The organism is Devosia elaeis, from assembly GCF_001650025.1.
Taxonomy (GTDB): Bacteria; Pseudomonadota; Alphaproteobacteria; order Rhizobiales; family Devosiaceae; genus Devosia; species Devosia elaeis.
In genome coordinates, this window is sequence record NZ_LVVY01000077.1 from 1 (window position 1) to 49,714 (window position 49,714).

Genomic DNA, 49,714 nt, shown 5'->3' on the forward strand with positions numbered 1-49,714 from the left:
AGCCGATTTGGGAATCCACTTTGTCAACAGGACCTAGGATATCTGGCTTTTCTTTTTGCCAAATAGCATTAATGCCCCCAAAGCCAAGTCTGGTTTTGACCAGATCGCATGATAGTACTCCGTCATGCAATCCCAGACGATGGGGGATGAAATGCGTGTTCCGAATTCAGGAAAAGCCGAGCGAGAGCGGTTGGAGCAGATCCGGCGTCTGGAGAAGAAGCTGGCGTATTTCCAGTCGATTCCAGCAAGCCGGCGCGATGACGAATGCGCGGACGCCGGCGAGCGCGATTGCCGCGTGCTGCTAGCCGAACTCGGTGCCCCCGGGCATGAGCGGCCGCAGCGGCAAGGCGGTGGGACCGGCAAGCTGATGACGATCGACGAGTTCCTGGACGACCTCGAGCGCGATCAGGGGCAGACGACGTAGGGGTTTCGTGTACCCTGCAGGCGCTCGATGGCGTCCTGTCGAGCGCACTCTTGTGGAGAGGTTGGATCGGCTGCCGACCACCGCTGAGCGAGCTCGAGCTGCCCATCCGGCAGCAGCCCGCCATAGACGGTGTGCACGTATAGCAAGATGCGGGCGATATCGCCCTTGTCTTCGTCGCGCGGCTCGACGAGGCCATCGGTGACAACGGTGCCGACGACATCCATTCCGCGGGAGCGAAAGCATGCCTGTCCGCGCCAGTTGTCCTGCGGCAGCAGGTCGGCGAAGGCGCGGTCCCCTCGCGCCTGGTTCATCGCCTTCTCGGCCGGCATCAGGTTTTGCATGTCAGCCGCCCAAATCTGAAAGCTCGGGTCCGCATCGCATTCTCTGCTGCTGCCGCATTGAAGCGTCTGTCTCATCCAAGACTTGGGATAGACGTGTTCCATCGAGTAGAGATCTTCTGTGGCCCGCAGCTCAGCGACATCGGCGGCGCAGTAAAGTGCCGGGGTCAGTGGTGCCACATGCTCCCAGAAAGCATCTGATGTGGCTTTGTCCTGAGCCGCAGCAGATACGGTGAACAGGGCGGTGACGAGTAAGATACGGATCATGCTGGGTCCGTACCATCTTTCGCTGGCGGTCCATAGAATTCATCGCGCCAAAGCTGGATTCGGCGCTCACCTGCGGGCCTGCGAATTACCGTATGCCCGACATCATCGCTATTCGGATGCCGCTCTCTGACACGCCACCGCCAGCTCTGCCCACAGTGTGGGCAATAGGGGCCAAAGAGGTCGCATACAAAAGCGTCGGAGTGATAGCCAGCCCCAATCAGATCGCTGGCGAGATAGGTCCGCATTCGACGACAAGACCGGCAATGAGCCACGATCAGCATATTCGCTTTCGCCGCCTGGCCGAGGCGGGTCCGATAGAACATCGAGCTGGGAGGGCTGTTGGTCATCGAATCCAGATTGAAAAGAGTTCCCGTTATGTTCTAATTTCGAGCGATCGGGGATGGCAAGCGAGGATCGATCACGATGCGCCTTCAACAGCAGAGCACGGGCCAGCCGCCGGTGCAGAAATCGACGACACTGATCGTCTTCATGGCCTTCGAGAAGGGCGAGGACGGCGAACTCAGGCCGGCGTTTGAAGCGCAGCAGATGCCGAGCGAGCACGCAGCGGTCCAGCGAGCAAAGCTGATGTCCCGGGGCTATGCTGGCGTCATCGCCTGGAAGCGACCAGCGAGGCCAGATGAGGGCGAATTCGGTGAGCCGGAGGTGCTTTGGCAGCACGGTGACGTTCCGGACATGGAGTGATCAGGCCTCAGCCTCCGACCACATGTTTGCCGGCGACACCTTCACCAGCGACACTGGCTTTCCACGTCCTTTGGAGCGCTCGCGGGCTTCGTAGATCCGCTGCTTTATCCATTCGACGTCGAGCAACCGGTCATCGAACTCGATGGCATCGCGATAGGCTTTCTCGACGTGTTCGGCCCACGCTCGCATGATACGCCACGTGTAGTGTGTGCCATCCGATAAGGCGTAGCTCGTCGCCGTGACATCCCCGGGAGCCTGTCCACGGGAATGGTCAAGGACGGTCTTGGTGTCGAAGCGCGATAATCCCAGATCGTTCTCCCCATGCGTAGCCAAGGCCCGTCGCAGATCGTGGGGGCTGGCGGTCACGCCGGGCATGTATGAGAGCGTGTGCGTGAGCGTCGACGGATCGATGTGATCCATCTTGTCGCCGGCACGGCGGGGCCGGCGCTGGAAAAACACCCTTCGCTCGTCCGTGGGGTCGCCCAAGTCCATTGCCTTCTTGACGGCACTCCAAGCCGGCGCGGGCAGAGGAATGACGAGTTCGGAGAATTCCCCTCGCATGATCGCTGTCTTGCGGTGCGGTGCTGGGATGCGCCACAGGCCCTCGGTTGGGCTGATCGCCCGCATTTTGTCCATGCGGGCAGTGGCGATGGCACGTCGGCGCTGGGGGGCGAAGACGAGCAATTCGATAGCAAGCCCAACAATCTCGTCCAGGGCACCGGATCGGGCGATGGCGAGAATGCGCCCGACTTCGTGCATCGGCGGCACGTAGCGTATCGCCGCCTCTGCCTCTTCGAATTGATCTTCGCTCAGACGGCTGCGGGGAGGGGCCTTCAAGCCGGCCATGATTCCATGCTCGACGCCGGTGTCGCCGCGCTGGGCGTCATCCGACATCCATGACCAGAACGGCTTCAATTTCCTGACCATGCCCTCTGCAGTGGATTCGCGGCCGGAGGTGGCAACGGCAGCGATGATCTTCGACAGGTCGGGGCGGGTGATCGACGGCACCGGCCGTTTTGCGAGCTGTGCGAGATCCCCATTGCCGAGGGTCTGCCGGTAGTCGCGATACGTGGCCGGCGATTTCGTGCGCTTCACATGTTCCATGTACGCCGTGACGGCTTGCTTGTAGGTCCAGAACGTCGAATGCCGGTGAGCGACAGTGACGGGCGCGGCCGCCGCCTTCCCCATGGATACCCGCATCTCATGGACCCATTCGTCGTCGGGGCGCCGGATCCGGCCGGCGATCAGCTTCCGCCCCTCGAGGACAAGCGAGCGCGCCTCGGCGATTGACCACTCGTCCACGCTGCCGAGGACGAGGCGGGTGCCCCTGCCGTGCATCTCGAAGCGGAATTGCCATAGCAGGCCTGTGGGGCCGGCGCGCAGGATCAGGCCCGGCGCCTGCACGTCGGTGATCTCGAATCTGGCCTTGGCGTCGGCGGCGTCGCGCCGCGCCTTGGCGATGGTTTGCTGTGTGATGGTGATCTTGGGCACTACGAATCGATGCTGGGACGGGATTGGGACGGCATCGAAAAAATCAGCCACGGCGGTGCCATGCAAGAGAAACTCTTGAAACCCGCCGAAAACGGGGGCAGAAGGTTAACGGGGACGGCGCTGGAGCGGCATGGGATGCTGACTCTTAATCAGCGGGTCCAAGGTTCGAGTCCTTGTGCACCCACCAAAGTCTCTTCGTAACTGCTTGAAACTACGAGAAAATATACAAAGGGCGCCAGCGGCGCCCTAAGTTCTTTCATAAGATAGCCCCGCGCCTGTAGTTGCCGGTGGTGACGGCGGCGCGGGGGTGATGCCAGTTGGTAGCTGGCAATATGGAGCGCACGGTCAGGATCGAACTGACATCTCCCTCCAATTACGGTGTCCGCATTAGAAGTGCGGGCCGATACGTACGCGAACTGATTTAGGCAGCAGGCTCCCCACGGAACGCCGCGATGGCAGCCTTCACCTCGGCCACGGCCTGCTGCACGGCATAGGCGGTGAGCTCACGGCCATCATCCTCACAGGAGAAGTGATCAGCGATCCGCAGGGCTCGTTGCGCATCATAGAGCTTGGTTTCCAGGTCGATGAAGTCGATGCGCTCTGCATGGGTACGGGGTGGACAGTGGATGGTCATGGGCGGGCTCCTCTTCTACTGAAAATAACCCTAACGGTTAGTTTAATGACCGTCAACGATAAAATAACCCTAAGAGACACATTGTTTTCCGCTAGGTGGCATTAGGTGTATCGTGACCGCATGATCACAGCACCGCAGATACGAGCCGCACGCGCCCTCCTTGCCTGGAAACAGGTCGATCTGGCCAAGGCATCTGGCGTTTCCGAAATGAGCATCAAGAACATTGAGCGCGGGGACACAGATCCCCGCGTCAGCACCCTCGCTGCCATCCGCAGCGCCCTGGAAGGCGCCGGCATCCAGTTTATTGATGACGGCGATGTGGCAGGAGGCAAGGGCGTGGTGCTGACCAAGAATGTCTGAACTTCCACTTCTCCTAACTCGCAAACAGGCTGCTGACCTCTTGGGCGTCTCTACAGGCACCTTCAACAACTGGGTAAATTCTGGAATCATGCCGGACGCTATTCCTGGCACTGGTCGCTGGAGCCGGGTGCAGTTGGAGAGAGCTGCCGCTGGGCAGGTTTGGGTGCCGTCTGAAGCGAGGGATACCCCGGTAGACCCCTACATCGAAGAGCGAGAGGCCAGAAACCTCAACGCTAACCGCGCGCCGCCGCACTCGTATGGCAATCTGAATTTCAATCCGGATGGTCCATTGGGGAAGAGGGAGGTTGCGGTGCTGTTAGCGCTGCGGGGCAAAAAAGACGCTCTAAAAGAAAGCGACATACACGGCGCGAGCATCGCGACGATCGAAAAGCTTGGGCTGCGCGGCTATCTGGTCAAAACGAGGCACTTTTATAAACTGCTACTGACGGACGCAGGACAAGAGGCGGCAACTCGCCTCGCATGGAAGAAACAATAGCCGCGGCCCACGTGGCACTAATCTCGGCCCCAGCAACACAATGCTAGAATTCCGCAACGCCGAGCCGCAGGTCCAGATAAGTGTGAGTAACGGGGGGTCTGGGCGATGGATGTGGACTAGTTGTTGCCCACCGTTGACGAATCGACGCCGTCGGCCGTAGCTATGCGCTATGAACATAGCCCCTATGCCGTTTACGAACCTTGGAGGAGGGAGTTCGGGACGGGCGCTGGAAATGGCTGACAAGGCCCAGCATGTCGACCACGTCGACGTGAAACAGGTCGCTGGCGTTTCCGAGGCCGATTGCTCGTGGGGGGTCCACCGAGAAAAGGGCGAGCCAATGGCTCGCCCTTTGCACATTCTGACCATGTGGAAACCAAGGAGTGCTTGGTCGGGTCAAACTGTGTGGGATGGATTGCTCCACCTCCTGAACAAAGGCGAGCATAAGCCTCTCTCACTGTTTGGCAAGCACACCATTGTCACAGTTGATGAAGGAAAATGCCGATGGCATCTATCGACGACCTGACGCCGCAGGAAATCGGCGAGATCAAGTACCTCCTGGCACACGGCGAGTTGCAGCACCGTATCGCTGCTCGGTTCGACATCAATGCTGGCCGCATTTCCGAGATCAACACCGGAAAACGCTTTGCGCATATTCCGCCGGCGGCGTCGGCGAATGGCGCGACTGAGCACTAGGGGGCAAAGATGGCATCGTATTACGTAAACCAGAACCAACAGCCCAATGGCGACCATGAGGTACATGTTGAGGGTTGCGCACATATGCCGACCTACAAGACCTACCTGGGTGAGTACACATCGTGTTACCCGGCGGTGGCGAAGGCGAAGTTGACCTATTACCGAGCTAACGGTTGCTATTGGTGTTGTCGGGCCTGCCATACGTCTTGATCATTGGAAAGGGCGGCCTTCGGGTCGCCCTTTTTCTGTCGCTCCATGTGATATTGCATGCTGTTCTGACGGCAGGGGGAACTCCATGACGAAACATGCAATAGTCGCAGCGCTACTTGCCGCTCTCTTCGCGGCGCCCGCCTTCGCCCAGACCGGCAAGTGCGTCATCAAGGGCAACGTCAACACCAAGGGCGAGAAGATCTACCACGTGCCCGGTCAGCGATATTACGACGACACCCGCATCCAAGCTTCCCACGGCGAACGCTGGTTCTGCTCGGAGGCGGAGGCGCGTGCTGCCGGTTGGCGGAAGGCGCGGGTTTAGGACAGGAGGGGCGCAATGAGTGACCAGACCATCGACGACATTGTTCTCGAGGCTACGCGGAGCGCGCGCGAGCTTTCAGCGCTTCTGACGAAAGCCATGGCGGTGCATCAAAAGTCTTGCCGAACATAACTGTGCCGTTGCTGGTTCTCGTCCCTGCCATGTGGATGCGGGCCGCTCGCGGCCATCGGCTGTCGAATGCGATCTGTTTAGGCTGCAGGTTCGGATTCATGGCGTCAAATCCCGGTCGGGATACTCGTAGGCCATGCCCTCCGCCGGGGAGCGGCCCCGTGACGACCCGGCGTGTCATGTGTCGTCACGAACGATGATCGTGCCATCAGGCAGCGTTTCGATTGATGGGTCGTCGGGGTCGCTGATGTCTTCCAGGTTGATCAACGTGGCGTCTTTATCTTCGTCTCGGGAAGTCATGAGTTCTCCAATAAAAAGCCCGGCGCGATGGCCGGGCGGATGTGGGGGGGGGTTAACGAAATGTGAAATTTCGCCTTGATTTTTAAGGCCAGCAGATATTCATTGGAACCAATTTTGGGGGCTACAATGTTTCTTCGTACTTTGACCGTTCTCGGCGCCGCTGTATTTCTGGCAGCATGCTCGACGACCTACAGTGACATGGGTGTCGGCGGCGGAGTTACTGCATCTGCGGTAACAAACGACGTCTACCGCATTTCGTCGCGCGGTAATGGGTTCACGGACCGAACGACCATTCAGGACTATTCGTTGCTCAAGGCGGCAGAAACCACCCTGGCTGCTGGTAAAACCCATTTCGTGATTTTGTCGGGTACGGACACAACGCGTGTTTCCACCCAACGTACCTCTGGCACCATGTACACCAGTGTGTACGGAAACACCGCCTACAGCACATATACGCCCGGCACGACTTACGACATCGTCAAGCCAGGCGAGGATCTGATGATCCGGGTGCTCAATGTAGGCGCACGCCAGCAGGCGCCTGCCAACGCATTCAATGCTCAAGAGGTCTTCAACGCAATCAATCCGCGCGTGCAGCGGCCGAAGTCGTGAGGCTTGCACTTTCTTTAGCTTTCCTCGCAGTCGTTTTTGCATCGCCGGCCAATGCGCAGGCACTGCTACTCTTTGACGGTAGCACAGGGCGGGAGTTCGTTGGGTGCCTCAATTGCTCTCGTTACGAAAGCGCGGCGATATGCAATTCGTATGGAGAGTATGGCTCCAAATATGCTTCCGACAGCATATGGAACAGATATGGGACGTACGGCTCGAAGTATGCGTCTGATAGTCCATGGAATAGGTACGGGACAGGTCTGCGCGTGGTCGACGAGTCTGGCGGGTTCTATGGATATTTCAACGTAGGCTGGCAAGGCAGAGGTAGCGGCGTGCCGATCATAAAGGCTATCGCAGAGGCATATGAATACCTGGATGGTGATCTTGATGCGCTCCGCGACGCCCTATGCGACTAGGTTCTAAGGCCTGATCCTCTCCCCGACCACGTCATCCCACCGATGAATTTGCCGCGTCTTGACGCCGCTGGCCGTGACAATGGTGTGGTCGACATGGCCGCCGATCCAGGACGTTACTGGCCCGCCGCGTACAGGTGCCTGCAGCTTCCCGCGCATGACATCCAGCAGCTTGACGCCGCTTTCGGCGATGCTGTCCGAGAAACGTAGGTCGGCCGCCACCATCTCGTCGAAGGTGACGCCCGGCCCGGCATTGTCGCTGTCATAGACTGGCAGCAATTCGGGGCGGCCGGCCACAGCATCAAACTTCCACATACACGGCCCACGTGTTTCCGAGATGCCAGCAAAGAAGGCCACGAAGGGCTCGCCGATAGCGATTTCCTCACCATGAGGCAGATCTTGAGCCAGCCGCTCGATGGTGCCGTCCACGCTTGTGGTGGCGCGGCTGGCTTCAATCATTCGTCCGGCGATTGATGTCATGATCTTCACACCGCCGGTGCCCGTGAATGCCAGCGGCAGGAACGGCGATGCGAACACTTTTACCCCGGTGCGCAGAAGCTCGCCCGAAGGCGCGCAATAGGCACCGTCGGTGACGATTTCGATACGGTCATGATACTGAACTGCGAAATAAGCGCTCATGCTGCGAGCCTTTCATGAATGACGTATTCGGTGACGGATGGCGCATGGCCCAGATGAGCGACAAGGAAGTTCTCTTCCTGAAGCATTTGGAGCCGCCGCCGCATTTCCTCGACGCTCTCGCCGTATCGTTCGGTGGGGGACGTGCCCCTGCTAGCAGACGACGTCGTAACAACCGGCTTATCTCCGTCACCGCCGTCGGTCTCAAGCGCCTTGCGGGCAGCAATTCGTCGAGCGGCAGCACCTGCTGCGCCTCGGGAATGGACGGGGCCGCCCATGCCCACAGGAACCGCCTCAACGGCCGCTGCCGCATCGATGGCGCCGGAGTAGACCTTCGACAGGGTGTCGATCAGGGTCCAAAGCCTGCCCACCGTAGGGGCGACGTCCGGGGCCTCCTTGCCGACCTGCAGGATGGCGGCTTTAGCTTCCTCAGCGGTCTTCTTGCCGTGAAGGAAGTCGCCTGCCAACTCGGCCAGCTTCTGCCCGACCTCAGGGACGGATTCAGCGGCGGCGATTGCGACGTCTCGCAAGGAATCCTCGATGGCCCAGATCGCTTCCTTGGCGCGCTGGCTGTCGGCACCTGTGATCTTGTCCCAAATGTCCTGGAAGAACTCATCTGTTCGGGTGGTCTGTAGATATTCCAGCGCGCCGCCGATCGCCTCGATCTCGCGCTTCGTGCCTTCAATGCCGCGATTGAATGCCTCGGCCTCATTGGCGAGCCAATCGAAGATTTCGATGCGCGGCATATTGTCGATAGCCGCGGCCAGCCGTTCGATGGACTCGGCCAATTTGGAACTGCCACCAGAAGCCGTGTCAGACTCGCCGATGAAGCGAAGCGCGGCCGTCTGCAGCTTTATCACCGCGTCGGCCACTGTGGCCGGCATAGCATCGGCCTCGGCGCGTAGCGCGGCCAGCTGGCTAGTCACGCCGAACATTTTGTCGGTGGTGATCTTCCCTTCCGAACCCAGCTTGCGCAGCTCGTTGACCGAGACGCCCATACTGTCGGCCAGAGCCTTCGATAGTCGGCCGCCTGACTGGATGACGGTATTTAAGTTGTCGCCTCGCAGCGATCCGGACGCCATGGCCTTGGACCATGCCTCTTGCACCGACCGAGCCTTGTCGCCGCGCGTGGCCGAGATGACGAGCGCATTGTTCAGGCTTTCGGTCAGATCCAGCTGCTCTGCAGTGGAATAGCCCAGCGCCGAAAGCGCCTGCTGGTTCTGAAGGTAGCCTTCAGCGGTCTGCTCCAGCGACGAATAAGTCCGGTTCGCCACATCGACCAGCCGGTCCATGACCGCCGTACCCTTTTCCAGACTGCCCGCTGCGTTGTTCACGCGCGATGACAGGTCGGTCCAAGCCGTTGTCATGCCGATCAGGGCCTGCGTGCCAAAGGCAACGCCGAGGAGGCCGAAAGCACGAGTAACGATGCCGAGGGACGACGCCATGCCGTTACTGACCTGGGTGACGCGCGAGCCGAGCCCGTCGTATCGGGCCTGCATTGATCGGACGCGTCGATCGGTCTCGCCATTGGCCTTCGCCAAGGCGCGCTCATACTTCGTGGTCGACGCCTCGAGCGAGACGATCAACCGTTCGATATCTGTGGCCATGCGGCCTCCTAAATGACATGAAAAAACCCGCCGGTGGGGCGGGTTGGGGGGGTGTAGGCATGCGTCTGGGTTGGTGTCTCAGCCGCAGCTAATCCTCCGCCCTGCCTTGGACCAGCTTGAGCGCATCTCGATATAGGAATGGCACCCAGTAGGAAGGCTGTGATTTAGTCCCACGCTGTTCGAAAAAACCGACGCCCACCAAATCCTGCGCTCTGGCATTCGCCTCATCAATGGTCACGCCCCATACGCCGGCAAGACTTTCAGGAGTTTGCTCCGCTTTCAGACCCTCAAGTTTTTCTAAGTAGGACCTATTGGCAGGATACTCAGCGTACAAATAGGTGTTCAGGCGCGTCTCCGAGACAGTAGGTAGGGCTGCCTTAAATACAGACCTGTCAAATAGCTGCTCACCCGGTGGGAGACTTCCCCCTCTCTCAAGCCTACGGATTTCCTCCTCCCGGATACAATTAAGAAGGTGGATCAGTTCTCGGGGCGCTGTGGATCCGGTCCCATCGGCACATCTGTTGACCATCCAATTAAACGTCGTCGCTTTCTGCGGGCCTTGCTCGACTTGAGCGGGAAAAATGCGCGCAAACAGCTTGTCTTGCTCCTCTGCGCTTTTCAGAACCGAATCGCGATCAACGCCATAAGCCTCTATAATGACGTCATTGCTGAGGATGCGGCGCATAATCAGATTCTTCAGCATCTCAGGCGTCCAACGCATCACCTCAAATCTCGTGATGTGGCTCGCCTCTCTAAGACCTTTTGCAGTTATCCGCTTCCATATATCCTCTCGAAGAAATATTTTAAGAGAGATATTGTCCAATGACCTAAAGTCATTGTACACGCGAATAAGTGCCCGTATCGCATTCGCCTCAAGGTCGTGGCTCTCTGCGAAAGCAACGTCAAGTCGATCTAGCAGTATCCATACTGAATATCCAGCTTGTTTTAAGGCCGAATTCACTTTGGAGAACATGCCATCGAGAGAGGATATGCCGTCCCTTGCCAGGTCTCCCGAAGGCTCCTGTAGGGAAATGCGACCAATAATCCCTGATGGCATTCCGGTGCCAGGAGCTAATTCCAAACCAGTTTCGAAACGAGCGGATGAAAGCAGCCGGCGGGCGAGAATCTGCGCGGACCTTAAAAGACCAGCTAGGTTTAGCCGAGGCTCCAGGAGCTTCTGCTCCTCTAGTGCGACGTAAACGCTGCGCATTTCGCCGCCCTGAATGCCTAGTTGCTGTAGCTCATGGGCCACTACGGTGAGAAGATAGATTTTCCAGAGGACCACAAACTCTTGCTCGGAAGTTGGTGGATCAGACATCAAGTCCTTGAAGACTGTAGCGCCGCGAGGATTTTCACCGCTCACCATCACGACGCTCTCGTCAAAGAGGCGGTCTTCGTTTTTGCCCAACAACAGGTACAGCGCACTTTTTCCCGCGCCCTTTTCGCCGCGGACAATATCTATTTTTCCGCTAACTATGCGGTTCCACTGATCCGTTTGTACGAAATAATTCTCAAGGAACTGGATTTCATCCTCTGCCACTTGTGAGCCGAAAGAACAATTCTTCAGAACGGCAAGCCGATCCATTTCCCGCCACCTTGCACAACCCTGCATTTGTGCACTTTTATAACGGCTTGGCATTAATATCCAACCATCTGGATGCGAGAAATCGTGGATTGCAATCGAACTCCGCTGACTGCTCATGTGAAAAACTCCTCCGCCGGATCATCGCTTTCTGGTGCGGGCATGGCCACCCGCCGGGCATCGGCCGGCGTAGCGCCCAATTGGCCCAGGCAAAGGCGCAGCAGGTTTAATTCGCTCACACTCGCATCGCCGGCGCGCAGCCTCGCGATCAGTACCGCGGCAATACCAACGATGCCTCCATGGGAGCGGTCCAGCCAAGGCAACGTTTCGACCAGCTCATTCCAGGCGTTTGTCTGTGGCTCGGAAAGCCAGCCAGGCGGCCCGCCAATCGGGCCCAGATAATTCGAAACTGGCGCTGGCGGGCGATAGCGCGCCGGGTCTTTCAGCGCGGCACCTGTGATATGCGCGACTGCAGCGGGGATTCGTGGTCTTGGCATGTGACCCCATATTCTGAATTGCGGAAATGCACGCGTTGGGGCCGATACGCTCCGCGGAGGAGCGATCGGCGGACTTTGATGTGGCCCCTGGGGGTGCCTTCAGACTCGACGATGCCGAGGACGCCACACCGCCACCCCCACAAACATTTCACATCCGCAAAATTCGAAATTTGGATTCCCTCGCGCGCGTTACGCACGCGGGCGCGCGTGTACGCGACACGAAAACCTGTATTAGCGCTAACACTTTGGGGGACGCGCGCTGCGGCGTTGAGCGATCGGAGGACTTCTTAGGCACCCATATATCATTGCGGCCCGGCCCCGCGAACGGGAGGGACTGCCGGGCCGCTTGGCTCATGGTGTTGGTTGGTAAGGAACCCAGTAGGGTGGCGGGCCAATCATCACCTTAAGGAGCGAGCAGCCCCTTTTCCGTTCCCACCTTATTCTTCGAAGCTGCCGTGCACGATCGATTCGGGCCGATAGACAGCCAGCGCCAGGCGCTCCTCGATCCGGGCCGTCGCAAGGTTGCGTTCGAAGTCATCAGTATTTTCCGTGCTGATCTCGAAGGTCACTTGCTGGCGGTCGAACACCTGCGCAGCGGTCGCGAGCGCGCCCACAAGGAACTCACCCGGCGCCATTGCAGTCGTGTCCACAATCGGCAGGCGCCACACACGGCCCTGACCACCCTCGACCGGATCGACGATAATGTAATTACCGCCCGCGTCCTTGGTCAGTTCAAGGTCGGCCAAGTCATCCGGATTCATCACGATGCCGGTGGCGCGGTATTCGGCGCGACGGACCTGCTGGATGGCGCGGCGCAGCGTGTCGATACGGGTGTCGCCAGCGGTGCGCAGCGTGTCATCGAACAGGGTTGCCTGAGGCACGAGGCCAAGCAAATTCTGGCCGGTTCCATTGCCATGCAGGAGCTGATCTTCTTCTTTCAGCTTGAGCCCGGTGGTGCCGCGCAGGTCGAGGTAAGAGATCAGTCCGGAGACATCATCGAGCATCTGCTTCGAAATTTTGAACAGATGGGCGATCGTGCGGACAGGCGCCGTCTTGAGATCGAAAGTCAGGTCCGAATAGGGCTTGCTGGCACCTTCAGCCACGGGTGCGGCATTATTGGTATAGCCCGTTTCCTGAACGTATTCGATGCTGCCCGCCGCGGTCTGCCCCGGCGCGATCAGGTCGCGGACGGTGAGTTCCCGCTGTGCCGGCGTCACGATGCCGGGAATGCGATCCGCAGGGACCAGCGAAGTGCCGAGCGAGCGTCCTGTGCCGACAGTAGTATTGGCCGAGGTGATAGCGGCGACTTCGACAACTGCGCGACCGCGCGATGCACCGCCGTTGAGCTCCTTGAAGCTGGGCGAGTTCACGAGCTGGCTCGCAACGGATTCGCTGGTGGTGACGCCACCATTGTCGCGCTCACGAGCAGCGCGCTTTTCAAGATCGCCGAGGCGAGTGGCGAGGTCGGAGGTCTTGGCGTTAAAATTCTGGCCAAGTTCCGTGATCATTTCTGCAATATCAGGCATGTGTATTCCTTACGGTCGGTAGCCCGCGACCAGGACGGCGGCGCAGGCTTTTTTGATGGCGACGGTCGCGCTGTGGCGCGCGATGGAAACGTCGGCGTTTGTGATGGTGGTGGATTGTGGAGCCGATGGCTGTCGGCCCAGCGCCTTCGCCAGTGCAGCTTCGATAGGGTCGGCTTCATTGCCGACCAATGCGTCTTCTGCTTGAATTTGCGCCATGTTTTCGTTCAGCACCTTCCACAGATGGATGCGCTGATCGGCGGTTGCTGGTGCTTTGGTCGCGGCGTAGTCGACGCCGCGTATGCCGAATGCCAGCTTCGCCACATAGGTGAGTTGGTCGGGGTCGGTTGGCAGCGCGAATAGGTCCGCATTTTCCGCCAATCGCTTCAATGGCTCGATGTTCATCGTGTTGCTCCTGGTCGGGGATGCATGGCCTGCCCGACTGACGCCGAAGCAGACACGCGGGCCAGTGCCACAAGTGCGTCGGCTTCACCGGGTGAGTAGCCCTGCAACTCGAGGCCAATTGCGGCAAGCGTCTGCCCCGGCACCACGACATGCTTGCCGGCTGCGCCTGGTGGAGGTTCCGGGCCGAAGCGTCGGAAGTGGCCGCCGGCGGTGAGCGCGACCGAGGCGGGGTCGAGCCGCAAGATCAGTGAGCCGTTCACAGCACCGGCGAGTGCAGGGCCGTGGCCAAAAAGATCGGTGAGGGCGCCGTGCAGGGTGGTACCGGTATCGTCGGTCAGGCCGCCGAACTCACGGACACCGGCAGCAGCAACGCCCAGGCCGCGGTCTGCGGCGATGGCCAGAAAGACATTGACCAGATCTGCCGTGGTGAGGTCGGGCACCGCACTACCCTGTGCTGTTGGAAGCAGACCAGCTTCAGAAGCTCGCTGGACTAGGGCGGCCGCCCGCCCTTCAGGCATAGCCAGTCGTCGCGCCACGATCGCCGTGGCAGCAGATTTGCGCATGGTGACGCTCCATTTCTGAAAATGAGGAGGAAAAGGGCAAAGCAAAAGGCCCGCCAGTGGCGAGCCTTTGAACTGGGGGGGTATTGCGCCCCTATCTATTCATGCATGGGGTGCAATCAGGGGACACCATGCGAGTCGCAGATGATCTATCGCACGGTCGATCAGGCGGACGCCGAACCGCTGGGCGGTCTTGCCATTCTTGCTGAACACCTCACCAAGCTCCTGCGCTTTGAGAGAGCCAAGGGCATGCTCCAGAATCCTCACCGATGATGCGGGTAGCTTTTCCCAGATGGATCGTACCCGCTGCCGGGCGTCGATCTGATCTTCCAGAGACCAGGAGCCGGAAGTCGGCACGATGTTGGCATGAGACCTTGGCGCGCGATGTGGACGGCGCAACTCGATCGGCTTCCTTTGCTTTCTCTGGTCGGGATTATCCAAATCGCCGTAGCGATAGAGATAGGCCCCATTGATGAACTCGAGTCCGCCCAGGCGACGACGGGCCACACCTGCCCGGTCTACCATGGCCAGTGTCGGGCGCTGATCAATAGGATCAGCGTCATCTCCCCACGGCACACCAGATAGGTCGCGTAGCTCTTCAAGCGTGGGCAGCGCCGAGGCCTCATCCAATATCATATCGCGCTGACCCATCCTTTCCTCCATGGCGCGGGTGTCTTGCCGACCATGTTCCGGGGGAGGATCGCGCCATCCGTCATTTGCGGGCTCGCCAAACGCCATATCGAGCAAGTCTCGGTACGCCACCAACATGGCGTGGTCCTCCCGCCTGCCAGCCTGCAATAGGCGCTTGCCGGTCGGCCAGTTCTGCACCGCTCGGGGCTCGCGGTTGTCGTTGGCTGGTTTGTTCAACGGGGGAAGCCCGCCCCAAAAGGCGGGGTTCGAACCCCCGTTCGAACTAACGGGGGGTATAAGGGGGGTGTGCGAAGCAGTAGTTCGAATGAGTTCGAACCCAGTTCGAAGGGCGTTCGAAGGCGAGTTCGAAGTCATGCTGCACCTCGCTCGGAGAAGTCTTCGGCTGTCACGATCAGGCGTTTGTATCGACGGGAGGCAGGGCCTTCCTCGATGATCTTGATGATGCCTGAATCCAGCAATCGCTGCTGCGCTGCAGCAAACGCCTTCTTCTTGATGCCTTCAGCCTCAGGCTGCATTTCCATAATCCGGGGCGCATAGGACTGGCTCGGACTAGGGCTTAGCCGCTGGCCCTGACGGTTTAGTTTCGACAACAGCGTGACGAACACCTCTTCAGCCTTCCTATTCATCAGCCCCGATGCCGGGTTCGGCCTGGTTGTGTCGACCTCGACAAAGGCGCCATCCGCCCAGCGAAAGAAAAGCTGCTTGTCGCGTGGGCCGTAGTTCGACTTCTTCTGACCCAGCCGGCGCATGTCAGGATCAACATCATCCCCCGATGGCAGGTCGAGATAGAGCCTCGACCGCACCGAATTATTCCACGCCGTCGAGCCAGACGAGCCGGTGCCAGACTGCATACCGGCCACAGATGGGTGGGCCAGAAGCAGGATGGCGCAATTCCATTGCAAGCAGATCGAACGCAGCATGCCAATGAACTGGCGCACCTGGACGCGCTTGATCTCATCGCCGCCGAACACGTCCGCAGCCGTGTCCAAAACCAGCAGGTCGGGCTGATATTTCTCGACCAGCTTGACGGTGTGCTCGAAGAGCTTGGTAGGCTCCATGGTCCCGTTTTTGCCCGGCACGGCCAGAAGGGCATCGCGGTCTGCCAAGGGCACCAGGTTGAAGCGTCCGCCTGTCTCAGCGAAGCTGGCGCCCAAATGCCTGAGAACGTCCGCTGCCCGGCGATGGAATTCCTCTGCCTCATCCTCGGCCGCCAGATACAAGCAGCGCCCAGCCTGCGGCTTCAGCCCGATGGTCACCCGATCCAGAGTCGAAGCTATACCGAGCTGGAGAGCGAGCAGGGATTTGCCCAGGCCGCCATCACCGGAAAGCAGCGTGACGTTTCGGCTCGGGATCAGGTCAGGGATAAACCACGCCCGCTCAGGAACCGGGCGGCCGTCCAGTGAGGCCAAGTCAAGAACCGGCAAGTCGTCAGCAGTGGGAGTGTTGGCAGGCTTTTTGCGATAGAGCAGTGGCCAGCCAGAGGCGATAGAGCGCGCGACTATGCCCTCGCATCGCTTCGTGTATTCTGGCACGCCCTCAATGGCATGGACGTGCTCAGCACCATGTCTATCCCACCACGACACCGTGGAAACCCCGGAGCCCATAGGGACGTCAGGATCGATGTTGTGGAAGGAGTCGGTGAGGATGGCCAGGCGGGGAACGTCGGCTGGGTCCAGATGGACGTCCGGCCAGTCGAGGTCGCGCCGCGTCATGGACCAATCGGGGGCACCATCCTTGAACGGCACCAAGACGATGTCACCGCAGAGCTGGTCCGCCCAGCCGCGGGCCGATTCAAGAGCATCGTCGACGTCGATTTCAGGCTGCGGTTCGGTCATGCTGGGCATTGCCCCCTTCGTATGCTGCGGCCGCCGCGCGACCGATTTCACTGAAAAGCTCGGGCTTCAGAAACACGCAGGGGCGCCCGCTCCGCGGGCTTGGTGGGAAGGCGCGAAGGCCCTTTTGTGTCTGGCGCAACTGCCAGTCATTGATCGTGATTTCGGGCGTTGCCTCTAGGTCAAAGAGCGCAACAAGAGTGCCCGCGCCGGGCATCCGGCGAAGGTTGAGGATTTTCATGGTGGTCCTATGAGCGGGTGGGTCAGGCGTCGCGCGCGCCAATGCGAGCTTCGATCCAAGCCTCGACCTCGGCGCGCACAAAAGCGATGCGTTTTTCACCTACTGAAACGGCGGCAGGGAAGCGGCCCTGCGCGCGGGCCACGTTGATGGCAGTACGGCTCAAGCTTGTAAGTTCGCTGGCAGTCTTTATCGATATGAGCACGGTGTTCTCCGGTCTCGAGTGTGCCGGTCTTTCGCTATGGCTGCGCGGGCGAGGCCCGAGGTGAGCGACACCAACTGGTGCCTACAATCCTCTTGTGGATGAAAGTCAGCATGGTCAAATTGGTCAGCAAGATTATTTTTGGCCGGTGCAATAGCTGGCCCACATTTCCATCAGCTTGCGGCGCTTCTTGAACGCGTCGCCACGGCGGTAAGCCCGCTCTGTCTGGTCGCCTACCAAGTGCGAGAGTGCGGCTTCAGCTACCATCCCGTCGATGTCTGTCTCCTCGGCGACCCAGTCGCGAAAAGTCGATCTGAAACCATGGACGGTGACAGGCACCTCAAGGCGGCGCAGGACCGCGGTCAACGACATGTCTGAAAGCGGCTTGCCTTTCTTCTGACCAGGGAAGACTGGATCGGTCGGTTTCGGATTATCGGGCTTAATCGAATTTAGAACTGCAACGGCCTCGTCCGTGAGCGGGACGCGGTGAAGACGCTTTTCCTTCATACGCTCGGCGGGCACGGTCCACACCTTCGCATCCAGATCGATTTCCGACCATGGCGCTGCCCGAGCCTCGCCGGGGCGGGCGGCAGTCAAGATCGCGAAGCGCAACGCGGCGCCACCGGATCCCGCAACCCCGGCCAGTTGGGTCCAGAATGCGGGCATTTCGGCGTAGGGGAGGGCTTCCAAGTGCTTTTTGACATCCCCCTGTTTTGCCAGAAGATCGAAGATGTGCCCTCTCCCTCGAGCCGGATTGTCGCCGGTCCGCATCTCTTTCGACAGCGCATAGGAAAGCACGGCCTCGATGCGCACTCTTACACGCCTCCCAACCTCGGGCGTCTCCATCCATATCGGTCGCAGAATGGACAGCACGTCCTCGGTATTCACCTGATCGATTGGCCGCGATCGGATGGGCTTGCAGACTTCGGTTAGGGTACGCTCCCACTGTCGAATATGATTGGCGTTGGACCACCCAGGCTTTTTAGCTTCAAAAAAGTCGTCAGCGACCTGGCCGAAGTTCTTGACGCCTGCAGCACGGCGCTTTTCGGCGATAGGGTCCAATCCTGCGGCCAACTGCTCGCGAACCTGTTCGGCCTTCTGTCGAGCCAAGGCAAGCGATACCGGGGCCGTGCCCGAACCGTAGGGGCCAAGGCCAATCTCCCGTCGACGCCCCTGTTGGTGAAAGACGAACACCCATGAGCGAGCCAGATTGCCGGCAGCTGTTTGCGTGCTTCTGAGATATAACCCATCTCCATCGCCGAGCATCCCCGGTGTTTTAGTGTTGAGCTGGGTGATGCGTAGCTTATGCTTCCCATCTCCGCGCTTGCCGCGAGTTCGAGTGCTGCCTTCCTCTGCCATCCCATCCCTCAAATCTTTCATAAGGTTTATGGTTGTTAATATGGGCAGAGATGCTCGTACGGTCAAATGAACTAGCTGAAAAATCTATGTTTTCGGCTGTTTTATTGACCATATCGACCATGATGGTTCGAGTGCTGTTCCTTGTGCACCCACCAAAGGTTTCCCTTTTTGACGGTGAATGGCCAGACGGATCGCTTCAGCGGCCGGCGCGCCATCGCGTCGCGATTATTGGGCCGGTGTGTCGGTCGGCGCGGCGGGGGCGGCGACGCCGGTGTCGCTGCCGCGGTTTTCCGAGCCGGTGGAGGTGACCGAACCATCGACCGAGGGCGCCTGGTTGACGCCGGTAAAGACCATGCCGGCGAAGATCACGACGATCAGGGCGACGACGATGGCAATCAGCATATGGCGCTTCTGCATGGGACTTCTCCTTGCCTACCGGATCAACTGCAAGCAGGGAGCGAGGTTCCGGGCGGGACGCGGCGGGGTCGGGAATTTATTCGAAAAAAAATCGGAACCGATGCAACCATTGCCGGCGCCGGCCGTTGTGTCAGTGTCGGAAAGCGATTGAAAAATATCGAAGACCGATAAAAAGAGCCCCGCAGGTGAACAACCTCGGGGCTTCTTTTTGTCTGCCGGGCCGCGAAAAGGCCGGCCGCGCCGACTTTTCTGTCACGAGGCTGTCGGGAAAGGCGGCTGGCGCGCAAAAGCTGATACTTTCGTCCTGTTTTCCATTCTTTGCCCTTGTCGGACCGGACGGGGAGGAGTAGCTGCTCTGCGCGCTCCGGCTCTTCTGCAAGGATCCCAAACATGTTCGGCCTCGATCCGAGTTTCCTGTCTTCGCTGTTCCAGGTCATCCTGATCGATCTGGTGCTGGCGGGGGACAATGCCGTCGTCATCGGCCTGGCGGCCGCGGGTCTGGCGCCGGATCTGCGGCGCAGGGCCATCCTGATCGGCATTCTCGCGGCGACGGTGCTGCGCATCTGCTTTGCCCTGCTGACCACGCAATTGCTGTCGCTGGGCGGAGGATTGCTGATCGCCGGCGGCGTGCTGCTGCTGTGGGTCTGCTGGAAGATGTATCGCGAGCTGACCGTTTCCCACGAGGAAGAGCAGGAGGCGACCGAGGCGCTGGCCGATGCCGACCTCAATGCCGATGGTTCGGTGGCCGCCAAGGCGCCGCGCAAGACGCTGCGCCAGGCCGTCATCCAGATCATCGTCGCCGACGTTTCCATGTCGCTGGACAATGTGCTGGCCGTGGCCGGCGCGGCGCAGCACCATTTCGAGGCCCTGGTGTTCGGGCTGGCCCTGTCGGTCGTGCTGATGGGCGTGGCGGCGACCTTCATCGCGCGGCTGCTGCACCGGTTCCGCTGGATCGCCTGGATCGGCCTGCTGATGATCCTGTTCGTGGCCATCCGCATGGGGCTCGAGGGGCTGGGCGCCTTCATCGCCATTCCCGAAATTCCGCTGCTCTATACGCCGCATGCCGTGGCCGCCGGCCACTGAGCGGCCGGCCATCCGTGCCCAGAAGCCTTTGGTAACCACGGGCGAAGGTTTGCGGCATTTGAGGGGTGCCAATAGGGATTTGCACACCGCTCCGGGCTAGGTTCGGGCTGAACGTACACAGCCGGAAGTCCAGCCATGTCGGCCATTGCAGGATTGGTTCCCGAAACCGCAAGTCTGTCCCCGCATCTCGCGAGCGAAGGCAAGGCCGCCCCTTTGGCGATGCGCCGGGTGGATGGCGCGCGCTGGGATGCGGTGGTGGCCGATTTCGACGGCGTCTGCCAGGAGCAATTGCATGGCTTCGCCGCGATCCGCTGGCCGGGCGTGGGGCTGGAGCCGAACCTGTTCGAAAAGGACGGGCGTATCGTAGGCGGCGCGCTGATCATGGTGCAGAAGCTGCCGCTGGGCCTCGGCCATATCGCGCTGGCCAAATGGGCGCCGATGCTGGCCGACGCAGATGCACCGGACGGCGCGGCGATCTATGCGGGCATGATCGATGCGCTGGTGGCTGAATATGCCGAGGGGCGGGGCATGATGGTTTCGATCCTGCCCCATGCTTCGCCGGCCCCGGTCAACGCGGAATACCGGGCCCTGCGGGCGCGCGGGTTCAAGCGCGGCTTCGCGCTGACCTACCCGCACCGTTATCTCGTCAACCTGCGGCTGAGCGATGAGGCGCAGCGCAAGAGTTTCCAGCAGACCTGGCGGCGCCAGCTCAACAAGGCGGAAAAATCCGATCTCGTCTTCGAACATGCCGGCAGGGAGCGGCTCGGCGAGTTCAAGGCGCTTTATGAAGCCATGACCGACCGCAAGCAGTTTCCCGACCATTCGGCCTATGACACGCTGGATGCGCTGATGGCCATGGACGAAAAGCTGCGCCCGGAATTGTTCTTCGTGCGGCACGAAGGCATTGTGGTGGCCGGCGCGCTGATCTTCAAGGCCGGCGACCGGGCGGTCTATCTCTATGGCGCCACCAATGAAAAGGCGCTGCCGCTGCGGGCGGGCTATTTCATGCATTGGCACATCATCCGTTGGCTGCGCGATCATACGAGCGCCAGCTGGTACGATCTGGGCGGGACCGACGGTTTCCAGGGCCTGCACCAGTTCAAGAAGGGCATGGTGGGCGAGGAGGGCAAGGTGCATCCGGTGCCGCCCGTGGCCAATTATGCCGCCCATCCGCTGGCCTTCGCGCTCGGCACCGCCGCCTTCACGGCGCGCGAGGTGGTCAATGTGCTCAAGCGCGGAATCGACCTGCTGCGGCCCGACAAGGCCAAGCCCGATCAGGCGCGGCCCGAGCTGGACGCTTACCTCAAATGAGCCTGGCCAAAAGGCTCGCCTCCCAATCCACCATCATTTTCGGCGGGCGCCTGTTCGGCGCCGGCCTGATCTTCCTGGTGCAGGCCTTCATCGCGCGGTTCTGGGGCGCGGCCATTCTCGGCGAATATCTGCTGATCATCGCGGGGGTGAACCTCATCGCCGTGGCCATGCCGCTGGGCTTCCAGACCGTGGGCACCTATTTCGCGGCCGAATACCGAGCGCGCAACGACCGGCGGCAATTGATCGCCTTTCTCAAGCGCGCCTATGGGCATGTGGCGCTGGTTTTCGTGCTGGTGCTGCTGGGCGGGCCGGCTTTGCTCAACCTGCTGGGGCAGGGTGGCAGCGCCATTGCCGGGCATTTCGTGCCCGTGGCCTTATTGGCCCTGGCCACGGCGCTGGTCTATGTCAATGGCGGGGTGCTGGTCGGGCTGAAACGCCCCTTTGCCGGCTTCTTTGCCGACGGAATCTTCCGGCCCATGGTGGTGCTGGGCACGTTCCTGGCCTGCGCGACGCTGTTCGAGGCGCCGGTGGATGGCTTCAACGCCATGCTCTGGGTGATCGCGCTGGGCTATGTGATCATTTCGGCGGTGCATTTCGGCTTCGTGGTGACCACGGTGCGCGGCATTGCCGACAGCGCTGACTTGCGGGCCAGCGAATGGCCGCGCTGGTGGCGGTTCGCGGCACCCTGGGTGATGATCACCCTGGCGACCGACTTCTTCTTCGATATCGACCTGCTGCTGCTGGCCAATTTGCTCAGCCATGAGGAACTGGCGGTGTTCGGCGTGTGTACGCGCATCTTCTCGCTCATTTCCTTCGGGGTGGCGGCCGTCTATGCGGTGACGCTGCCGGACATGTTCGAAAGCGAGGCCCAGGACGATCGCGGCGCGTTCCATCGCAAGGTGGGTGAGGCCAATGTGGTGGCCACGCTGGTATCGCTGGCCCTGTTCGGCCTGGTGGCGCTGGGCGGTCCCTTCGCGCTCCTGCTGTTCGGCGACGGCTTCATCGCCGGGGCGGTGCCCCTGACCATCCTGTGCCTGGCGCTGGTGGTGCGCTCGGCGCTGGGCCCCGCCTCGATGGTCCTTTCGATCCACGACCGGCCCTGGGCCAGCCTGCCGGCTGTGGCGCTGGGCATGGGCACGCTGGTGGCGGGCAATTTCCTGCTGGTGCCGGCCTTTCACCTCGTGGGTGCGGCCATGGCGGCGATCATCGCGATCAGCGTCTGGTCGGTGGCGCTATGGCTCATCGCGCTGCGCACAGCGGGGATCGACGTCTCCATCCGCCAATGGTTCCGCACACGTCCCCGCCCGGCGGCGGCGGAGTGAGGGCGGTATTCGGCAGCGTTCTGCGGAAGACCTCATGGTGAGCCTGTCGAACCACGAGGTCGGGAACGCCGATACTTGGGTGCCGCGACCTCGCCCTTCGACAGGCTCAGGATGAGGTCTGCTGGTGCTTCAATCAGAAGTGCTCAAGCCCCACGAGACTTTTCAGCTTCTGCTTCAGCCGGCCCATGCGGCCGACATAGCCGCTGTCATAGGGCCCCTCCTGGCGGGTGTAGAACTTTTCGATGAGCAGGTAATCCTCGCCGAAAATGTGCTTTTCGAGCAGGGCCGTTTCCCGGTAGCCGTAGCGCTTGAGCAGGGCGCGGGCGACCTCGTTTTCGGGGCGCACGAAGGTGAAGGCCTTGTGGAAGCGGGAATTGTCCCAGTGCTCGTCGAAGGCGCGCATGCCGAACATGCCCAGCCGGGTCTGGCGGTGGGAGGGGAAGACCCAGCTCCAATAGCGGAAGATGGCGCCGCATTCGGGGCCGGAAATCATGGCGCCGCCGGGCACGCCATCGGCGCACATGATCATGATGTGCCAGGGATCGATGGCCAGCAGGCCGCGCAGGAAGGCCTTGTCGAGCCGGCCCGCCTCATGGGCCTTGAAGCGGTCGCTGTAATGGGGCGAGGTCATGATGACGTCGGCCAGTTCGCGGTGGATCAGATCGATATCCGCATGGGTCGCGGCGCGGATGGTCATCTCGGCCATGGCTCTGCTCCTGGTGATGGCCGGACGAGTTTAGGGCAGGGCGGTTAACGCGGCGTACCCCTGCCCATTCGGCATATCCCCTTGCCGCAATAGGCATGAAGTCGCAGGCACAGGGTCTTGCCGTTGGCAGGTCCGCTCACTAGAACGGTCCATGGGAGAGACCTAGGGAGGAAAACGATGAGCGACCAGCTCTTGTTTCAGCCAAGTGCGGCTGCCGTCGCACGCACCCATATCAATGCCGCGCAATATGCCGAGCTCTATGAGCGCTCGATCAAGGATCCCGACGGGTTCTGGGCCGAGCAGGCCAAGCGGCTGGACTGGATCAGCTTTCCCACCAAGATCAAGAACACGACCTACGAATATCCGAACGTCTCGATCAAGTGGTACGAGGACGGCGTTCTGAACGTTTCCGCCAATTGCCTCGACCGGCATCTGGCGACGCGCGGCGACCAGACCGCCATTGTCTGGGAAGGCGATGTGCCGGGCACCGACGACAAGGTGACTTACCGACAATTGCACGAGCGCGTCTGCCGCTTCGCCAATGTGCTCAAGGCCAATGGCGTGAAGAAGGGCGACCGCGTCACCATCTACATGCCCATGGTCATCGACACGGCCGTCGCCATGCTGGCCTGTGCGCGCATCGGCGCGGTGCATTCGGTGATCTTCGGCGGTTTCTCCCCGGATTCGATTGCCGGCCGCGTCAATGATTGCGGCAGCAAGATCATCCTCACCGCCGATGAAGGCCGCCGGGGCGGCAAGACCATCGCGCTCAAGAAGAATGTCGACGAGGCGCTGGCCAAGGTCGAGGGCGTCGAGCGCGTCATCGTGGTCAAGGTCACCGGCAATCCGGTCAACATGCAGGCCGGCCGCGACGTCTGGTATGAGGAAGAAGCGGCAAAGGTCGATGCCGATTGCCCGCCCGAGCCGATGAATGCGGAAGACCCGCTGTTCATCCTCTACACGTCCGGTTCCACCGGCAAGCCCAAGGGCGTGCTGCATACGACCGGCGGCTATCTGGTCTATGGCTCGCTGACCCACCAGCTGAGCTTCGACTACCAGGACGGGGAAGTGTTCTGGTGCACCGCCGATGTCGGCTGGATCACCGGGCACACCTATATCGTCTATGGGCCGCTGGCCAATGGCGCCACGACGCTGATGTTCGAAGGCATTCCCAGCTATCCCGACGCCAGCCGGCTCTGGCAGGTGGTGGAAAAGCACAAGGTCAATATCTTCCACACGGCGCCGACGGCGATCCGCGCGCTGATGGGCGCCGGGTCGGAATTTGCGGACAAGCACGACATGCCGACGCTGCGTCTTCTGGGGACGGTGGGCGAGCCGATCAATCCGGAAGCCTGGCTCTGGTATCACAAGCATGTCGGCAAGGAGCGCTGCGAGATCGTGGACGCCTGGTGGCAGACCGAGACCGGTGGGCACATGATCGCGCCGTTCCCCGGGGCTATTCCGACCAAGCCTGGCTCGGCGACCAAGCCGTTTTTTGGCGTGCAGCCGGCCGTGCTCTCGCCCGAGGGCAAGCTGCAGGAGCAGACCAAGGCCGAAGGCGTGCTGGTGATCAAGGACAGCTGGCCGGGACAGATGCGCAGCGTCTATGGCGACCATGAACGGTTCGTGGAAACCTATTTCAGCCAGTACAAGGGCTATTACTTCACCGGCGACGGCTGCCGCCGCGACGAGGACGGCTATTACTGGATCACCGGGCGCGTGGACGACGTGCTCAATGTGTCCGGCCATCGTCTCGGCACGGCCGAAGTGGAGAGCGCGCTGGTAGCTCATCCCAAGGTGTCCGAGGCCGCCGTGGTGGGCTTCCCGCACGACATCAAGGGGCAGGGCATCTATTGCTATGTGACCCTGATGGCGGGCGAGCCGTCGAGCGACGACCTGAGGGCCGAATTGCGCAATTGGGTGCGCAAGGAGATCGGGCCGATCGCCTCGCCGGACTTCATCCAATGGGCGCCCGGCCTGCCGAAGACGCGGAGTGGCAAGATCATGCGCCGCATCCTGCGCAAGGTGGCCGAGAATGATTTCGGGGCCCTGGGCGATACGTCCACCCTGGCCGATCCGGCCGTGGTGGACGATCTGATCGCCAATCGGCAGAACAAGCCGGCCTGATCGCCGGGAATGCCTCAGTCCGGCGGCGCCAGGGGGTGCAGGTCGGCGCGGTAGGCGAACAGGCGCTCCTGCGCCTTCTGGCCGAGCGGCACGAACAGGGGCAGGACGAGATCGCGGAGGCGCAGGGCCAGCCAGCCCTGCGCCTTTTTTGGTGCGCCGCCCTGCCGGCCAAGACGCACGGCCGCCGCCACCCGGTCGCGCCGGAGCGTTTCGAAGCGCTGGAAGGCGCCGGTGGGGCTGGCCTCGGCTTCGATGCAGGCGGCCAGGACCAGCGCGTCTTCCAGCGCCATGGACGCGCCCTGGCCCGAATGCGGCGTCACGGCATGGGCCGCGTCGCCGACAAGCACCACTCTTGCCGTGGACCAGCGGGGCAGGCCGGGCATGTCGTAATCGGGATAGACCCGGAGCGATGCCGGATCGGCGGCCGCGATGATGCGGCGGTTGATCTCGGGATCGGTGCGGTGCAGGTCGGCGAGGAGACGGGCAAGGTCCTCGTCGCGCGCGGGGCGGCTGTCGGCTCCGGCGCGATAGGTGTTGAACCAATAGACCGGCCCGTTTTCCTCCTTGATATAGCCCAGAAAGGCATCGCGGCCGAAGGTCATGAGCATGCGGCCATTGGTGGCCGGAATGTCGGGAATATCGGCAATGCCGCCGCTGCCCTGCAGGCCGTTGAAGATTGGGGCGGGCAGATCGGGCATGACGCGCTGGCGCACGGTGGAGCGCAGGCCATCCGCGGCGACGAGAATGTCGAAGGCGGTCTCGACGCCGTCATCGGTGGTGACCCGCACCTCGGTATCGGTCTCGGTGACGGCCTGGACGGCGGCGCCGAAGCGGATATCGACGGCTTCGGTACGGGCCGCCTCCAGCAAGATGCCGCCCAGCGCGCCGCGGCGAATGGTCACCGAAGGGGCGGCGAAGGCCTGGGCATGCCGGCGATAATCGAGATCGCCGAGCACGCGGCCATGCTCGTTATGCAGAACCAGGCCCCTGGTCTCGACGCCCTGCGCCAGGGCCTCTTCGGCCAGGCCGAGGCCGCGCAGGGCGTTCATGCCATTGGGCGCCAGGGTGACGAAAAGGCCCTCGCCCAGCAATTGCTGCTCGCTGCGCTTCTCGATGATGCTGGGCCTGTGGCCCTTGCGCGCCAGGGCGATGGCCAAAGCGAGCCCCGCAAAGCCCGAGCCGACAATGCCGATACGTGGTTTCATCTTGCCTCACATTGTTAGTCGCTACATAATGCGACAATCGAATTATTCAATGATATGATAGTTAGATGGTCGAACTAAATGAGTCAAGACCCGGCAAGCCGGAGCTGATCGGCCGGATCGGCGCGCTCATCGTGCGCTGGCAGGAGGCCACGCAGCGCTATGACGAGACGGTTGGCGAGATTTTCCGGCTGAATGCCAGCGAGCGGCTGTGCCTCAGCTTTCTCACCAGCGGACCGCAGACGGCCAGCGCCATCGCCAAGGCGACGCGGCTGACGCCGGCGGCGGTGACGGCCCTGGTGGACCGGCTGGAGGCGCGTGATTTCGTGCGTCGCCGTCCCGACCCGCAGGACCGGCGCAAGGTGCTGGTGGAGGCGGGGCCGGCCACCGAGGCGCTTATCCGGGACGTCTATATGCCGCTGGCGGCAGCCGGCGCGCCGGTCTACGAAAAGCGCGATATCGCCGAATTGCTGGTGGTGGCCGAAGTGCTGGAGGAAACCATTGCGGTTCAGGACGACATGACCGAGCGGCTGGTGGCCCGAACCACCAAGCCCTGAGCATTGTGATGGGGTATGGGCATGGGGCGGGCGGGTGAACATTGTATTGCCGCCATTTGCGCTTCATCCTGCCGGCTCCGATTCCAGCGCCTGGTGTTCCCTTGCTCCGTTCCGTCTCCGCCATCGCCGCCTTGCTGATCCTGGCGCAGCCGGCCGCCGCCGCCACGTTGGAACAGATGGCCGGCCAGATGATCATTGTCGGTTTCGAGGGCAAGGACGCCGATGACCCGGGCGTGACGGCCGTGACGGAGGAACTGGCGGCCGGGCGGCTGGGCGGGGTGATGTATCTCAAGAAGAATGTCGCCACCCTGACCGGGCTGCGCGAGATGAACGCCATGTTCCGCGGCGCCGCGCCGGACCTGCCGCCCTTCATCACGCTCGACCAGGAGGGCGGGGCGGTGGAACGGCTGACCGCCGATGTGGGGTTCAAGGAAATTCCCAATGCCGCGACCATCGCGGCGCGCAACAGCCCCGAGCAGGCGCAGGCCATCTATGCCGACATGGCCCGGGGCATTGCCGACGAGGGTTTTACCGTCAATTTCGGGCCGGTGGCCGACCTCAATACCAATCCCGACAACCAGATCATCGCCCGGTTCGGCCGCGCCTTTTCGGACGAGGCCGACACGGTGATCGCCTATGACGAGGCTTTCATCCGAGCCCATCATGCGGCCGGGCTGATCACCGCGCTCAAGCATTTTCCCGGCCATGGCTCCTCGACGGCGGACAGCCATGAGGGCTTTGTCGATATCACCAAGACCTGGAGCCCGGACGAACTCGAGCCCTATCGGGTGCTGATCGGGGAGGGGCTGGCCGACATGGTGATGGTGGGCCATCTCTACCACGCCGAGTATGCCGATGGAGACGGAGAGATTCCGGCCTCGCTGTCGCCGCGATGGATCGACGGGGTGCTGCGCGACGAGCTGGGCTTCGACGGGGTGGTGATCAGCGACGATCTCGAAATGGGCGCCATCCGCGATCATTTCACCCTGGAGCAGACGGTGATCGGGGCAGTGCGCGCCGGCATGGACGTGCTGCTGTTTTCCAATACCGCCAAATACCGGCCGGGCCTGTCGGGTGAAGTGCTCGATATCCTCCTGGCCGAGGCGGAGGCCGATCCCGATTTTGCGGCGCGCATCGAGCAGAGCTATGCGCGGATCGTGGCGCTGAAGACGCGGATCGACTAGGCGCGGTTCAGCGCAATTTGCCCTGTGGGACGGCTCGAAGTTTCCCCGGCTTTCTCCATCGCCATGTTTGCAGCGGTGTCGCCAGCGGGTAATGTGCCGCCGAACCAGCAGGAGGCCATTGGCTGATGGCGGATGACCGCGAGGTCCGGCATGTCCGGGCGCTGTTCTTGTCCGATGTGCATCTGGGGATGAAGCCGATCCGCAGCAGGCAATTGATCGAATTCCTGCGCGCGCATGACGCCGAGACCATCTACCTGGTCGGCGATATCGTCGACGGCTGGCGGCTGGCCAAGCAATGGCACTGGCCCGGCGAATACAACATGCTGATCGACCTGCTGCTGGCCAAGGCCAATGCGGGCACGCGCATCGTCTATCTGCCGGGCAATCACGACGAATTCCTGCGCGAATATCTGGGCACCTATTTCGGCGAGATCGAGCTGGTGGACCGCACCATTCACACCTCGGCTACCGGCAAGACCTATCTGGTCATCCATGGCGATCAGTTCGACGTGGTGGTGATGAATGCCAAATGGCTCGCCCATGTGGGGGATTGGGCCTATAACGCCGCCCTGCGCGTCAATATCGCCATCAATTGGGTGCGCCGGCGGCTGGGCCTGCAATATTGGTCGCTCAGCGCCTGGGCCAAGCAGAAGGTGAAGAATGCGGTATCGGTGATCGGCCGCTTCGAGGAGGCGCTGGTGCACGAGGCCCGCGAATCCGGGGTGGACGGGGTCATTTGCGGCCATATCCATTTCGCCGATATCCATGACCGGCTGGGCATTCAATATATCAATACCGGCGACTGGGTGGAGAGCTGCACCGCGATCGTGGAGAATCACGATGGCGGGTTCGAGCTGATCAAATGGACCGAAATGGTCACTGGCGAATCCCGCCGCATCCGCACCCGGCGCGCCGAAGGGCAATAATTTTCTCCGCTGGAGGCCCGGGGACGGCCGGCGGGATAAAAGCCATCCGCGGGCCATGGCGGGCTCTTGCATTGCAACGATTTACAAGGCACGAAACGACACGCGGCGTGGTTTTACGCCCGGAGTTGTTTTTTCCATGCCATCGGCACTTTCGCGCTGGGACTCTCCCGAGCTGCGCGCATCCATTTATCAATTTACCGTCTATGTTCCCGGCGGCGTGGCCTCGGTTTTCTTCGGCATCTGGCTCAGCGAGCACGGCATTCCCGGCGAGCAGATCGGCATCATCAATGCCCTGCCGACCCTGTGCCTCCTGCTGCTCAACATCCTGGTGGGGCGCATTGCCGACAAGGCGGACGATTGGCGCACGGCGCTGATCTACATTTCCATCGCCTCGGCCCTGGCGCCGTTGCCGCTCTATTTCGTCTCCGAATTCTGGGGCATCCTGACCATCTGGGCGCTGACCGCGACCAGCAATGGCCTGGTGGCGCCGGTGATCGACGCGGCCAGCGTGCGCATGACGCGGCGCAACGGCACCGATTTCGGCGTGGTGCGCGCCTGGGCGACGGTGGGCTATGTCTTCGCGGCCGGCGGGCTGGGGCTGCTGCTCAACGTCATGGGCTCGGGGGCCTTCGTCACCCTCTATATCGTCACCGTATTGGTACGCGCGGCCCTGGCCTTCCTCCTGCCGCGCTTCCGGTCGCCGGCGCCCAAGGTGACGCTGGCCGATGTCGCGCCGGACGCCCTGCCGCCGGCCAGCCGGCTCAGGGACAGCCTCAAGCTCTGGTTCGTGCTGCCGCTGCTGGCCTTTGCGCTGGTCAATTCGTCCAATGCGCTGATCGGCAGCTTTGCCGCGCTGCTCTGGCACGAGAACGGCATACCCAGCTATTTCCTCGGCCCGCTCCTGGGCGTGGCGGCGGTGGGCGAAGCCATATTGATGTTTGCCTGGCGTCGCTTCGGCGGCCGGGTGACGGCGCGCAACATGATCCTGGCCGGAGCGCTGGCGGGGTTGCTGCGCTTCACCATCATGGCGTTCAATCCGCCGGTGGAAGTGCTGTTCTTCACCCAATTGCTGCATGCCTTCAGCTTCGGCATGGGCTATTTCGGCGTCGTGCACTTCATCGCCAACTGGACCAACGAGGCCAATGCCGCCGAGGCGCAGGGCTTTGCCAATATGCTCAACATGGCCACGGCCATGGTGGCGCTGATCCTGTTCGGCGTGCTGATCGAGCATTTCGGCAGCTATGCGTTCTTCTATTCGACCGTAACCTCGCTGCTGGCGATCGGCTGCGTGTTCTGGTCGCTGAAACTGCGGCCGCCGAGGGCTTTAGTCGCATAGGAAGTTCGGACTTTTCGTGAGCTCCGCCGGTGTGGCAGTCTCGGGCAAACCAAAGCCCAAGCTCGACCCGTGACCGACTTCTTGCGCCAATTGCCGCTCCGCTTCTTCGAAGTGCCATACGAAGGCTCGCAGATTCCTGCGGGCGATTACGGGCTGGGACGCGGTGCAAACTGCCAGCGCTATGCCTATGCGGTACTCGCCTATTTCGGTGTCGTCCTGCCGCCTTTCCGGTCGAGCGACCTCTGGTCGGATCGCGTGCATACCAAAAAGGTCGAAGGTGGTTTCGAACCACTCGACCTCATGCTGTTCGGGCCCAATGACAGTGCCTATGGCGCGCATGTCGGGCTATGGACCGGGCAGGATGGGGTGCTCCACCTCGCCAAGAGTGTCGGCGTGCCGGCCATCTGGAGCCTGGAGCAGTTTGCCGAGCGTCCGGAATATCGACGGCTGATCGGCGCCAAACGGGTGCGCTCGCTGCCCGGCAAATAAAAAGGCCCCGGATCGCTCCGGGGCCTTCTTGTTTTCCATGTCTGCCAATCAGCTCAATCGCCCGCTGGCATGGGCGAGGGTGGTGTAGACCTTGCCGCGGTCCGAGAGCAGGTAGTCGCGGGTCTCGGCGGCGGGGTTGGGGCCGGCGGCGGCGCGCTTCAGGAGCTGCTCGAACTCGCCCATATAGGCCTGGGCGGTGCGGGCGAAATCGGCGTCGCGCTGCATGCGCTTGCGGACCTCGTCATAGGTGCCCTGGCCGGTGAGCGTATAGATGCGGCGGGTGAAGACATTGGACTCGCCGGACTGATAGCGCGACCAGGCTTCGGCCAGCGCCCCGTCGTCGATGGCGCGGACGATTTCCTCACTGAGGCCGGAGAGGCCCTGGGGAGCATTGCCGGCCTGCTGGGCCGAGGCATTGCGCAGCACGTCGCGCAGCCAGCCGCCGCCTTCCGCTTCGGCCGCCTGCGGCGCCGGTGCGGGGGCGCGTGCCGGGGCAGGGGCGGCGACGGGCGCCGGCTGCTCGACATTGGCGGGGCGGATCGGATCGACCAGCGCCTGACGGGCCGGGGCCGGCTCGGGGCGATAGGTCTCGCGCGGTTCGGGCTGGCGCGGCGGCTGATAGGCCTGCGGCTCGGGCTGGCGCGGAGCGCGCTGCGGCGCCCGGCGATCCACGAGGTCATGGCTGGCCGGCTGCGAGCGGACGATGGCGTTGAGCTCGCTCAGCGCCTCGATCTGTTCGGCCACGACGCGGCGCATGGCGGCGGCGCTGGCGCGGGTTTCCTCGGGCAGCTCGTTGACGCCGCGCGCCAGCTCGGCGCGGGTGGCTTCGAGCTCGCCGCCCACTTCGCGGGCGGTTTCGCGCATGGCGCGGGCGGTCTCGGCGAAGCGCTGGGTCGCGTCCTCGATGGCCCGCTGCATCTCGCCCACCATGCGCTGCTGGGCTTCCTGGAGCGCGGCGCTGGCGCGGCGGCCTTCGCCATCGGCAACGGTGTGGAACTCGCCCAGCTTGCCGGTGACTTCGCCGGCGGTTTCGTCCAGGGCGCGCCGCAACTGGCCGGTATTGGAGGCGATGGCGCTGCGCACCGAGCTGGTCGAGTCGTTGATCGTGTCGGCCAGGGTGCTGGTGGTGGTGGTGAGCACGTCGGTGACGCTGCTTGCCGTGGAGGCCAGCACGTCGCTGACCTTGGCGGCATTGTCCTCCAGGGCCATGGCGGCGGCGTCGGCAGCACGGCGCACCGCATTGTCCATCTGCGCCACATTGGTATTGAGCTGGCTGGAGAAGCGCTCATTGGTGGCATAGAGCGCGTTGTTGACCGCGTTGGTATTGCTTTCCAGCGCGCCGGTGACGGCGCTGGTGGTCTGCTCCAGGATGTCGTGGACCGAATGCGAGGTCGATTGCAGCGCGTCGTCCATGGCGCGGCGGGCCGAGATCAGGCGGCGTTCGGTATCGTTGACCGTATCGGCGATGGTCTGGGCGAAGAGGCGCATGCGGCCGTCGATATCGTCGGCGCGGGCGGCGAAGCTCTGCGCCAGCGCATCCATGGCGCTGCGGCGATCCTCGAGGTTTTCGAGGGCGGTGCTGCTGCTGGTCTCCAGGGCCTGGGAGGCCTGGGTGAGGCCGCTGGCCTCGGCATCGAGCCGGCCCAGGATGGAGCTGAACTCGTCGACCATGGAGCGGATGGTGTTCTGCAGGGCGCCCACATGCTGGGTGACCATGGTGCCGGCCTGTTCGGTCTGGCCCATGGCTTCGCGCATGGTGTTCGAATAGGAGGCGGTCTGCTGGGCGACGCTGTTTTCCAGGCTGGCCAGGTTGGCGGTGGAGGCGTCGAGCACGCGCTGCAGCAGCAGGTTGGAATCGTTGAGCTTGTTGAGCGCGTTGGTGACGTCGCTGAGGATGCGGCCGGTGGAGACCGACATGATCTGCTCGGCTTCCTGGGCATTTTCCGACAGGGCATCGCGCAGCAGGTTGCCATGGCTGGCCAGGGCGTTCTGCAGCTCGGCCGAACGGGAGGTGACCAGGTCGGAGAATTGAGTGGTCTTCTCCTCGACGGTGCGGTTGATGTCGGTGAGGCGGCCTTCGATGGCGTCCACCGCGCCCACGGCCTTGACCGAGACGATCTGGTCGATATTGGCGGCGGCGAGGCGGATCTGGTCGAGCGCGTCGCGCACGGCGCCGTCCATGCGGTTGGCGGTGCTCTCCACATTCTCCGAAATGGCCAGGGCGGCCGAGGTGATGCGGGTGGCGATGGTTTCCTCGATGCGGTCGGCGCCGGCCTCGAGATCGGCCATGGACTGGGTGATCGAGGTGCTGATCGAGCTGTTGAGGGCGGCCAGGCGTTCGGCGGTGATGTCGGCGCGGGCGGTGATGGCCTCGGGCAGGGTGCCCAGGCGCTGATCGACCATTTCGGCAATGGCGTTGCGGGCCGAGGTCACGCCGCTTTCGATGAGGGAAGCGGCCTGGCGGGCGCTTTCGCCCACGCTCTGGCTGGCATGCTCGATGCTGGCGGCGACGCCCTTTTCGGCGTCGGAAATGCGGGTAATGGCAGTGTCGAGGCCATCGCCGAGGCTGGAATTGATCTCGGCGACCTTGGTGGAGACCAGGCCGGACATGTCGTCCAGGCGGCTTTCCATGGTGCTGGTGACCTGGCGCAGCGACGCATCGATGGTGTCGCGGGCGCGGGCGCCGTGCTGGTCGAGCGTTTCGGCCAGCTCGCTGGTATGCAGGCCGATGGTTTCCCCGATCGAGGTGGTGTGGGTCGAGAGCGTGTCGGAAAGGGCGCGGGTGCGCTCGTCGAGGCGGTTGACCAGGGTGACCGAACGCTCGTCGATCTGGCTGGACAGGTCGTTGGTGCGGGTCTCGATTTCCAGCGACAGCGCGTTGGTGCGCTCGGACAGGGTATCGGCCAGGCGCTGCGTCCGGCCGGCAATGGCCTGGTCGAAAGCCTGCGTGCCGCTGCCCAGGGTCTGGCCCAGTTCCTGCGACCGCAGGCGGATGGCGTCGTTCATTTCACCGGCCTGGGTGGCCAGGGCCTGCTGCAATTCTTCCGAACGGGCCGCGATGGTGCTGGCGATTTCCGCCGTGCTGGCGCCGAGATTGCGCTGCAATTCCTCCGAGCGCGCGGCAAGGGTGCCGGCAATCTCGGTGGCGCGGGCGCCCAGGGTCTGGTCCAGCTCGCCGGTACGGGCGCTGATGGCCTCGGTGACTTCATTGGCGCGGTTGGCCAGGATTTCGTCGAGATGGCCGGCACGGCTGTCGAAAGTCTCCGCGATCAGGCCGGCATGGCTGTCCAGCGTGTCGGCGATCTCGCGGGCGCGATGGCCGATGGTTTCGGACACGGCCTTGGTCTTGGCGCCCAGCACTTCGCCCAATTCGCGGGTGCGCTCGGCGACGATGTCGTTGAAGCGGCCCGATTCCTCGTTGAGCGCCATTTCGAGCACATTGGCGCGGGCGGCGAAGCTGGTGCCCTGCTGGTCGAGGCGGGAAATGAGGTTCTCGCCCTTGTCGCCGATGACATTGTCCAGCGCATGCAGCTTTTCGTCGAGCAGGCCGGTGATCTCGGTGAGGCGCGCGTCGAAGAGGCTGAGCGAATCCTGGCCGGCGGTGGAGAGGGTCAGGCGAGCGCGCTCGGAGGTGTCGTCCAGCGCGCCGTTGATCTCGATGATGGCCGATTGCAGGCGGCTGTCCAGCGCGTTGAGCTGGATGGAAACGGATTCATCGAGCTGGCGCGACATGGTGGCCAGCAGCAATTCGGCCTCGGTGGCGCGGCTGGAGATATCGCCGGCGACGCGCGAGCCGATCTCGCCCAGCGCCGCGCTGACCTCGTCGCCGCGATGGCGCAATTGGTCGAGCAGCGAGGAGCCGCCGTCGGTCAGCAGGTTGGACAGCGACGTGGTGCGCTCGTCCAAGGCGGAGGCGAGTTCGCTGGTGCGGGATTCGATCAGCCCGGCAATGCTGCGCGAACGATCCTCGAAGGTGGCGGTGACCGCGTCGGTGCGGTCGGCGATCTGCTGGGTGCGGGAATCGATGGCCGAAGCGATGCTGCTGGCATGGGCGTCAAGCGCGTCGCTGAGCACGGCGATGCGGTTCTCGATGCCGGAATTGAGCTGGGCGGCGCGGTCGTCCAGGGCGCGCTCCATGGCCGAGGTCTGCTCCTCGAAGCCGAGAGCGAGCCGGTTGGAACGATCGTCCAGGGCGCCGAGGAAATCGGTGGTGCGGTTTTCCACCAGGCCCACGAAGCTGTCGGCGCGTTCGTTGAAGCCGGAATTGAGCGTATTGCCCGCGGTTTCGAGCGCGCGGGTCAGGTTGCCGCCGCTTTCCACTATGGTGCCGGCGATGCGCTGGCTGATCATGTCGAGGTCGAAGACGAGGCCCGTATGGCTCTCGGTGATGGCCTCGCGGACGCGCTCGGTATTGGTGAGGACGCTTTCGCGCTGGCTGGCCAGTTCGGCGATGAGGGCGCGCATGCGCGATTCATTGTCCGAATAGGTGCGCTCGAGCGCGGTGACCTCGTTGTGGATCATCACTTCGAGCTCGCCGGCGCGGGACAGGGCGCGCTCCAGGCCATCGCCCAGGGCATTGACCTCGCGGCGCACGGCCTGGCCCACCGAGGCGACCTTGTCGGCGGCGGTCACTTCGGGCTCGGCCAGGCGAATGGCGGCCTGGGTGATGGAGGAAGCGGCATTGCGCAGGTCGGCGGCGCGGCGGAACAGGGTGGCGACGGCGAAGAAGCCCACCACCGGCAGCACCATGATGGCCAGCGTGGCGACGAATTCGATGGAGCCCACAAAGGTGCCCAGATCGGCCATTTGCGGGCCGAGGCGCAGCCAGGCGACCAGGCCGGTGGCGGCGACCCAGACGATGGAGAGCAGCAGGGCCAGCCAGGTCGGGGCGGCGGAAGACCGGGTCTGGAGGCCGTAAAGCAGCTTGGAGGCCGAGATGCGGTCGTCATTGGCGACGGCGCCGGCCTGCTGGGCGATCTTGTCGGCGGCGCGGAGCCGTTCCGAGCGGGGGGTATCGGCCGGCTTGCGCTCCGGCTGGGTCTGGGCCGAATTGTCCAGGCTGAACACGGAATCCTTGAGAGCGTCCTCTACGGCCGAGAAGGCCAACGCGGCTGGATCGTTCTGGGGGGTCGGATTCTTCGCCATACTCTTTACAACTCTCGCGTCGACATGTCAGCGACAAGGCGGATTTCGGGAGTTGTCATGACGCATCAGCCCTTTCCGGGCCTAAAGCCATTTCGGAACAATTCGATGCAAATGCCCGCATTGCCCCTCCAACCCTCGCCGCCGCGTGCTGGATCAAATCCCATTCATACATTCAATTTTATGCAAACCGAACGCTTTCTTACCCAAAGGTTAATTTTTGGGTGGGAAACGTTAAGGAATGGACGGTCAAACCAAGGCGAAGATGTGGCTTAATCTCTGATTCACGCGCCGGTCCTAAGCTCGTGCACAGGAATGCGGGCACAGGGCCTCGCGGAACATGCGGAGAGGCCAGGATGGCGCAGAGGGCTATTGCAGAGACAGCCGTTCCGGCAGGCGAGGCGCGCGCCGCGCGCCCCATCGACCTGGTGCATCTGGCCAGGCAATGCCTGGGCGACGAAAATCTCGAGCTGGAAATCCTGCGCCTGTTCGACAAGACGCTGACCACCTATTTCGAACGCCTGACCCTGGCGAGCAGCTTTGACGACCTGGCGCTGAACCTGCATGCCATCAAGGGCGCCGCGGCCGGGGTGGGGGCCTGGGGAATCGTCGATCTCGCCAAAAGCCTCGAAGACGACTTGCGCGATGCGCGCCCGCTCAAGGCCGAGCGCGTCGCCGATCTGGGCATGGCGGTGGAAGAGGTGCGCGGCTTCATTGCCCGCATGCTGACCGACAAGGCGGAATAGGAAAAGGGCGGCCCGGGGGCCGCCCTTTCATATGGTCATTGCGCCTGTTCGGCAGGTACGCAACGTCCTTCCACCACGATCTGCTCGGGCGGGCAGACCAGGGGTTCGTCACCTGCGGGAGGAGCAGGTTCGGCTTCGGCCGGCGCAGCTTCTTCGGCCGGGGCAGGTTCCTCAGCAGGGACCTGGCTGTCGGTCGCGGCGGGCTGTTCCGGGGTGGCAGGCTGCTCGGTTGGCGCAGGGGCCGCGTCAGGCGCCGCCGCCTCGGGCGCGGCAGGCTCCCCGGCGGGCGCGGTGGCCTCGGGCGCAGGGGCTTCAGTCTGTGTATCGGTGCCCGTTGCATCATTGCCCTCGGTGGCCAGAGGCTGGCAGACGCCGTCGACCATCTGCTGGTCGGGCGGGCAGGGCGCCTCGGTGGCGTCGGCCGGCTGCTCTTCTGCGGGAGCGGCCTCTTCAGCAGGAGCGGCATCCTCGGCAGGAGCAGTTTCTTCGGCAGGAGCAGCCTCTTCGGCAGGGGCCGTCTCTTCAGTCGGGGCGGCTTCCGTGTCGGCGGGAGCAGCGTCCTCGGTCGGAGCGGTTTCGACCTCCGTTCCGGTTTCGGTGCTTTCCTGGCCTTCAACCGTGCCTTCGGCCGGCGGGGTGGCTTCCCCTTCGGCTTCGATCTCGGCAGCGCCGCTGACCGTGCCGCCTTCGCTTTCGATCACCTGGGCCGCCTCTTCCTCCGGTACGGCCTCGGGCGGCGCCACATCTTCAGCCGGGGCTTCGATATCGGCGGTGAAGATCTGCACCGTGTCGGTATCGGTCGAAGCGACTTCCGTGCCGGGCTCGGGTGCCTCCTCGACATTATAGATGATGATCTCCTGGTTGATCGTCTGCTCGATATGGGTCACGTCGATGACATTGTTGACCACCAGGTCGCCTTCCACCTGCACCGGTCCGAGGAACTGGGTTTCGGTGAAGAATTGGGGCTCCTGGTTGCCAAAGACGATGTTCACCGACAATTGCGGCTCGATGAAGCGGTCGACCGGCACGAAGACCCAATAGCCCTGGGGCAGTTCGCGGCGGCTCACCTCGATGGAAATGGTGGTGATGTCCTCGCCTTCCGGCGGCAGGGGCGCCCAGCCGATCACATTGTCGCTGCTGCGCCAGCTGACCCAGGCCGGTGCCCAGGTGGTGCCCGGCACCCAGCACCAGCCGAGCTGCCGGTCGGCGAACCAGCGGCCGTAATGGTAGGTGGCCCAGGCAAAGGGTTCCTCGGAGGCGAAATACCAGCCGTAATCGGCCAGGTACAGCCAGCGACCCTGGGTATAGGGACGCCAGGCGGCGTCGACGCCGGTGGGACAGAAGACATAATTGTAGCGGGCATGCCGGACCCAGACGCCGTGCGGCTCCAATTGATCGAAGAAGAGCTGGAAGCTGATCTGGGCGGTCTGCGCCTGGGCGGCTGTAACGCCCAAAGGCAAGGTGGGGGTGAGGGCGGCGATGGGAAGGCAAAGTGCTGCCGCGGCGACGCTTGCGAGAAGACGGGACTTAAGCATTTTCATTCTCACTTTCCTGGGCCAAGTACGAAGGGGCGTATTGGTGCCGGGACAAGGGATTGACGATGCTATAGTTCCGCGCCGATCCCAGATGTGAAATATCGGCATGCAGACGGCTGCCGGCGGTTTTCCCTCGGGGCGAAAAAACCTGCGCTGAGAGGACGTTCCGCTTCGCTTCACGGGCAGGTGAAAAGACCGTCCGATCGCTTTATTAACCTATGTTAATGGGCGGGGCGCGTCGCGGTCGGGGCCGTGGTTTGACCGCATGGTTGCCTTTCGCATATAGAGCGCCCATATGAAATCCGGCCGTGCCGCGCGCGGTCGCCAAACCATCCAGCGTTTTCTATGTCATTGTCCAATGCTGCCGAGGCTCCGGTCCGGCCCGTTTCCGAACCGTTCCGCCTGCGCCGCACCTTCGCGATCATTTCGCACCCGGACGCCGGCAAGACCACGCTGACCGAGCGGCTCTTGGCCGCGGCGGGCGCGATCCAGTCGGCCGGCGCGGTGCGCGGCAAGGCGGGGCAGCGCTCGACGCGCTCGGACTGGATGGAAATGGAGCAGCAGCGCGGCATTTCCATCACCTCCTCGGTGATGACCTTCGATTATGACGGGCTGACGCTGAACCTGCTGGATACGCCGGGCCACTCGGACTTTTCCGAGGATACCTATCGCACGCTCACCGCCGTGGACGCGGCCATCATGGTGATCGATGCGGCCAAGGGCATCGAGGCGCAGACGCTCAAGCTGTTCGAGGTCTGCCGGCTGCGCGACATTCCGATCATCACCTTCATCAACAAGGTGGACCGCGAGGGCCACGCCCCGCTGGAGCTGATCGACGAAATCCAGGACAAGCTGGCGCTGGATCTGACCCCGGTGCTCTGGCCCATCGGGCAGGGCGTCGATTTCGGCGGCTATATCGACCTGGTCGAAAAGCGCGTGCTCAATCCGCAGGGCAAGATCATTGCCGAATTCGAGCAATTGGAAGACCTGCTGGACGTGGAGGCGCTGGTCGACAATCCGGTCTTCATGACGGCGCTGGAAACGCTGGAAATGGCGCAGGCCATGCTGCCGGGCTTCGATCTGCCGACCTTCCATGCCGGGCATCTGAGCCCGGTCCTGTTCGGTTCGGCGCTCAAGGGCGTCTCGGTGGCCGAGCTGTTGCGCACCCTGGGCGATTGGGGGCCGGAGCCGCGGCCGCAGCCGGCCCTGCCAGCGCCCATCGCGCCGAGCGACAAGAAGGTCACCGGCTTCGTGTTCAAGGTGCAGGCCAATATGGACGCCAATCACCGCGACCGCATCGCCTTCGTGCGCCTGTGCTCGGGCAAGTTCGAGCGCGGCATGCGCTTGAAGAATGTGCGTTCGGGCAAGGATATGGCGGTCTCCAATCCCATGTTCTTCTTCGGCAACAATCGCGAACTGGCCGAGGAAGCGGTGGCGGGCGACATTGTCGGCATTCCCAATCACGGCACCCTGTCGGTGGGCGATACGCTGACCGAGGGCGCCAATGTCAATGTGACCGGCATTCCCAATTTCGCGCCGGAAATCATCCGCCGCGTGCGGCTGACCGACCACATGAAATCCAAGCAGATGGCCAAGGCGCTGACCGATCTCTCCGAAGAGGGGGTCACGCAGGTCTTCCGCCGCATGGTGGGCGCGGACTGGATCGTGGGTGTCGTGGGCCAGCTTCAGCTCGAAGTGCTCTCGGCCCGTGTCGCCAAGGAATATGGCGTGCCGATCAGCTTCGAAAGCATCGGCTTCGAGGTGGCGCGCTGGGTGGAAAGCGACGATGCCGACGAGCTCAAGCGCTTCATCGCCGCCCAGAAGATGAACATGGCCGAGGACCGGAACGAGGCGCCGGTCTTCCTGGCGCAGAATGCGTGGTGGGCGGATCGGGCCAAGCAGGACTGGCCGAAAATCCGCTTCCTCACCACCAAGGAGCGGCATTGAGCGCGCTCGACCGCATCGGGGAATTCGTTGCCGCGGTGCAGGCCGCCTTCGCCGATGGCTCGCTGACCAAGCTCAAGCTCGGCGGCTATCATGGGCCGGAGGCGGAGCTGAAATCGGCCGAGGCGCGCAAGGTCAGCATCAAGGCGGGCGAGCGGCTGAGCTTCGTCTTCCGCTACAGGACGCGGGACATCACAAAGAACCTGACCGTCAATGAGACGGCGCTGCTGCTGACCGCCGGGCTCAACGAGGATTGGCGCAGCGCGCGGCTGGAAACGACCGGCTTCGACCTGCAATTCGAACGGCAGGGCGACAAGCAGCGCCTGAAGCGCAGCGCGGTGGCGGGGCGGGAGGCCCCGAATGCCGGGCATGACCGCACCAAGAATCGGCCGCTGACCAAGACCGGCAAGCCGTGGCTGCACGCGCTGGGCATTACCGGCAAGGACGGGGCGGTGCGCAATGACCGCCAGGATAAGTTCCGCCAGATCAACAAGATGGTGGAAATCTTTGCGCCCCTGATTCAGGGCCTCAAGGCCGAGACGCCACGTATCGTCGATATGGGCGCCGGCAAGGGCTATCTCGATTTTGCGCTTTACGACTATCTCTCGGCCCAGGGGCAGGGCGTCGAGATCGTCGGGGTCGAACTGCGCGACGCGCTGGTGGCGGATGGCAATGTCCATGCCGACGCATCGGGCTTTTCCGGGCTGCGCTTCGAGGCCGGCTCGATCCTCGACTATGACGCCAGCGGCGCCGATGCCGTCATCGCCCTGCATGCCTGCGATACGGCGACCGACGACGCCATCTACAAGGGCATCGCGGCCGGCGCGGATCTGATCGCCGTCGCGCCGTGCTGCCACAAGCAGGTCCGCCGGCAGATGGAGGCGGGCAGCGCCGACCAGCGGCTGGATTTCCTCCTGCGCCACGGCACCTTCATGGAAAAGCAGGCCGAGATGGTGACGGACGGGCTGCGGGCGCTGCTGCTGGAGGCCTCGGGCTATCGCACCAAGGTGTTCGAGTTCGTCTCCGATGCCCATACGCCCAAGAACAACCTCATCGTGGCGCAGCGGGGCGGCGCTGGGTCGCGGCAGGATGCGCTTGACCGGATAATGGCGGTAAAGGCTATGTTCGGCATAGAAAAACACTATCTAGAGGGTCTGCTCGACCTCTGACCCTTTGAAAGACCACAGGCTCCCCATGACCAAGATCACCTATGTCACATCGCAGGGCGAACGCATCGAGACCGAAGGGGAGAACGGCTCGACCGTGATGGAAACCGCGATCATGAATGCCGTTCCCGGCATCGTGGCCGAATGCGGCGGCGCCTGCACTTGCGCCACCTGCCACGTCTATGTGGACGAGGACTGGCGCGAGGCGGTTGGCGGTCCCTCGATGATGGAAGAAGACATGCTCGATTTCGCCTTCGACGTGCGCGACAGCAGCCGGCTGTCCTGCCAGATCAAGGTGAAGCCGGAACTGGACGGGCTCGTCGTCCACGTGCCCACCCGCCAGGGCTGAGTTTTTAACCTCCGTTGTGGAGCCGACACATTTCTGTCGCTCTTCCTCGTCAGGGGGAGGGGGCCGCGATCAAACCCCATCCGGATCGTCACCCTCGGGCTTGACCCGAGGGTTCTTTGTTTTGGGTGCACCGCAAACGCCCTCGGGTCGAACCCGAGGGTGACGAGCGGTGGGTGAGGGTGGTGCGGCTTGCGCGACCGGCCCCGGTTCTTGCCCCCTCCCCCTTGAGGGGAGGGCCGGGGTGGGGGTGGTTCAGTGATCCGCTGATGAGCCCCCCACCCTCATTCCCTCAAGGGTGGGGGAAGCAAACGCCTTCAGCGGCCTCACGCCGACCGGCCGGCCCGTGACCCTGAAAACGCGGTGATGAGCAAAATTTCCGCCCCAGGGGCCTGCGGAAGATTCATTTGGCGGCGCGCCCCCCAAGATGTGGTCGCCATTCCAATGCGGGCAGCGTCAGGGAAATATAAAAGCTATTGAATTTCAAAGCCTTGTGGCTTCGCGCGTCTTTGGATTATTTTCCGCCATCTCTCGAACAGGATCATGATGGCTAGCCTCAACACATTTCCGTTGAGTTTCAAGGTCAAGGGCAGGCGTATCGTCATCGTCGGTGGTAGCGACGAAGCCCTCAACAAGGTCCGGTTGGTTTCTAAGACTACTGCTTCGATAGAGATTTACTCCCGACAGATCGAGGCCGATTTCTCCGCCTTTCCCGTCTCGCTGCATGAACGCGCGCTCGCCCCCGGTGATATTGCCGGGGCGGCCCTGGTTTTCGTGGCGGAGGAGGGGGAGGATGCGGAGCTGGCCAAGGCCGAGGCGCGGCGGCTGGGCATTCCGCTCAATGTGGTCGACGTGCCGGCCGAATGCGATTTCTATACGCCCTCGATCGTCGAGCGGGCGCCGCTGACGGTGGCCATTTCCACCGAAGGCGATGCGCCGGTGCTGGCGCGGCTGGTGCGGGCCCAGATCGAGGCGTTGCTGGCGCCCGGAATCGGGAAAATCGCGAGTATGGCCGGTGGCTTGCGGCAGAAGGTTGAGAGCCTGATTCAGGATGGCGCGGCCCGCCGGCGCTATTACGAGGACCTGGTGACGCGGCCTGGAATGGGCCCGGCCGAGGCCGAACGATTGCTGGCCGACCATGCCGCGCATGGCCGTGGCCAGGGCATGGTCTGGCTGATCGGCGCCGGGCCGGGCGCCGAGGACCTTCTGACCCTGCGCGCGCAGCGGGCGCTGCAACAGGCCGATGTGATCGTGCATGACCAGCTGGTGCCGGCGGCCGTGGTCGAGATGGGCCGCCGCGATGCCGAGCAGGTTTGCGTCGGCAAGGCGCGCGGCCATCATTCCTTCAGCCAGGCGCAGATCAATACGCTGCTGGTGCGGCTGGCCGGCGAGGGCAAGCGCGTCGCCCGGCTCAAGTCCGGCGATCCGATGGTGTTCGGGCGCGCCGGCGAGGAGATCGCGGCCCTGCGCAAGGCCGGGCTGGCCTACGAGATCGTGCCGGGTGTCAGCGCGGCCCTGGCCGCGGCCGCCGACACGGCGACGCCGGTGACGCTGCGCAGAACGTCCAGCGGCTTCGTCATGGCGACGGCGCATGGCGCCGATGATGGCGATCTGATGCATTGGGCGGCCCTGGCGCAATCGGGGCTGACGCTGGCGCTCTATATGGGCAAGGCCATCGCCGCCGAGACGGCGGCGCTTCTGGTGGCGCATGGCGCCGCGCCCGATCTGCCCATCGGCATCGTGGTCAATGCGGGCCGGGCGGAGAGCGCCTCCTATTCCGGCACGCTGGGCCGGCTGGCCGCCGGCGCGGTCGATTTCGTCGATGGCCCCGCAATCATTCTGGTCGGCCGCGCGGTCGCCCATGGCGACTGGGCCAATGCCGCCGAGGCGGCGGCAAGCAATTTCAAGGTAGCGTGATCCATGGAAATCCTCACCGGCAACGAACTGACCTCCGGCGCGACCGTCTATCTGGATGGCGCGGGGAACTGGGTCGAGGATTTGCAGGCGGCGCGGCTCTTCGCCAAGGAAGCGGCCGCCGAGCGCGACGCCGCCCTGGCCGCGACCAGGGCGACGGGCCGCATCATCAGCCTCGAAATCGAAGAAGTTACGCAGGAAGACGGGCGCATCGTGCCCCGGCGCCTGCGCGAACGCATCCGGGCGGCGGGCCCCACCGCTCCCCTAACTCTCAATGGGCAGGCGTATGATCGCCAGCGCTTAGGTGACGACGGGCATGTATCGATATGACGAATTCGACGCCGCTTTCGTAGCGGGTCGCACGGCGCAATTTTCCGATCAGGTGAAGCGCCGCCTTTCCGGCGAGCTTTCCGAGGACCAGTTCCGGCCGCTGCGGCTGATGAACGGGCTCTATCTGCAGCTTCACGCCTATATGCTGCGGATCGCGGTGCCCTATGGCACGATGAATTCGCGCCAGATGCGCAAGCTGGCCCATATCGCGCGGACCTATGATCGCGGCTATGGCCACTTCACCACGCGGCAGAACATCCAGTTCAACTGGCCCCGGCTCAAGGACATTCCGGCGATCCTCGAGGAATTGGCGAGCGTGGAAATGCACGCCATCCAGACCTCGGGCAATTGCATCCGCAATGTCACCACCGACCAGTTCGCGGGCGCCGCCGCCGACGAAATCCTCGATCCGCGGCCGGTGGCCGAGATCATCCGGCAATGGTCGAGCCTGCATCCGGAATTTTCCTATCTGCCGCGAAAATTCAAGATCGCCATTACCGGCGCGCCCAATGACCGCGCCGCCATCCGCTTTCACGATATCGGCCTTCAGGCTGCGGTGAACGGGGCGGGCGATATCGGCTGGGAGGTCTGGGTCGGCGGCGGGCTGGGCCGCACGCCCATGGTGGCCAAGCTGATCAACAGCTTCGTGCCGCACGAGCACCTGCTGGCCTATCTGGAGAGCATTCTGCGCGTCTATAACCGCTATGGCCGGCGCGACAACAAGTTCAAGGCCCGCATCAAGATCCTGGTGCACGAGGAGGGCCTGGAAAGCATCAAGGGGCAGGTCGAGGCCGAATTCGCCGAGGTGCGCGGGGGCGTGCTGACGCTGCCGCAGGACGAACTGGACCGGATCAGCGCCTATTTCGCGCCGCCCGATTTCGCGGATCGCTCCGGCCAGAATGTGGACGTGGCCTATCAGTCGATCCTCGATCCCGCCTATGGGCGCTGGCTCGACAACAACCTGCATCCGCACAAGCAGCCCGGCTATGCCTCGGTGACCATTTCGCTGAAGCCGGTGGGCGGGGCGCCGGGCGATGCCACGGACAGCCAGATCAACGTGGTGGCGGACCTGGCCGAGCGCTATTCCTACGACGAATTGCGCGTGACCCATGAGCAGAACCTGGTGCTGCCGCATGTGGCCGTGGCCGATCTGCGGACGGTCTATGACGTCCTGGTCGCCAATGGGCTGGCCGAGGGCAACAACAACCAGATCACCGACATGATCTGCTGCCCGGGTCTCGATTTCTGCGCCCTGGCCAATGCCCGTTCGATCCCGATCGCGCAGGAAATCTCCAGGAAATTCGCCGCGCCCGAGCGGCAGAAGCAGATCGGCGATCTCAAGATCAAGATTTCCGGCTGCATCAATGCCTGCGGGCACCACCATGTGGGCCATATCGGCATTCTGGGCGTCGAGAAGAAGGGCGGCGAGCTCTACCAGATCACGCTGGGCGGCGACGCCACCGAGACGGCGTCGGTCGGCAAGATCATCGGCCCGGGCTTCGAAGCCGACCAGGTGCCGGGGGCCATCGAAAAGCTGGTGGATTTCTACATCGCGCAGCGCCAGGGCGAAGAGGAAAGCTTCCTCGCCGCCTATCGCCGGCTGGGCGAGGCCCCGTTCAAGGAGGCCTTGTATGGCGCGGCGTGACACTCTTCACCTCTCCCTTTGGGGGAGAGGTCGGCGCGCAGCGACGGGTGGGGGGGCCTTTCCACCTAAAGCTGCTGCAAGGCCCCCTCACCCGACCCAAGTGGGTCGACCTCTCCCCCCAGGGAGAGGTGGCGCTGCCGCGCCCAATGTTATGGAGACCCCCCATGGCCATGCCTAAGCTCGCCCCCGTCCCGGTCGCCAACGACAAGCTCCGCGCGCTTGGCATTCTCGCGCTCAACGGCATGTTCGACGAGATGGATGCGCTCGGCGTGCTGCGCTATGCCGTCAGCGAGGTTCTGCCGGGGGATCTGGCCATCGTTTCGTCCTTCGGGGCGGATTCGGCGGTGCTGCTGCATATGGTGGCGCAGGTGGACCCGTCCATGCCGGTCTATTTCCTCGAAACCGGCAAGCATTTCCCCGAGACCCTGGCCTATGTCGAGACGCTGAAGAAGCAGCTCGGGCTGATCAATGTGCGCGCCATTCATCCCGATCCCGCCGATGTCAGGCGCTTCGATCCCAATGGCGATCTGTGGGAAGCCGATCCCGATTCCTGCTGCCATATCCGCAAGACCGAGCCGCTGGAGCCGATCACCGAGCAATATGGCGGCTGGGTCACGGGCCGCAAGCGCTACCAGACCCGGGAACGCGGCGTGCTGCCGCATTTCGAATTGACCAGCGACGACCGCATCAAGGTCAATCCGCTGGCCTATTTCTCCGATGCGGACGTCATCGAATACCGCCGTAAGCATGACTTGCCCGAGCATCCGCTCTATGCCAAAGGCTACAAGTCCATTGGCTGCGCGCCCTGCACCTCGGTGGTGGCCGAGGGCGAGGATCCGCGCGCCGGACGGTGGCGCGGCCTCAACAAGAAGGAATGCGGCATCCATTACGATTTCAGTGGAGCGATCGCCAATCCGATGAATGCCGCCACCCGCCACAACCTCTGGAAAGACGGGGCCTTCATCGCCGATCCCTTCAAGGCCTGGGAAGAGGGCGCCAATCCGTCCGAGGCGCGCTATGTGCATGTGCCGCTGAGCGTTTTCCTCGCCAATCGCGCCGAATTCCTGGCCAATCCGCACCCGCTCGGGCTGCTGGTCACGCCGGGCGAGAAGGTGGAGGGCGTGGCCGAGGACCTGTCGCGCTTTGCCTCCATTGCCGTGCTCTTCCCCGCCTTCACCGATGGGCGTGGCTATTCCACGGCGCGGCTTCTGGTCGAGCGCTTCAAATATGCGGGCGAAATCAGGGCCGTAGGCGACGTGCTTCAGGATCAGATTCCGCATATGCGCCGCTGCGGCTTCAACGCCCTGGTGGTAACGCATGAGCCGACCCGCCGGGCCCTGGTCGAAAATCGCCTGCCCGAAATGGCCCTGTTCTACCAGCCGGTGGGCGTGGCCGAAATTCCGCTGGGCACTCGCCCCTTCCTTCGCCGCGTATCGTGAGATAAGTGGAGCGTGTTAGTCGCCTTTGATGGCGTTCGCCGGGGCCGCTGGTGACAGCGGCGGTTCCCATCCAGAAAGCGGGGCAGGGGCCCCGATGGGACCAATGCCGGAGCCTCGTGCGGTTCCGGTTTCGAATGGACTTTGAAAATGAGCACTGAGATCAATACCGATGTCGTCGTCATTGGCGCGGGGCCCTGCGGGCTGTTCGCGGCCTTCGAACTCGGGCTGCTCGACATCAAATGCCATTTCATCGATATCCTGGATCGCCCCGGCGGCCAGTGCGCCGAGCTCTATCCGGAAAAGCCGATCTATGACATTCCCGGCTTCCCGGTGGTCACCGGCCAGCAGCTCACCGACAATCTCATGGCGCAGATCGCGCCCTTCGCGCCCGAATTCCACTTCTCGCGCATGGTCAATTCCATCGAGAAGCTGGAGGACGGCTCCTTCAAGCTGCAGACCGATGCGGACGAGACCTTCTACACCAAGGTGGTGGTGATCGCGGCCGGCGGCGGCTCGTTCCAGCCCAAGCGCCCGCCGGTGGCCGATATCGAGCAATATGAGAACACGTCGGTCTTCTACGCCGTGCGCAAGATGGAAGACTTCCGCGGCCAGGACGTGGTCATCGTGGGCGGCGGCGATTCCGCCCTGGACTGGACGCTGAACCTGCAGCCCATCGTGCGCACGCTGACCCTGGTGCATCGTCGCGACGCCTTCAAGGCGGCGCCAGCCTCGGTCAACAAGATGAAGGAGCTGGTGGCCGAGGGTAAGGTCAATTTCCAGCTCGGCCAGATCGCCAAGCTCGATGGCGCGGACGGCCAGATCAACCATGTGCATCTGACGACCGAGGCGGGCGACCTGTCCATTCCGGCCACGCGCCTCCTGCCGTTCTTCGGGCTGACCATGAAGCTCGGCCCGGTGGCCGATTGGGGGCTGGAGCTCAACGACAACACCATCGTGGTCGATACCGAGAAGTTCGAGACCTCGGTGCCCGGCATCTTCGCCATCGGCGACATCAATTACTATCCGGGCAAGCTCAAGCTGATCCTCTCCGGCTTCCACGAAGCCGCGCTGATGGCGCAGGCCGCCAAGGCCATCGTCTCGCCCGGCGAGCGCGTGGTGTTCCAGTACACGACGAGTTCGACCAAGTTGCAGAAGAAGCTGGGCGTGGCTTGAGGCGCACATTCATTCCGTCGTCATTGCCGGGCTTGTCCCGGCAATCCATCTCGCCTCCGCATGGACCACCGGGACAAGCCCGGTGGTGACGATTAACGATAGTCTTGTTGTTCCGGCAACTTGACGCTATCCCCACAGCGCTGTTGAGGAGCGCCCCATGAAGATCATCGTTACCGACCAGTCTGGCGACGTGCACGAGCTCGAAGGGCTCGAAGGCTGGCGCGTGATGGAGGTCATTCGCGATTGGGGCCTCAACATCAAGGCCGAATGCGGCGGCGCCCTGAGCTGCGCCACCTGCCATTGCTATGTCGATGGCGATTGGCTCGACGCCGTCGGCGCGCCGAGCGACGACGAAGAGGACATGCTGGACAGCGTGGGCGACGTGAAACCGAATTCGCGGCTGAGCTGCCAGATCTTGTGCTCCGACGCCCTGGACGGATTGAAGCTCACACTGGCCCCCAGCGCCGCCAAGGATTGATCACGCCGGCCGGCTCCACAGCCCGTCGCCCTCGGGCCTGACCCGAGGGCCTGCCACCACACGCGCTAGGGCAGCGGCTCCAGCCTCTGAACGCCCTCGGGTCAAGCCCGAGGGTGACGAGCGGTGGGTGCGGCAAACACCGGGCCCCCACCTCCCCCTCGACGGGGGAGGTAGCGCAGCTTGGCCGACAGGCCTAGCGAAGCTAGGAGGGGGTGCTCCCATGCACCGACATCTAATATTTAGCTCTCTGCCGCCCGTCCCCCCTCACCCGTCTCGGGCTGCGCCCGATCCACCCTCTCCCCGAGGGGGAGAGGAACAGAGGCGAGAAGGCCATGAGCGCAACACGCGAATGGCGGGGGAGCTCGCCCCAAGCGCCGAACCCCCACCGCCCCCTTGATGGGGGAGGTAGCGCAGCTTGGCCGATAGGCCTAGCGAAGCTGGGAGGGGGTGCTCCCGCGCACCGGCGTTAGAAATCAAACACCCTGCCGCCCATCCCCCACCCAGCCCTCCCCGCAAGGGGGAGGGTGTCGCATCGTGTTTGCCAGAAAACTTATCCCCACCCCATCACCCCATATTACTCTCCCCCCATCAGCCGGGTGGAGATGGGGTTGCAACGATCAACCGTCCGGCGACAGTCGGGAGGCCTCTTCATCGTTAAAGGAGGCTGGGTCCGGGGATGGGAAATTCCGGTGAGAGCCGGCCCTAGGAAACCCCCTGCCAGA

At 63.0% G+C, this 49,714-nt stretch carries 47 protein-coding genes; 26 read left to right on the top strand and 21 right to left on the bottom strand.

The features are described 5' to 3' along the window. The first annotated feature begins 124 nt into the window (after positions 1–124). Entirely contained in the window at positions 125–424 is a 300-nt protein-coding gene (locus A3840_RS08375) for a hypothetical protein (RefSeq protein ID WP_067454770.1), read from the top strand. Here A3840_RS08375 and A3840_RS08380 read toward each other — a convergent pair. Continuing rightward, positions 406–1,029 carry an endonuclease gene (locus tag A3840_RS08380; protein ID WP_067454773.1) on the bottom strand — a complete coding sequence of 208 codons (624 nt, stop codon included), beginning with the start codon at positions 1,027–1,029 and terminating at the stop codon, positions 406–408. The genes A3840_RS08375 and A3840_RS08380 overlap by 19 nt on opposite strands. A 423-nt stretch (positions 1,030–1,452) precedes the next feature. On the opposite strand from A3840_RS08380, the gene A3840_RS08385 reads away from it, so the two are divergent. Then, positions 1,453–1,731: a hypothetical protein gene (locus tag A3840_RS08385; RefSeq protein WP_067454776.1), complete on the top strand. Its 279-nt coding sequence runs from the start codon at positions 1,453–1,455 to the stop codon at positions 1,729–1,731. Here A3840_RS08385 and A3840_RS08390 read toward each other — a convergent pair whose 3' ends face one another. Then, positions 1,732–3,288: an integrase family protein gene (locus A3840_RS08390; RefSeq protein WP_067454779.1), complete on the bottom strand. Its 1,557-nt coding sequence runs from the start codon at positions 3,286–3,288 to the stop codon at positions 1,732–1,734. A gap of 355 nt (positions 3,289–3,643) precedes the next feature. Continuing rightward, the gene (locus A3840_RS08400) at positions 3,644–3,856 is read right to left on the bottom strand and encodes a hypothetical protein (RefSeq protein WP_067454782.1); all 213 of its coding nucleotides are present in this window, start codon (positions 3,854–3,856) and stop codon (positions 3,644–3,646) included. 120 nt (positions 3,857–3,976) lie between these two features. Here A3840_RS08400 and A3840_RS08405 point away from each other — a divergent pair, with 120 nt between their 5' ends. The 4 genes from A3840_RS08405 (at position 3,977) to A3840_RS08420 (ending at position 5,937) form a co-directional block, all read left to right on the top strand. Next, on the top strand, positions 3,977–4,216 hold the full coding sequence (locus A3840_RS08405) for a helix-turn-helix domain-containing protein (RefSeq protein WP_067454785.1): 240 nt from the start codon (positions 3,977–3,979) through the stop codon (positions 4,214–4,216). Further along, entirely contained in the window at positions 4,209–4,712 is a 504-nt protein-coding gene (locus A3840_RS19855) for a helix-turn-helix transcriptional regulator (protein ID WP_205633354.1), read from the top strand. The genes A3840_RS08405 and A3840_RS19855 overlap by 8 nt, the downstream gene beginning before the upstream one ends. Positions 4,713–5,213: 501 nt before the next feature. Further along, the gene (locus A3840_RS08415; RefSeq protein ID WP_131798275.1) at positions 5,214–5,405 is read left to right on the top strand and encodes a hypothetical protein; all 192 of its coding nucleotides are present in this window, start codon (positions 5,214–5,216) and stop codon (positions 5,403–5,405) included. Positions 5,406–5,700: 295 nt separating this feature from the next. Further along, positions 5,701–5,937 carry a sunset domain-containing protein gene (locus A3840_RS08420; RefSeq protein WP_067454794.1) on the top strand — a complete coding sequence of 79 codons (237 nt, stop codon included), beginning with the start codon at positions 5,701–5,703 and terminating at the stop codon, positions 5,935–5,937. Positions 5,938–6,240: 303 nt separating this feature from the next. On the opposite strand, the gene A3840_RS20145 is transcribed toward A3840_RS08420, so the two are convergent. Next, the gene (locus A3840_RS20145) at positions 6,241–6,363 is read right to left on the bottom strand and encodes a hypothetical protein (protein ID WP_281180564.1); all 123 of its coding nucleotides are present in this window, start codon (positions 6,361–6,363) and stop codon (positions 6,241–6,243) included. 126 nt (positions 6,364–6,489) lie between these two features. On the opposite strand from A3840_RS20145, the gene A3840_RS08425 reads away from it, so the two are divergent. After that, positions 6,490–6,972 carry a CC0125/CC1285 family lipoprotein gene (locus tag A3840_RS08425; RefSeq protein WP_067454797.1) on the top strand — a complete coding sequence of 161 codons (483 nt, stop codon included), beginning with the start codon at positions 6,490–6,492 and terminating at the stop codon, positions 6,970–6,972. Positions 6,973–7,388: 416 nt separating this feature from the next. On the opposite strand, the gene A3840_RS08430 is transcribed toward A3840_RS08425, so the two are convergent. The 13 genes from A3840_RS08430 to A3840_RS08475 form a co-directional block, all read right to left on the bottom strand. Then, a complete protein-coding gene (locus A3840_RS08430; RefSeq protein WP_067454800.1) occupies positions 7,389–8,021 on the bottom strand; it encodes a hypothetical protein in 633 nt (210 codons plus the stop codon). Continuing rightward, on the bottom strand, positions 8,018–9,625 hold the full coding sequence (locus A3840_RS08435; protein ID WP_067454803.1) for a tape measure protein: 1,608 nt from the start codon (positions 9,623–9,625) through the stop codon (positions 8,018–8,020). The genes A3840_RS08430 and A3840_RS08435 overlap by 4 nt, the downstream gene beginning before the upstream one ends. Positions 9,626–9,713: 88 nt before the next feature. Further along, entirely contained in the window at positions 9,714–11,327 is a 1,614-nt protein-coding gene (locus A3840_RS08440; RefSeq protein ID WP_245676577.1) for a P-loop ATPase, Sll1717 family, read from the bottom strand. Further along, complete coding sequence (locus A3840_RS19410) at positions 11,324–11,704, bottom strand: hypothetical protein (protein ID WP_082903748.1); 381 nt, start codon at positions 11,702–11,704, stop codon at positions 11,324–11,326. Before A3840_RS19410 ends, A3840_RS08440 begins: the two co-directional genes overlap by 4 nt. A 437-nt stretch (positions 11,705–12,141) precedes the next feature. After that, positions 12,142–13,230: a phage major capsid protein gene (locus A3840_RS08445; protein ID WP_067454806.1), complete on the bottom strand. Its 1,089-nt coding sequence runs from the start codon at positions 13,228–13,230 to the stop codon at positions 12,142–12,144. Positions 13,231–13,239: 9 nt separating this feature from the next. Next, positions 13,240–13,632 (bottom strand): hypothetical protein, encoded by a 393-nt coding sequence (locus A3840_RS08450; protein ID WP_067454809.1) that lies wholly within the window; start codon positions 13,630–13,632, stop codon positions 13,240–13,242. Continuing rightward, positions 13,629–14,072, bottom strand: a complete 444-nt coding sequence (locus A3840_RS19415) for a hypothetical protein (RefSeq protein ID WP_131798276.1) — start codon at positions 14,070–14,072, stop codon at positions 13,629–13,631. Before A3840_RS19415 ends, A3840_RS08450 begins: the two co-directional genes overlap by 4 nt. A gap of 222 nt (positions 14,073–14,294) precedes the next feature. Continuing rightward, positions 14,295–15,059, bottom strand: coding sequence for a hypothetical protein (locus A3840_RS08460; RefSeq protein WP_067454815.1), 765 nt, complete (start codon positions 15,057–15,059; stop codon positions 14,295–14,297). Between the two features lie 134 nt (positions 15,060–15,193). Beyond that, positions 15,194–16,678: an AAA family ATPase gene (locus A3840_RS08465; RefSeq protein ID WP_165603152.1), complete on the bottom strand. Its 1,485-nt coding sequence runs from the start codon at positions 16,676–16,678 to the stop codon at positions 15,194–15,196. Then, positions 16,659–16,916 carry a hypothetical protein gene (locus tag A3840_RS19420; protein ID WP_131798277.1) on the bottom strand — a complete coding sequence of 86 codons (258 nt, stop codon included), beginning with the start codon at positions 16,914–16,916 and terminating at the stop codon, positions 16,659–16,661. The genes A3840_RS08465 and A3840_RS19420 overlap by 20 nt, the downstream gene beginning before the upstream one ends. A 22-nt stretch (positions 16,917–16,938) precedes the next feature. Continuing rightward, the gene (locus A3840_RS19020) at positions 16,939–17,118 is read right to left on the bottom strand and encodes a helix-turn-helix transcriptional regulator (RefSeq protein WP_281180565.1); all 180 of its coding nucleotides are present in this window, start codon (positions 17,116–17,118) and stop codon (positions 16,939–16,941) included. 132 nt (positions 17,119–17,250) lie between these two features. Beyond that, positions 17,251–18,495, bottom strand: coding sequence for a tyrosine-type recombinase/integrase (locus tag A3840_RS08470; RefSeq protein ID WP_245676579.1), 1,245 nt, complete (start codon positions 18,493–18,495; stop codon positions 17,251–17,253). A 204-nt stretch (positions 18,496–18,699) separates the two neighbouring features. Next, entirely contained in the window at positions 18,700–18,891 is a 192-nt protein-coding gene (locus tag A3840_RS08475) for a hypothetical protein (RefSeq protein ID WP_067454818.1), read from the bottom strand. 390 nt (positions 18,892–19,281) lie between these two features. On the opposite strand from A3840_RS08475, the gene A3840_RS08480 reads away from it, so the two are divergent. From A3840_RS08480 to A3840_RS08490, 3 genes are all read left to right on the top strand, one after another. Next, positions 19,282–19,974, top strand: a complete 693-nt coding sequence (locus A3840_RS08480) for a YjbE family putative metal transport protein (protein ID WP_067454821.1) — start codon at positions 19,282–19,284, stop codon at positions 19,972–19,974. A gap of 135 nt (positions 19,975–20,109) precedes the next feature. Beyond that, positions 20,110–21,285 (top strand): lipid II:glycine glycyltransferase FemX, encoded by a 1,176-nt coding sequence (locus A3840_RS08485; protein WP_082903750.1) that lies wholly within the window; start codon positions 20,110–20,112, stop codon positions 21,283–21,285. Beyond that, positions 21,282–22,607, top strand: coding sequence for a lipopolysaccharide biosynthesis protein (locus tag A3840_RS08490; RefSeq protein ID WP_067454826.1), 1,326 nt, complete (start codon positions 21,282–21,284; stop codon positions 22,605–22,607). The genes A3840_RS08485 and A3840_RS08490 overlap by 4 nt, the downstream gene beginning before the upstream one ends. A gap of 133 nt (positions 22,608–22,740) precedes the next feature. Here A3840_RS08490 and A3840_RS08495 read toward each other — a convergent pair whose 3' ends face one another. Continuing rightward, positions 22,741–23,313, bottom strand: coding sequence for a GNAT family N-acetyltransferase (locus tag A3840_RS08495; protein WP_067454829.1), 573 nt, complete (start codon positions 23,311–23,313; stop codon positions 22,741–22,743). 177 nt (positions 23,314–23,490) lie between these two features. Between A3840_RS08495 and acs the strand changes: the two genes are divergently transcribed. Beyond that, positions 23,491–25,440: an acetate--CoA ligase gene (acs, locus tag A3840_RS08500; RefSeq protein WP_067454832.1), complete on the top strand. Its 1,950-nt coding sequence runs from the start codon at positions 23,491–23,493 to the stop codon at positions 25,438–25,440. Positions 25,441–25,454: 14 nt separating this feature from the next. On the opposite strand, the gene A3840_RS08505 is transcribed toward acs, so the two are convergent. Continuing rightward, positions 25,455–26,645, bottom strand: coding sequence for an FAD-dependent monooxygenase (locus A3840_RS08505; RefSeq protein ID WP_067454835.1), 1,191 nt, complete (start codon positions 26,643–26,645; stop codon positions 25,455–25,457). A gap of 65 nt (positions 26,646–26,710) precedes the next feature. On the opposite strand from A3840_RS08505, the gene A3840_RS08510 reads away from it, so the two are divergent. From A3840_RS08510 to A3840_RS08530, 5 genes are all read left to right on the top strand, one after another. Further along, positions 26,711–27,199 (top strand): MarR family winged helix-turn-helix transcriptional regulator, encoded by a 489-nt coding sequence (locus tag A3840_RS08510; RefSeq protein WP_082903751.1) that lies wholly within the window; start codon positions 26,711–26,713, stop codon positions 27,197–27,199. Positions 27,200–27,300: 101 nt separating this feature from the next. Further along, positions 27,301–28,383 carry a glycoside hydrolase family 3 N-terminal domain-containing protein gene (locus A3840_RS08515; RefSeq protein ID WP_082903752.1) on the top strand — a complete coding sequence of 361 codons (1,083 nt, stop codon included), beginning with the start codon at positions 27,301–27,303 and terminating at the stop codon, positions 28,381–28,383. A 125-nt stretch (positions 28,384–28,508) separates the two neighbouring features. After that, a complete protein-coding gene (locus tag A3840_RS08520) occupies positions 28,509–29,309 on the top strand; it encodes a UDP-2,3-diacylglucosamine diphosphatase (RefSeq protein ID WP_067454838.1) in 801 nt (266 codons plus the stop codon). 136 nt (positions 29,310–29,445) lie between these two features. Next, positions 29,446–30,645: an MFS transporter gene (locus A3840_RS08525; RefSeq protein WP_067454841.1), complete on the top strand. Its 1,200-nt coding sequence runs from the start codon at positions 29,446–29,448 to the stop codon at positions 30,643–30,645. A 69-nt stretch (positions 30,646–30,714) separates the two neighbouring features. Further along, positions 30,715–31,134 carry a hypothetical protein gene (locus tag A3840_RS08530; RefSeq protein WP_067454844.1) on the top strand — a complete coding sequence of 140 codons (420 nt, stop codon included), beginning with the start codon at positions 30,715–30,717 and terminating at the stop codon, positions 31,132–31,134. Positions 31,135–31,182: 48 nt separating this feature from the next. On the opposite strand, the gene A3840_RS08535 is transcribed toward A3840_RS08530, so the two are convergent. Next, positions 31,183–36,279, bottom strand: a complete 5,097-nt coding sequence (locus A3840_RS08535) for an apolipoprotein A-IV repeat region-like domain-containing protein (protein ID WP_067454846.1) — start codon at positions 36,277–36,279, stop codon at positions 31,183–31,185. A 353-nt stretch (positions 36,280–36,632) separates the two neighbouring features. On the opposite strand from A3840_RS08535, the gene A3840_RS08540 reads away from it, so the two are divergent. Further along, the gene (locus A3840_RS08540; protein ID WP_067454848.1) at positions 36,633–37,022 is read left to right on the top strand and encodes an Hpt domain-containing protein; all 390 of its coding nucleotides are present in this window, start codon (positions 36,633–36,635) and stop codon (positions 37,020–37,022) included. Between the two features lie 35 nt (positions 37,023–37,057). On the opposite strand, the gene A3840_RS08545 is transcribed toward A3840_RS08540, so the two are convergent. Beyond that, complete coding sequence (locus tag A3840_RS08545; protein ID WP_131798278.1) at positions 37,058–38,563, bottom strand: DUF6600 domain-containing protein; 1,506 nt, start codon at positions 38,561–38,563, stop codon at positions 37,058–37,060. Positions 38,564–38,902: 339 nt separating this feature from the next. Here A3840_RS08545 and A3840_RS08550 point away from each other — a divergent pair, with 339 nt between their 5' ends. The 9 genes from A3840_RS08550 to A3840_RS08590 all read left to right on the top strand — a co-directional run bounded on the left by A3840_RS08550 (position 38,903) and on the right by A3840_RS08590 (position 48,992). Then, entirely contained in the window at positions 38,903–40,504 is a 1,602-nt protein-coding gene (locus tag A3840_RS08550) for a peptide chain release factor 3 (protein WP_067454852.1), read from the top strand. Next, the gene (locus A3840_RS08555; protein WP_067454854.1) at positions 40,501–41,670 is read left to right on the top strand and encodes a class I SAM-dependent methyltransferase; all 1,170 of its coding nucleotides are present in this window, start codon (positions 40,501–40,503) and stop codon (positions 41,668–41,670) included. The genes A3840_RS08550 and A3840_RS08555 overlap by 4 nt, the downstream gene beginning before the upstream one ends. 25 nt (positions 41,671–41,695) lie before the next feature. Beyond that, positions 41,696–42,016 (top strand): 2Fe-2S iron-sulfur cluster-binding protein, encoded by a 321-nt coding sequence (locus A3840_RS08560; RefSeq protein ID WP_067454856.1) that lies wholly within the window; start codon positions 41,696–41,698, stop codon positions 42,014–42,016. A 540-nt stretch (positions 42,017–42,556) separates the two neighbouring features. Next, entirely contained in the window at positions 42,557–43,930 is a 1,374-nt protein-coding gene (gene cysG / locus A3840_RS08565) for a siroheme synthase CysG (protein ID WP_245676580.1), read from the top strand. A gap of 3 nt (positions 43,931–43,933) precedes the next feature. Beyond that, positions 43,934–44,257 (top strand): DUF2849 domain-containing protein, encoded by a 324-nt coding sequence (locus A3840_RS08570; protein ID WP_067454858.1) that lies wholly within the window; start codon positions 43,934–43,936, stop codon positions 44,255–44,257. Further along, complete coding sequence (locus tag A3840_RS08575; RefSeq protein WP_067454860.1) at positions 44,244–45,902, top strand: nitrite/sulfite reductase; 1,659 nt, start codon at positions 44,244–44,246, stop codon at positions 45,900–45,902. Before A3840_RS08570 ends, A3840_RS08575 begins: the two co-directional genes overlap by 14 nt. Before the next feature lie 164 nt (positions 45,903–46,066). After that, positions 46,067–47,341 carry a phosphoadenylyl-sulfate reductase gene (locus A3840_RS19860; protein ID WP_067454862.1) on the top strand — a complete coding sequence of 425 codons (1,275 nt, stop codon included), beginning with the start codon at positions 46,067–46,069 and terminating at the stop codon, positions 47,339–47,341. 147 nt (positions 47,342–47,488) lie between these two features. After that, positions 47,489–48,514: an NAD(P)/FAD-dependent oxidoreductase gene (locus A3840_RS08585; protein ID WP_067454865.1), complete on the top strand. Its 1,026-nt coding sequence runs from the start codon at positions 47,489–47,491 to the stop codon at positions 48,512–48,514. A gap of 157 nt (positions 48,515–48,671) precedes the next feature. After that, entirely contained in the window at positions 48,672–48,992 is a 321-nt protein-coding gene (locus tag A3840_RS08590) for a 2Fe-2S iron-sulfur cluster-binding protein (protein ID WP_067454867.1), read from the top strand. The last annotated feature ends 722 nt before the right edge of the window (positions 48,993–49,714 follow it).

Bases quoted from the DNA above. Each gene is read 5' to 3' on its own strand.
- A3840_RS08440 (WP_245676577.1), bottom strand. From the start codon at position 11,327: ATGAGCAGTCAGCGGAGTTCGATTGCAATCCACGATTTCTCGCATCCA.
- cysG (WP_245676580.1), top strand. From the start codon at position 42,557: ATGATGGCTAGCCTCAACACATTTCCGTTGAGTTTCAAGGTCAAGGGC.
- A3840_RS08495 (WP_067454829.1), bottom strand. From the start codon at position 23,313: ATGGCCGAGATGACCATCCGCGCCGCGACCCATGCGGATATCGATCTG.
- acs (WP_067454832.1), top strand. From the start codon at position 23,491: ATGAGCGACCAGCTCTTGTTTCAGCCAAGTGCGGCTGCCGTCGCACGC.
- A3840_RS19410 (WP_082903748.1), bottom strand. From the start codon at position 11,704: ATGCCAAGACCACGAATCCCCGCTGCAGTCGCGCATATCACAGGTGCC.
- A3840_RS08475 (WP_067454818.1), bottom strand. From the start codon at position 18,891: ATGCAGAAGCGCCATATGCTGATTGCCATCGTCGTCGCCCTGATCGTC.
- A3840_RS08380 (WP_067454773.1), bottom strand. From the start codon at position 1,029: ATGATCCGTATCTTACTCGTCACCGCCCTGTTCACCGTATCTGCTGCG.
- A3840_RS08405 (WP_067454785.1), top strand. From the start codon at position 3,977: ATGATCACAGCACCGCAGATACGAGCCGCACGCGCCCTCCTTGCCTGG.
- A3840_RS08420 (WP_067454794.1), top strand. From the start codon at position 5,701: ATGACGAAACATGCAATAGTCGCAGCGCTACTTGCCGCTCTCTTCGCG.
- A3840_RS08505 (WP_067454835.1), bottom strand. From the start codon at position 26,645: ATGAAACCACGTATCGGCATTGTCGGCTCGGGCTTTGCGGGGCTCGCT.
- A3840_RS08430 (WP_067454800.1), bottom strand. From the start codon at position 8,021: ATGAGCGCTTATTTCGCAGTTCAGTATCATGACCGTATCGAAATCGTC.
- A3840_RS08550 (WP_067454852.1), top strand. From the start codon at position 38,903: ATGTCATTGTCCAATGCTGCCGAGGCTCCGGTCCGGCCCGTTTCCGAA.
- A3840_RS08375 (WP_067454770.1), top strand. From the start codon at position 125: ATGCAATCCCAGACGATGGGGGATGAAATGCGTGTTCCGAATTCAGGA.
- A3840_RS08570 (WP_067454858.1), top strand. From the start codon at position 43,934: ATGGAAATCCTCACCGGCAACGAACTGACCTCCGGCGCGACCGTCTAT.
- A3840_RS08485 (WP_082903750.1), top strand. From the start codon at position 20,110: ATGTCGGCCATTGCAGGATTGGTTCCCGAAACCGCAAGTCTGTCCCCG.
- A3840_RS08415 (WP_131798275.1), top strand. From the start codon at position 5,214: ATGGCATCTATCGACGACCTGACGCCGCAGGAAATCGGCGAGATCAAG.
- A3840_RS08400 (WP_067454782.1), bottom strand. From the start codon at position 3,856: ATGACCATCCACTGTCCACCCCGTACCCATGCAGAGCGCATCGACTTC.
- A3840_RS08540 (WP_067454848.1), top strand. From the start codon at position 36,633: ATGGCGCAGAGGGCTATTGCAGAGACAGCCGTTCCGGCAGGCGAGGCG.
- A3840_RS08545 (WP_131798278.1), bottom strand. From the start codon at position 38,563: ATGAAAATGCTTAAGTCCCGTCTTCTCGCAAGCGTCGCCGCGGCAGCA.
- A3840_RS08450 (WP_067454809.1), bottom strand. From the start codon at position 13,632: ATGAACATCGAGCCATTGAAGCGATTGGCGGAAAATGCGGACCTATTC.
- A3840_RS08385 (WP_067454776.1), top strand. From the start codon at position 1,453: ATGCGCCTTCAACAGCAGAGCACGGGCCAGCCGCCGGTGCAGAAATCG.
- A3840_RS08535 (WP_067454846.1), bottom strand. From the start codon at position 36,279: ATGGCGAAGAATCCGACCCCCCAGAACGATCCAGCCGCGTTGGCCTTC.
- A3840_RS08465 (WP_165603152.1), bottom strand. From the start codon at position 16,678: ATGACCGAACCGCAGCCTGAAATCGACGTCGACGATGCTCTTGAATCG.
- A3840_RS08490 (WP_067454826.1), top strand. From the start codon at position 21,282: ATGAGCCTGGCCAAAAGGCTCGCCTCCCAATCCACCATCATTTTCGGC.
- A3840_RS08425 (WP_067454797.1), top strand. From the start codon at position 6,490: ATGTTTCTTCGTACTTTGACCGTTCTCGGCGCCGCTGTATTTCTGGCA.
- A3840_RS08470 (WP_245676579.1), bottom strand. From the start codon at position 18,495: ATGAAAGATTTGAGGGATGGGATGGCAGAGGAAGGCAGCACTCGAACT.
- A3840_RS08445 (WP_067454806.1), bottom strand. From the start codon at position 13,230: ATGCCTGATATTGCAGAAATGATCACGGAACTTGGCCAGAATTTTAAC.
- A3840_RS08520 (WP_067454838.1), top strand. From the start codon at position 28,509: ATGGCGGATGACCGCGAGGTCCGGCATGTCCGGGCGCTGTTCTTGTCC.
- A3840_RS20145 (WP_281180564.1), bottom strand. From the start codon at position 6,363: ATGACTTCCCGAGACGAAGATAAAGACGCCACGTTGATCAACCTGGAA.
- A3840_RS08590 (WP_067454867.1), top strand. From the start codon at position 48,672: ATGAAGATCATCGTTACCGACCAGTCTGGCGACGTGCACGAGCTCGAA.
- A3840_RS08525 (WP_067454841.1), top strand. From the start codon at position 29,446: ATGCCATCGGCACTTTCGCGCTGGGACTCTCCCGAGCTGCGCGCATCC.
- A3840_RS08435 (WP_067454803.1), bottom strand. From the start codon at position 9,625: ATGGCCACAGATATCGAACGGTTGATCGTCTCGCTCGAGGCGTCGACC.
- A3840_RS08575 (WP_067454860.1), top strand. From the start codon at position 44,244: ATGTATCGATATGACGAATTCGACGCCGCTTTCGTAGCGGGTCGCACG.
- A3840_RS08510 (WP_082903751.1), top strand. From the start codon at position 26,711: ATGGTCGAACTAAATGAGTCAAGACCCGGCAAGCCGGAGCTGATCGGC.
- A3840_RS08560 (WP_067454856.1), top strand. From the start codon at position 41,696: ATGACCAAGATCACCTATGTCACATCGCAGGGCGAACGCATCGAGACC.
- A3840_RS19420 (WP_131798277.1), bottom strand. From the start codon at position 16,916: ATGAAAATCCTCAACCTTCGCCGGATGCCCGGCGCGGGCACTCTTGTT.
- A3840_RS19855 (WP_205633354.1), top strand. From the start codon at position 4,209: ATGTCTGAACTTCCACTTCTCCTAACTCGCAAACAGGCTGCTGACCTC.
- A3840_RS08480 (WP_067454821.1), top strand. From the start codon at position 19,282: ATGTTCGGCCTCGATCCGAGTTTCCTGTCTTCGCTGTTCCAGGTCATC.
- A3840_RS19860 (WP_067454862.1), top strand. From the start codon at position 46,067: ATGGCCATGCCTAAGCTCGCCCCCGTCCCGGTCGCCAACGACAAGCTC.
- A3840_RS08585 (WP_067454865.1), top strand. From the start codon at position 47,489: ATGAGCACTGAGATCAATACCGATGTCGTCGTCATTGGCGCGGGGCCC.